We start from the raw sequence: 57,671 nt of genomic DNA on the forward strand, positions 1-57,671 counted from the left end.
GTGTAGACGTGCTCACGCACCGAGGTCACCGCGCCGCGCACGATGCGGGAGCCGGCGATGCCGTAGAGCAGACCCAGGATGATCACGATCTGGGTGATCCCCGGTCCCACCACCGACACGATGACGATCAGGAGCACCAGGTCGGGGAAGGTCATCCAGGCGTCGACCAGGCGCTGCGTGAGCATGTCGAACCAGCCGCCGAGGTAGCCCGAGAGGACGCCGATCAGGATCGACACGACCGTCGCCAGGGCAGCCGCGCAGAAACCCACGATCATCGACAGGCGGGCGCCCATCAGGACCCTCGAGAACAGGTCGCGGCCCAGGTGGTCCGTGCCGAGCAGGAACTGGCGCGACGGCGGCTCGAGGCGATGCGCCAGGTCGGTTTCGTTGATGCCATACGGAGCGAGCACGCCGGCGAAGATGCCGGAGAACAGGAAGATCGCGAAGACCACCGCGCCCGCGGCACCCAGCGGCTTGGTCCGGAATAGGCGGACCGTGAAGCGCCACCAGCGCGGTTGGTCGCGGACCGGCAGGGCGTCCGGAGCGGCTGCGGCGACGGTGGTCACGACATGCTCATCCGTAGCGCACCTTGGGGTCGAGCCAGCCGTAGCTCAGGTCGACGAGCAGGTTGATCAGCAGAACCGCGACGCCGACGACCAGGAAGACGCCGGAGATCACCGGGTAGTCCCGCTCGTAGACGCCCTCGAGCAGCAACAGTCCCATGCCCGGAATGACGAAGATCTGCTCCATCACGACGGCGCCGCCGATCAGCAGCGGCGCCTGCAGTCCGATCAGGGTGACGACCGGGATCAGACCGTTCTTCAACGCGTGCCGGACGACGACCACCCGCTCGCGAAGCCCCTTGGCGCGGGCCGTGCGCACGTAGTCCTGGCGCATCACCTCCAGCATCATCGTCCGGGTCATCCGCATCGTCACCGCGGACAGGGAAAGGCCGAGCAGGATCGCCGGGACGATGAGGTGCGTGAGGTTCGCGATCGGATCGACGAGGAACGGCGTGTACTCGAGTTCCGGCGCCCAGCGCCACCAGACCGACGGGAACACCATGACCAGGGTGCCGAGCCAGAAGCCGGGAATCGCCAGCATCAGGAGGGAAAACGATCGCGCCGCGTAGTCGACGGCCGAGTCCTGACGCGTCGCCGAGAGGATGCCGACCGGCACCGCGACGGACAGCGCGATGACCAGCGCCAGCAATCCCAGCTCGAACGTGACAGGCAGCCGTTCCAGAATCTGCTCAAGCACCGGGGTGCTCCGCCAGAGAGACTGACCCAGGTCGCCGCTCAGCGCGTTGCCCGCCCAGCGCACGTACTGGGAGACCATCGGCTGGTCGAGGCCCATCGCCGCCTCCAGCGTTTCCCGGTCCAGGCTGGTCGAGACGTCGTTCTGCGCCAGCATCAGGTCGATCACGTCGCCGGGGATCACCCGCATCGACACGAAGACGATCAGACTGGCGAAGAAGAGGGTTGGCACCATCGCCAGCAGCCGCCGCAGGATGTATGTCTTCATGGAAGGTGTATGAGAATACAGCCCGCCGGAACCACATGGGGACGCTGGCGTCCCCGGAAAGCGACGGCCTTCCCTCAGAGCCATGATCATCCAGGCCCGGACTCCGCTTGACCTCCGCAGGTCGGCCGCGCTGGCAGCTCTCTTCTCCAGCCTCGCTCTGGGAGCCGCGGCCGCACCACCCTCCCACGCCCAGACGGAGCCGGCGCGCGCCACTCATCGGACCGAGGCCGCTCGCCTCTCTGCTGCTCTGGAGGGCTCCTGGGTGCGGAACGAGGATCTGAGCGAAGACCCCGCCGCGAGGGTCGCCGGTCAATTCGCCTCACCCGCCCTGCGGCGGTTGGCCGATGACCTGACCGGCAGCCGCCACCGTCTCCTGATCGAGTTCCCGGGGCCGGACGTGCTGGTCAGGAACGCCAGGGGTGAGAATCTCCGTCTCCCGACCGACGGACTCGCCCGCTACGACCGCGCCGGCAACGCCAGCAACGCCTTCCTGGCCGAGGATTCGCTGGAGATCGTCACCAGGGGTGATGACCCCTGGGCCTGGCTCTGGACCGAGACGTTCTACCGTCAGGGCGACCGGTTGGTCCAGCTGACAGAGACCCAGAACTTCTCGAGCCCCGACCTGCTGTTCCGTACGGTGTACGACCACGCCGACGGCAGACCGCCTCCCTGGCCCTCGGCCACCGCCCGGCGGAGTCCCTCTTTCCTGGAGCCGGCGGCGATCCGCATCGTGCCGCCGCGCCGCGGCTACCGGGAGTTGCTCGCCGGTCCGGTCCAGGTCCGGACCCTGATCATCGATCCACTCGTCCGGTCGGTCGAGTTCCGTCTTGACGGAGCGCGCGTGAAGAAGTCCGGGAAGCCTCCCTTTTCCGCCCGCATTCGCCTGGACGATCCACCGCGCCCGCAAACGCTGGAAGTACGGGCCTACGACAGCGCGGGAGTGCTCGCCGGCACCGATCAGTTCGTTCTGAACCGACCCGACTCGCCCTTCGAAGTCCGCATCGCCGGAATTCGGTCGACTGCCTCAGCCGAGCCTCCGGCGCTCCGCGTCACAGCCAACATCTCGGTGCCCCGCACGGCAACGCTCACACGCGTGACCTTCTATCGCAGCGATCATCCGGTCGCCACGCTCGACGATCTGGATCCCGGCGCGAATCGAGGCGAGGCGCGCGTCATCCCTGTGGACACGCAGATCGAAGGCATCTCGCCTGGTGACTTCGTTCGGGTCACCGCGCAACTCGCCGACGGCCGGCAAATGGAAGACGCCGAACTCCTGGAGGGCGCCGAACACCGCAGCGAGATCGACGTGCAGCTCGTGCAGCTCCAGATCCTAGTCGTCGACCGAAGAGGAAACCCGGTAGGCAACTTGACCGCTGACGACTTCGAGATTCGCGAGAACCGGGCGTGGCGCTCGCCGGAGAACCTCCACGCGTCCGACGACGTCCCCCTCGTGCTCGGCGTCGCCATCGACTCGTCGGAGAGCATGTACCTGGTCTGGCAGCAGTTGCACACGGTCGTCCGCGCCTTCCTCGAGGGCGCCCTTGCCGAGGAAGATCGTGCCTTCCTGGTCGACTTCGACGACACGGTCCGCCCACTCCAGGCGCTCACAGGGAGCCAGCCGCTGCTGCGCGCCAGACTCCACCGGCTGCTCGCCCAGGGCGGCACCGCGCTCAACGACGGCATCCTGTTCTCCCTGCTCCAGTTCCGAGCCGAACCGGGCCGCCGGGCCCTGGTCGTCGTGACCGACGGCGACGATCTCCACAGCCGCACGAAGCGCGCGCAGGTCGCGGACTTCGCGGAGCGCATGGGTGTTCCGATCTACTTCATCGCACTCGGCTGGAGCGATCCCAGGAGCACTCTGGTCAAGAGACTCAGCCGGCAAACCGGCGGCCGTCTGTTCCGAATCCACCCGGGCCAGTCCCGAAAGGTACTGGCGAGAGAGATGCAAGCCGTCTTCGACCGGATCAGGGCGGACCTCTGGCACCAGGTTGTGCTCACCTACTACAGCGACCGACCGTCCGGAGCGGACCTGGAGCCGGAGGTTCGGACGACACGCAGAGGTCTCACCGTGAAGAGTGTGCTGCCGCTGGAGGCGCTGCAGTAGCGGTCGTGATCGCCGCGGCCATCCTGTTCACGGTCCTCCTGACCGCCGTCATCTCCGGCGTGCTAGGCATGGCCGGCGGACTGATCCTGATGGCCGTGCTGGCGAGCGTCCTGCCGGTCAGCGGAGCGATGATCCTCCACGGCGCCGTGCAGGCGACATCGAACGGCGCCAGGTTCCTGTTCCTCCGTGACCGCATGCTGTGGTCTGTGCTGCCGTGGTATGCGGCCGGCGCCTCCCTCGCGGTGCTGCTGTTCGTAGCGATCGCCTTCGTGCCCGACCCGGCCCTGGTACTGATCCTGGTCGGCAGCTTCCCATGGCTGGCCCGGCTCCTGCCGGTGCTGCGAGGGCTCGACGTGCGCAACCGGCGTACGGCCGCACTCTGCGGCCTGACCGTGACCGGCGCTCAGCTCCTGGCAGGGGCTTCCGGACCGCTACTCGATGTCTTCTACCTCGAGACCAGGGTCGACCGCCGGACGATCGTCGCCACGAAGGCGTTTACCCAGACGGTCGGGCATCTCCTAAAGATCGGCTACTACGTGTGGGTGTCACGAGCGGTGCTGCCGGAGTCACCTGACAGCCGGCTTTCCCCTTGGCTGATCGCTGGAGGCATGATCCTCGCCGTGGCTGGCGCGCGGATCGGCACGCGCCTCCTCGACCGATTCGATGACGGGCAGTTCCGGCGCGTCACCGGACCGGTGATCCTCGCGCTCGGCGCGATCTGTGCTGCGAAGGGCGTGCGGGACCTGCTGGCGACGTAGCGAACCCACGAAGTTGGCCTGTATCCTGCATTCAGGAAGGTTGTCACCATGACCAGGACGGAACACACCCGGGGCCGCCGGTCAGGCCCGGGACGGTTCGACGGCGCCTCGCTCGCCGCGGGCCTCTTCGGCCTTCTTCTCTGCGCATCGGCCGCGGCGCCAGCGCGCGCTCAGGAGCCGGCCAACCCGGACGAGCCGACCGCGACGGCTCCGGCCGACCCGATCGCCGCCATCCCGGGCATCTGGATTCGCGACGAGCGCCTGAGCGAAGACCCGATCGAGAAGCTGGAGGAGACCTACGGGCAGACCTTCGGCGGCGGGCCGGGCCGATCGCCTGGCGCAAACCCCGGCAGCGGACGCACGGGGGGCTTCGGCCGCGGCGGCCAGGGCCCTTCCGGGCGCGGGGGATACGGCGGCCGTGGCGGATTCGGGAGCGGGCGCGCCGGCACACAGCCCGGGGGTACGCAGGACGGCCCGGCGGGGATGCGGGAGATGGCGCGCCACCTTGCGGAGCGGCTCGACGTGCTGCTGATCCGGATCGACGACCCTCAGGTCCTGGTCCGGAACGCGAAGCGCGAAGACCGGATCCTCTTCCTCGACGGGCGCGACGTTGCGGACGGCTTCGGCGGTCGCAGCCGCGCGCGCCTCGTCGGCGACTCGCTCGAAATCGAAACCTCCTCCCAGGGACGGCAACGGATCGAGACCTTCTATCTGGAGGGAGAGCACCTCGTGCTCGTCACCGACCTCCAGGGCGGGCGGTACGCCGACCTGTCGTTCCGGACGGTCTTCGAACGCTCCGGCGACGCTCCGGCGGTCGCGGTTTCAACGCCCGCGACGGGCGCCCGCGACCTAGGGGCGGGGCCAGACGAGGACGGCTTCAACAAGGCAGACTTCCTGCCACCGGTCCGAGGCGGGAATGCGCGCCGCCGCCCCGATCGCGCAGACGGCGACCGGAGCGCCCGTCCCGCGACGATCCGCATCCTGCCGCCCGAGCGCGGCTACCGCGAACTGATCACCGGTCAGGTGCTGATCCAGACCCTCACGATCGACCCGCAGATCGCGGTCGTCGAGTTCCTGCTGGACGGCGAGCCGGCCACCCGCGTGACGACGCCACCCTTCGAGGCACGCATCGAGCTCGCCGATCCGCCCCGTGAGCAGGCGATCGAGGTCAGGGCAACCACCGCACGGGGCGCCTACGCCGGCGCGGACAAGATCGTTCTGAACCGACTCGATCCCCCGTTCGCGGTCCGTATCGCCGGGATCACGCCCGGCGAGACAGGCGGCGAACCGACCGTCCGGGTCGAGGCGGGCGTCGCCGTCCCCCGCTCCGAGACCCTCGAGCGCGTCGAGTTCTACCGCACGGAACGGCTCGTCGCCGCCTACAACGACTTCGAGGGTGAAGCGGGCCCGAGCGGCGTGTGGAGCGTTGCCGCCGACGTGCCGACCTCCGGCGCCTCGCCACAGGACTTCGTCCGGGTCGTCGCTCGCCTGGGGGACGGCCGGGAACTCGAGGACGTCGAGTTACTCCAGGGCGCCGAGTTCAGCGACGAGATCGACGTCCAGCTCGTCCAGCTACAGGTCCTTGTCGTCGACCGGAGCGGCCGCCCGATCCGCGATCTCAAGCCGGAGGACTTCGAGGTTCGCGAGAACCGTGAGCGACGCCAGGTCGAGACCCTCTACGTCTCGAACGACGTGCCCCTGTCACTGGGCCTCGCGATCGACTCGTCCGGGAGCATGGAGCCGATATGGCGCCGCACGAACGCAATCGCCCAGGCGTTCCTGGAGGGTGCCCTGACCTGGCGCGACCAGGCCTTCCTGGTCGACTTCGACTCAACGCTGCGCCTGGTGCAACCGCTCACCGGCAGCAAGCCGCTACTGGCGCGCGGCCTGGAGCGTCTCTTCCCCCAGGGCAACACCGCCCTCTACGACGCGATCCTGTTCTCTCTGCTTCAGTACGGCGAGGCACCCGGCCGCCGCGCCCTGGTCGTCGTCACCGACGGCTTCGACTCGAACAGCCGGTCGGATCCGACCCGGGCGATCGACTTCGGCAAGCGCCTGGGTGTGCCCGTCTACGTCGTCGCCATGCGCTCGCTCGGATTCGGTCCGACCACGATGGAGGACGCCAACCTGCGCAACAGCATGCGGCTGATCACGGGGCCTACCGGCGGGCGCCTGTTCCAGATCGAGTCGATCGACCAGATGGCCAACGTCTTCGACCACATCGAGGAGGAGCTCCGGAGCCAGTACGTGCTGACGTACTACAGCGAACGCCCGTTCGGCACCGCCGTCGAGCCGGAAGTCCGAATGACCCGGAGAGGCCTCAAGGTGCGCAGCGCTCTGCCGCTCGAAGCGATCGAGTAGAGCGAACGCGGAGCGACGCTAGTGACCGGCGCGGCTCGCTTTAGGACTGGCTGCGGGAGGGCGATCGCGGCGGCTGTCCTTCTGGTAGCGCCACAACTTCCGAGCCCCGAGCCGGCGCACAGTCAGGAGATCGCCGCCACCAGCGACCTTCCGGCTGAGAGCGCCACTCTTCCCGCCGCCGTGCTCGGCCCCTGGATCCTGAACGCAGAACTCAGCGAGGATCCGATTCTCAGGGCTCAGCAGGCGGCACGGGAGGGACGGTGGATCTCGTCGACCCTGCAGGAGCAGGCAAGAGACTACGCTGCTCGACGCGCGTCCATCCTGGTGGGAATCGAGGACGACTCGCTTCTCATCCTCGACGACCAGGGCGAGACCCTCGCCTTCCCACTCGACGGCTCGTGGCAGTCCCTCGACCGCCAGAACCAGGGTCGGGCCCTCGGGTCCGGCGACACGCTCTCCATCGAAATCGTCGCCAACGAGTGGCTCGGAGTCGACACGTTCGTCCGCGAGCAGGACCAACTCGTGCGCTCGACTCACTTGCGAAGCCGCGGACTGGCCAATGTCGGTGTGAGGTTCCGCATGGTCTACGATCGCCCGGCAGTCGGCTCGGCATCGGAGCATCCGTTCGTCGACACGGTGGGTGGCTTTGCCCGGCCGTCGACGATCCTGATCGTGCCGCCGGAACGCGGCTACCGCGAACTGCTCAGCGGCAGGGTCGGGTTCCAGACGCTGGTCATCGATCCGGTCGTCACCGCCGTCGAGTACCGTCTCGACGATCATCCCCCGAAGCGGATCAGGCAGCCACGCCATCGGACGCACATCGAACTCGACGACCCGCCACGCGAGCAGATGCTGGAGGTCTTCGCGTATGACGCCGACGGCGACCTCCAGGGAACCGACAGGCTCATCCTGAACCGCGTCGATGGGCCTGCCGCGATCCACATCGCGAACATCCGTAGTGAACCGGAAGGCGGCGCCCCGGCCGTCGTAGTCGGCGCAACTGTCTCACCGCCCTGGTCAGCACACCTCGAACGGGTCGAGTTCTACCGTAGCGAGAGCCTCGTCGCCGCCCTGGAGGACTTCGGCGAAGCCACACAAACGCGGCCCCCGCAGACGATCCACGTCGAGGCTTTGATCGAAGACCCCGAACCGGATGACTTCGTTCGCGTCAAGGCGAAGCTCACCGACGGCCGGGAGCTGGAGGACGCCGAACTCCTCCAGGAGGGCGCCTACCGGGCCGAGATCGATGTTCACCTGGTTCAGATCCAGGTGCTCGTCACGGACCGCGAAGGCAACCCCGTGAGTGCACTGAAGCCGGAAAACTTCGACATCCGGGAAGGCAGCAGGCGAATCAAACCGGAACGGCTTCACACCGCAGACGACGTCCGCCTGCTTCTGGGTCTCGCGATCGACTCGTCGGAGAGCATGCGGCCCGCATGGGGTCATCTGCGGCACGTGGCCAGGAGTTTCCTCGCAGGCGCCCTGGCGCCCGAGGACTCCGCCTTCCTGGTCGACTTCGACGATACGGTCCGTCTCCTCCAACAGCCAACCGCAGACAAGCGACGGTTGGAAGCGCGCCTCGGACTGCTGGTCCCGGGCGGCGGCACGGCCCTGAACGACGGGCTTCTGTTCTCGCTGCTCCAGTTCCGCCGTGAGCCGGGGCGCCGGGCTCTGGTCGTGGTCACCGACGGCGTCGACCTGGACAGCCGCTCGCCCTGGCAGCAGGCCCCCGACTTCGCCGAGCGCCTGGGGATCCCGATCTACTTCATCGAGCTCGACCGGTCGGTCAAGCCCGTGATCGGAAACGGCGACCTCGCCAGCAGAACGCCCGACACGACGCTGCTGCGCGAGCAGGCGCGCAGACGGCTCAGACGAGTCAGCCGGCACACCGGCGGGCGCCACTTCCACATCGACCTCGTCGCGCACGACGTGTCATGGACGGCGCGAGTGGACCGGGCGTTCGACCAGATTGAAGAGGACCTGCGGCACCAGCACGTCCTCACCTACTACACCGACCAGCCATCCGGCGCTCACGCCGAGCCCGAGATCCGGGTAACCGAACGCGGACTCACGCTCCGGAGCGCGGTGCCTCTCCGGGCGATCGAGTAGTTCACGAGCGCGAGATCACAAGTGGCAGTCGTCGTACCAGTCCGGGCCGAAGCCATCCACGCGATGGCTCGTGTCGCGTTTGTCCTGATGCTGTCGCTGCCGGCCCTCGTTCCCGGCCATGCCCAGGAGGTCCCGGCGAACACCAACACTTCAACCTCCGCCCACTCTGCCGGGGAGGACGTGCCGCTGGCCCCTCTCCTGGGGCCCTGGATGCGGAACGAGGCGCTCAGCGAAGATCCCCTTCTCCAGACCGAGAGGACGTGGCCGGGACCGGATGCCACCGCCGTGCTCATGCTGAAGCTCGCCGAGCAGGCCGCCGCTCAGCTCGACACCGTTTCGGTCCGGATCATGGAGAACAGCCTCGTTCTACTCGACGATCGGGGCGACGTCGCGCGCTACCCCCTGGATGGACGGTTCCAGGGCAGGGGCGTCAGCGGACGGGTCGTTCGAAGCGTCGACTCGGTCACCATCGAGACGATCGGCGCCGACTGGCAGAGGATCGAGACGTTCTACCGTGACGGAGACCGGCTGGTGCTGATCAACGAGCTCCGGGATCGCCGGCGTCGCAGCGCGGACTTCCGCACGGTCTACGAGCGGCCGGGCAGACTGCTCAGTACGGACCCTCTGCCAGGGGAGGGCGCCGTCACGGAGGGCGCGGCCATCCGCCTCGTGCCACCTCAACGAGGACGCAGTGAACTGCTTGGCGGCAAGGTCGAAGTCCAGACGTTGATCATCGATCCACTGATCGTGGCGGTCGAGTTCTTCGTGGACGGACGACTCGCCGGGCGAACCAGGAAGCCTCCGTTTTCTACCCGCCTCCAACTGGCCGTTCCGCCTCGCGAGCAGACGCTCGAGGTCCGGGCCTGGAACACCATGGGTGTTTTCGCCGGCAGCGACCGGATGACATTGAACCAGATGAACACGCCTTTCGGTGTGCGCATCACACGGATTCGTGGCAACCCAACCGACAGCTTCGACTCTGCCCGGGTCGAAGCCGCGATCTCGGTGCCGCGCACCGCTACCCTCCAGCGGGTCGACTTCCACCGCGGTCAGGAGCGGGTGAGGACCGTACGCGACTTCGGCGACCAGGCTGCCGCCGGCCTCGCGCGCACGGTCATCGTGGAGGCCGAAATGGAGTACGGGCCCGCCGACGGCTTCGTCCGCGTCAAGGCGACTCTCGCCGACGGCCGCTCGATGGAAGACGCGGAGATCCTTCAGGGCGCCGACTACCGGAGCGAGATCGACGTCCAACTGGTGCAGCTCCAGTTGCTGGTGACGGACCGCAAGGGCAACCCCGTAAGCGGCCTGGCGCCCGGTGATTTCGAGATCCGGGAGGGTGGCAGGCGGTACCGGCCGGAGGCGCTTCTGAGCGCCCGCGACGTCCCCCTGGTCCTGGGACTGGCGATCGATTCCTCCGACAGCATGCTCCGAGCCTGGAGCGAGGTGAGGGAGGTCGCGGCGAACTTCCTCGACGTGACGCTGGCGGCGGAAGACCGGGCTTTTCTGGTCGACTTCGACGACACCGTGAGCCTGCGCCAGCCACTCACGAACGACAAGGCACGGCTCATCCTGAGCATCGATCGACTCATCCCCTTCGGCGGCACCGCGATCAACGACGGGATCCTGTTCTCGCTCCTGCAATACGGGCGTGAACCCGGCCGCCGCGCCCTGGTCGTCGTAACGGACGGCGCGGACGAGCACAGCCGCTCACGCCCCGAACAGTCCGCGGACTACGCGGCGCGACTCGGCCTGCCGATCTACTTCATCGAACTCGATCCGACCCTTGCCGGGACCGAAACGAAGGACGGCTGGGGTGTGACCGATGTGTCGGGGGCGTTGCGGCGGAAGAAGGCACGGAAGCGACTCGAGCGGATCAGCCGGGAGACGGGGGGGCGTCTCTTCCACGTCCCGCTTACGTCCGACGATCCGCCGTGGGCCGAGCGAATCGAAGCGGTCTTCGACCGAATCGAAGAGGACCTGCGCAACCAGTATGTGCTGACGTACTACAGTGACCGGCCCCTGGGTGTGAGAGCCGAACCCGAAGTCCGATTGGTCCGGCGCAGGCTCAGGCTGAGGAGCGCGGTGCCGCTCGAAGGCATCGACTAGGCCTCCCAGCAGAGATGCAAGCAACACCTTCGCCTCCAGCCTGGACGAACGCAATCCGGACGACGAAACTCGTCGTGCTCGCGTTGGCGATCTGGCTGCAAGCCATCCACCCCGCGTGGCCGCAACCCGCACCGGCCAGCAACGAGGCCTCCCCCTACGGCGAAGAGACGCACGACGGCGTTTCATTGACCCCTCTGCTGGGCCCCTGGATACGGAACGAAGGACTCAGCGAGGATCCGGTTCAAAAGACCGCGAGTCTGTACCCCGGGAACAACTACGCCGCGCGGCTCCTGCGGAGGTTGGCCGAGGACGCTGCCGATCGGTTCGACACCTTCCTGATCCGGGTCAAGGATGGGTCGCTCGCGATCCTCGACGGCCGGGGCTCCCTCCGTTGGTATCCGCTCGACGTCGGGAAGTACCACAGTCATCCCAAGAAGATCGAGGGCCGCATCCTCGACCTCGACGAGTCGCCCGAGATCGAAACCTCAGACTCGGAGTGGCGGCGGGTCGAGACGCTCCGCCGCGACGGCGACCGACTGGTGCGAATGGCCGAGTTTCGGGGCCGCACGACGGCAGGCGTGAAGTTCCGCACCGTGTACGAGCGTCCGGAGCGCGTCTTCGGATCGAATCCTGCCGACATCCGCAGGCCGCAGCCCCTCGCCAGGCCGGTGGCCTTGCGGATCGTCCCGCCCCTGGGCCGATACGGCGAACTGCTGAGCGGCAGGCTCGAAGTCCAGACTCTCGTCATCGATCCGCAGATCGCAACGGTTGACTTCTTCGTCGACGGACAGCCTGTCGGGCAGGTGAAGAAGCGGCCCTTCGCGACGCATCTCAAACTGGCCAATCCGCCCCGCGAGCAGAGACTTGAAGTCCGAGCCTGGGGGCCCGTCGGCGAGTTCATCGCAAGCGACACGGTCGTCCTGAACCGGCTCCACAGGCCGTTTAGCGCCCGAATCACGAAGATTCGCCCCGCCCATTCCGGCGAGAACGCCCCGATCCGGGTCGAGGCAGCTGTCTCGCTGCCGCGCGACGCGGTGTTGGAGCGGATCGACTTCTACCGCAGTGACGAACTCGTCTCCACATTGGATGACTTCGCTGAACAGGCAGCGCTCCGCGCCACGGGTACGGCCCACATCGGGGCGCTGATCGCCGACATTGACGCCAACGACTTCGTCCGCGTCAACGCACGGCTGGCCGACGGTCGCGAACGGGAGGACGCGGAACTCCTCCAGGGCGCCGACTACCAGAGTGAGATCGACGTTCAACTGACCCAGATCCAGGTCCTGGTGACAGATCGCCGGGGCAATCCGGTCAGCGGCCTGGCACCCAGCGACTTCGAGGTCCGCGAGAACGGCCAACCGCGCCCTGTGGAGACAGTGCACACTGCCCGCGACGTCCCGCTGGTGCTAGGTCTGGCAATCGATTCGTCGGACAGCGTGCTGCCGATCTGGCGAGAGCTACACGCCATTGCCGCGAACTTCCTCGAGGCCATCCTGGCGCCGGAAGACCGGGCATTCATCGTGGACTTCGACGACGTGGTGAGGCTCCTCCAGCCACTCAGCCAAGAAAAGGAACTTCTGTCCCGCGCTCTGGGTCGACTGACCCCGTGGGGCGGCACCGCCGTGAACGACGGGCTCCTGTTCTCGCTCCTGCAGTACGGTCGCGAACCCGGCCGCCGCGCGCTCGTCGTGATCACGGACGGCCTCGACATCCACAGCCGCACGCGACCCGGACAGTCCGCCGACTACGCGCAGCGCCTGGGGCTCCCGATCTACTTCATCGAGCTGGCCCAATCCGAAGAGACGTACACCGTTCATGACCCGTTCGCGTGGGGGGCAAGGAGGGTGGAACGGGAGGCGAGCGGCCGGCTCAGGCGGATCAGCCGGCAGACCGGCGGGCGTGTCTTTCCCGTCCGACTCCTCGACGACGATCCGCCCTGGGTCGAGCGGATCGAACAGGCGTTTGACCAGATCGAAGAGGACCTGCGGCATCAGCAAGTTCTGACGTATTACAGCGATCGGCCACTGGGCACCGCCGTCGAACCCGAGATCAGGGTGACCCGGCGCGGCCTCAGGCTGCGGAGCGCGGTGCCACTGGAAGGCATCGAGTAGACCTGCCCGAGAGATGCGTACGGAAACCGCAGCGCCGGTCCTGGCGAGTCTCGGGCGGACGATGGTCCGTGCGGTCATTGCCTGGACGCTATTGCCGACCGCCGTCGTCCCGGTCGCCGCCCAGGACGCACCTGCCGTCAGCCAGGTCGTCCAGGACGGCTCCGAACCGGAAGTCGACCCCGGGCTGGCCCACCTCCTGGGGCCGTGGATACGCAATGACTCGCTCAGCGAGGATGCGGTCCTCAAGAACGAGAGCATGTGGCGCAGCCGGAAGGTCATCCCGCCCATCATGGTGGAACTGGCGACCAGTGCGGCGGACCGCCTGAGCGCGGTGGAGATTCGCGCCGACGGCGAGCAGTTGCTGCTCAGGAACTCCAGCAACGAGGAAACCGCCTTCAACCTGGACGGGCGACTGCACACCGATCCGGCGGGCAACCAGAGTCAGGTGCTGCTGGCCGACGGTACATTCCGGACCGAGCTGTTCGTCGCCGGCTGGCTCGTGGTCGAGACCTTCTACCGGAGCGGCGACCAACTGCTGCGGATGACGGACATTCAGAATGCCCGATATCCCAGTCTCAGGGTCCGCACGGTGTACGAACACGATGGTGGCGAACCGCCACCCGGGTTTCCGGCCGGCGGCGGCGTTCACCGTCACGACCGACAGGCCGTCATCCGCATCGTGCCGCCGGAACGCCGCTACCGCGAGTTGCTCAGCGGCAGTGTCGAGATACAGACCCTGGCCGTCGACCCGGTGGTCAGCGCCGTCGACTTCTTCCTGGACGGCCGCCACATCCGACAGGTCCGCAAGCACCCGTTCAACACCCATCTCGAACTCGCCAGCCCGCCGCGGGAGCAGACGCTAGAGGTCCGGGCCTACGGTTTCCAGGGCGCGTACGCGGGCGCCGACCTGATCGTGCTCAACCGGCTCGACGCGCCCTTCGCCGTCCGCATCACGGACCTCTCCGGCGCGGCGGCGAACGGAGCCGAAGCCGTGCGGGTCGAAGCCAGGGTCTCGGTGCCCCGGTCCTCCACGCTCGAGCGGGTCGACTTTTACCGCAGCGAGGATCTGGTCGCGACCGTGAACGACTTCGGCGGCACCGCCGAACCCGGGACCGCACGCACGATCCCGGCGGCCGCGATGATCCCGGGGGTCGAAGCCAGCGACTTCGTCCGCGTCTCGGCGACGCTCGCGGACGGCCGCTCGCTGGAGGACGCCGCGCTCGTCGAGGGTTCCGAGTACCAGAGCGAGATCGATATCCGGCTGGTCCAACTCCAGGTGCTGGTCGCCGACCGCGACGGCAATCCGGTCAGCGACCTGGCGGCGGAAGACTTCGAGATCCGGGAGAACGGCAAGCGCCGCCGCGCCGAGGAGCTGCACACGTCCCGGGACGTGCCGCTCGTTCTGGGTCTCGCGATCGACTCCTCGACCAGCATGGAACCGATCTGGCTGGAACTCAGGTACGTCGCCGGCCGATTCCTCGACCGTACGCTGGCCTCCGACGACCGCACCTTTCTCGTCGACTTCGACTCCATGGTGCGCCTGCTGCAACCATTGACCGGAGACAAGTCGCTACTGTCCGCCCGGCTGGATCGTCTGATTCCGTTCGGAGGCACGGCACTCAACGACGGCCTCCTGTTCTCCCTCCTGCAGTACCGGAACGAGCCGGGGCGGCGCGCCCTGGTCGTGATCACCGACGGCATCGACAAGCACAGCCGCTCCCGCCGGGAACAGGCCACCGAGTTCGCCGAGCGCCTCGGCCTGCCGATCTACTTCATCCAGCTCGACCCGAGCGGTCTACGGTTCGAGAGCGGAAGCCTTGCCGCCATCGGCATCGCCCGGCCGCGGCTCCGGCGGATCAGCCGGAGAACCGGCGGACGGCTGTTCACGATCGAACTCTCGCCCGACACGGCTGCCTGGACCGCTGAACTCCGGGCGGCCTTTGACCGGATCGAGGAGGACTTGCGACACCAGCATGTCCTGACCTGGTACAGCGACGCATCGTCGGACTCGGCGTCGGTTCCCAGGGTCCGAATCACCCGGCGCGGCCTCACGTTGCGGAGCGCGGTGCCGCTCGCAGGGATCGAATAGCCCGAAGAGGACAAGCAGGTGAGAGCCTTACCATCACTCCGGGTCGGCGTCGCGGCAGCGGCCATCCTTGCGCAGGCTCCGGCGCTCTCTGCCCAGGATGCCATCCGCATCATTCCACCCGACCGCGAGCACCGCGAACGGCTCAGCGGTCGGGTGGAAGTCCAGACTCTGATCATCCATCCGTTGATCACCGCAGTCGAGTTCTCCCTGGACGGCGACCGCGTACAGCGAGTCACGGAGAAGCCCTTCACGACGCACATCGAACTCGCCGATCCGCCCCGCGAGCAGGCACTCGAAGTTCGAGGCTTCGACGAACAGGGGAAACACCTGGGCAGCGACCGGATCGTCCTCAACCGGCTCGACGTACCCTTTGCCGTGCGCATCCTGGAGATCCGCCGCGAGCAGGCGAGCGAGTACGCGACGGCCCGGGTCGAAGCCGCCGTATCGGTGCCGCGATCCGCGACTCTGGAACGGGTCGAGTTCTACCGCGGGGAACGCCTGGTCGAAGCCCTGCGTGACTTCGGCGAGGAAACGGCTACCGGCGCGCCGCGCACGATCGCCGTCGAGAGCCTGATGGAGTGGGTGCCTGCGAACGGCTTCGTCCGCGTCGTGGCGAGGCTCGCCGACGGCCGCGAGTGGGAGGACGCGGAGCTCCTGCAGGGCGCCGAACATCGGGGGGAAATCGATGTTCAACTGGTTCAGCTTCAGGTGCTCGTGACCGACCGCAACGGAAACCCGGCGAGCAATCTGCGGCCCGAGGACTTCCAGGTCCGCGAGAAGGGCGAGCGGCGCCCGGTGGAAGGTCTTCACCAGTCCACCGATGTCCCGCTCGTCCTCGGGCTCGCAATCGACTCCTCAAGCAGCACACGGCTCATCCGGGGGAGTCTGATCGAGGTCTCCGCCAGCTTCCTTGAAGCCGCTCTGGCGACAAGCGATCGCGCCTTTCTCGTTCACTTCAACGACGCTGTAGCCGTGCTACAGCCTCCGAGCGGGCACAAGGAGCTCCTCACCAGCCGATTGCACTACCTCGATCCGAAGGGCGGTACGGCGCTCAACGATGCGATCCTCTTCTCCCTGTTGCAGTACCGCGACGAGCCTGGGCGCCGCGCGCTCGTCGTGATTTCGGACGGTCTCGACGAACACAGCCGGTCCGAACCGAATCAGGCCGCCGACTTCGCGAAGCGTCTCGGTGTGCCGGTCTACTTCATCCAACTGGAGCCGCTGCAAGCCTGGGTCCTCGTCAGCAGATCAGACAGATCACGAAACAGGTCCTACTCCACTACCGCCAGGCTACGAGAACATCGGAGGGCCCGGCAGCGTCTCCTGCGGATCAGCGAGCAGACCGGTGGGCGCCTTTTGCCGGTCGGACGTTCAACCGGAAGCGTGCCCTGGCCGGAGCAGCTTGCGACCGTCTTCCGTCGGATCCAGGACGATCTGCGGCACCAGTATGTCCTCACCTACTACAGCAACCAACCACCGGGCGCCGCTATCGTGCCGGAGGTCCGAGTGACCCGGAGGGGACTCAAGCTGCGGAGTGCGGTACCCCTCGGGGCGATCGAGTAGCAGTTGCCGGCACCCGGCGGCAGGCTCGGGCCTTGGCCCCTACTGGCCGCCGCCAGTCACCGCGGCTTCCCGCTCCTGGGCCCGGGCGCCGGAGAGGATGTTCGTCAGGCCGTAGTTGCCCTCGTGGCAGGCGTACTCGAAGATCGGCTCCTCCGTGCGGGCGAGATCGATCATCATCGTCCAGGGGCGGACCCAGGTCGCCTGATCTTCGTATGTGATCTCCCACTCCATCGTGTCCGGGCCCGTGCGCGTGAAGCGCTCGACCACCTTCAGACCGTCCGTCGCCCTGCCGCTGGCTCCGCCGGCGGCGGAGTAGTTCGTCGTCTCGACCACCAGCGAGTCGCCCTCGAACCAGCCGCGCGAGTTGCCGTGCCAGAGGCGCAGGTCGTCGGGGAGCGCTGCCGGATCCTCGAGCGGGATGATCCGCACGTCGTGGATCAGCTCCTGCAGGATCGCGACGTGGTCGGCGGTCTGAAAGAACTGGAAGTAGCTGTTGTACCCGGCCAGGGTGTTCGGCACGCCGAAGGTGATGCAGCGCACGCCTAGGGTCATGTCCTCGGGGCCATCCGGAACCTCGTCACCGTAGGCCACCGCCGCCCGCATGCGCTCCATCGCCGGCTCCGTCAGGGCCGGAATGCGACCGTTCGGCGGGTCGATCACGAGCGAAGTGCGGTTGTTCAGTTCCCGGTCGACGAGCCAGAACGAGTTGTAGTTTCCGGTGACCTGGTCGAAACCACGGAACTCGGGATCCTCGAGGACCCGCTGGATCAGGTAGTCGCCGAGAAGATCGCCGGCCTGGGAACCCTCCCGGATCTCGTCCAGCCTGCGCTTGAGATCGGCGAGTTCCTCGTCCGTCAAGGTCGCCTTGTCGCCGAAGGCCTTCGGCCGCTCGAGCGGCGTGGCGCTGTTGTTGGCCCAGATTCCCTGGAAGTCGGGGTGGCCGTCGGCGGTCCGTGGGGCGGACCACTCCTCCGCTCCAGCGGTCGTTGCGACCAGAAGCAGGATCAGGAACGTCGGCATCGGAGCACGGGCGAAGTCATTTCTCGGCATCATCTCAACCTCCCGGTCGACGGAATCACCAGTATACGAACGGCCCGGTATCCTCCCGGCGCCAATTCCAGGGGAGACCACCGCCATGCAGCTCAGCCAGTCCGTAGCCATCGAACGCCACGAGGAGCCGGGAGTTGGAGTCATCGGCGCGATCTGGATCGACAACCCGCCGGTCAACGCGCTGAGCCAGCACGTACGCGAGGGGCTCGCGGCGGCCGTGCCAGCAGTAGCCGACGACGCCGAGATGCAGGCGGCCGTCCTGGTCTGCCGCGGCCGCACCTTCATCGCCGGCGCAGACATCCGCGAGTTCGGCAAGCCGCGCCTGCCCCCGGACACGAACGAGGTCCGGCGGATGATCGAGAAGTCGCCCAAGCCGTTCGTCGCGGCGATTCACGGCACCGCGCTGGGCGGCGGGCTCGAGATGGCGATGGCGTGCCACTTCCGGGTCGCCGACCGCAACGCGCGGCTGGGCCTGCCCGAGGTGAGGCTCGGCATCCTGCCGGGCGGCGGCGGCACCCAGCGTCTGCCCCGCCTCGTCGGCGTGCCACGGGCACTCGAGATGATCACCAGCGGCGAGCACATCACCGCCGCCGAGGCCCTTGACCTGGGACTGATCGACGCAGTAGCGGGCAGAGAGGGGGAAGACGGCCTCGCCGCCGCCGCGTTCCGCTTCGCCCTGCGCGCCGTCGCGGAGGGACGGGGCCTGCCCCGGGTGAGAGACATCGAGAGTCACCGCGACGCCGTCCGGGAGAACCCGGGGATCTTCGACGAGTTCCGTCGCCGGATCGCACGCCGAACCCGGGGCTTCAACGCCCCCGAAGTCTGCATTCAGTGCGTCGAGGCAGCGGCCGCACTGCCATTCGACGAGGGACTCAAGCGCGAGGCGGCGCTGTCGCGGACGCTCCATGCCGACCCGCAGTCGCGGGCCCAGCGCTACTACTTCTTCGCCGAGCGCGCCGCGCGCAAGATCCCCGACGTCCCGGCCGAAACCCCAGTGCGCGAGATCGCCAAGGTCGGCGTGCTCGGCGCCGGTACGATGGGCGGCGGCATCTCGATGGCGTTCGCCAACGCCGGGTTCCCGGTCTCGATCGTCGAGCAGGACCGCGACGCTCTCGACCGCGGCCTGACCACCGTGCGGAGCAACTACGAGCGCAGCGCCGCGCGAGGACGCTTCACGATCGACCAGGTCGAGGAGCGGATGGGCTTGCTCGACGGCGGCACGGACCAGGACGCGCTCGCCGAGTGCGACCTCGTGATCGAAGCGGTGTTCGAGGACATGGAACTGAAGAAGCATGTCTTCGGCCAGCTCGATCGGATCGCGAGGCCCGGCGCGCTGCTCGCGACAAACACCTCCTACCTGGACGTCAACGAGATCGGCGCTGTCACCGACCGGCCGGAGGACGTCGTCGGCATGCACTTCTTCAGCCCGGCGAACATCATGAAGCTGGTCGAGGTCGTGCGGGGCGAGAAGTCCGCGGCCGACGCGGTCGCCACGGCGATGTCGATCTCCCGCGCCATCGGCAAGGTGCCGGCCCTGGTCGGCGTCTGCCACGGCTTCGTCGGCAACCGGATGCTCTTCCAGCGTCGCCTGCAGGCCGACCGGCTGGTGCTCGAGGGCGCGCTGCCCTGGGACATCGACCGGGTGCTCTACGACTTCGGCATGCCGATGGGCCCCTTCCGGATGAGCGACCTGGCCGGCCTGGACGTCGGCTGGAACGCGGAGACCTCCTCGTCCAGCACCCTGCGCGAGATGCTCTGCGAACGCGACCGCCGCGGCCAGAAGACGGGGCGCGGCTACTACGTCTACGACCAGGCGACACGGGCCGCCGCGCCGGACCCGGAGGTGATGGACCTCGCCCGCGACCTGGCGGGCCGGCTCGGGATCGAGCAGCGCGACATCGGCGACGAGGAGATCCTGAACCGCTGCCTGCTTTCCTCCGTCAACGAGGGAGCGAAGATCCTCGAAGAAGGCATCGCGCTGCGCGCCAGCGACATCGACGTCATCTGGATCAACGGCTACGGCTGGCCCGTCTACCGCGGCGGTCCGATGTTCTGGGCCGATGAGTTCGGCCTCGACCGCATCGTCGACATCCTCGACGACTACGCCGCCCGTTTCGACGCCGATCAGTGGCAGGCCGCACCGCTGCTGCGGGAGACGGCGGCCGCCGGCGACCGTCTGAGCGGCTAGCGACTCGGCTTCGGACTCACCCGCCCGCTCCGGGCCACAGGGGGTAAGGGTCCCAGCGGCCCTGCGCTGGCTGGACGCCGTGGGCGAACCGAGCCCGGATCTCGCTGCTACTGTTCTTCGATGCCCAGCCACCGGACTCTGAGGTTGCTGCCCCTCGGGCTGACCATGGTGCTCCCGGTTGCCGGGTGGGGCCAGGAACCCGGGGACACGGACTGGCCCGTCGTCACGGGCAACAACGCGAGCCAGCGATACGCGCCGCTGGGGCAGATCGATCGGCACAACTTCGGCGAGCTGGAGATCGCGTGGCGGTGGCTGTCGCCGGACAACGAGCTGATGGAGGAGAACGAGGAGCTTCAATCGCCGCGGATGAGGCCGCGCCGGCACGAGGCGATTCCGATCAAGGTCGGCGAGAAGCTCTACGTCACGACCGGCTTCGGGCAGATCGCGGCCATCGACATCGAGCGCGGCCAGAGCCTGTGGACCTACGATCCCGAGGTCTACTCCCAGGGCCCGGCCGCCAACATCGGCTTCATCCATCGGGGCGCCGCCTACTGGAAGGACCCCGATCTGCCGGACACGGGTGGCCGCCTCCTCTACGCGGCAGCGGACGCCGTGCTCCGCGCGGTCGACATCCTGAGCGGCGAGCCCATCGAGTCCTTCGGCGACGGCGGCCAGGTCGACCTGACCCTGGGGCTGCGGCGCCCGGTACCCCGACGGGTCTACGGCTCCAGTTCTCCGGTCTCGATCTGTCGTGACGTCGTGATCGGCGGCTCGTCGATTTCCGACGGACCCAGGAACCCGGAGTTTCCGCCGGGCGACGTCCGCGGATTCGACGTGCGCACCGGCGAACTGCTTTGGACCTTCCACTCGATTCCGCAGGAGGGCGAGTTCGGGCAGGAAACGTGGGAGGACGGTTCGTGGCAGTACAGCGGCAACACGAACGTGTGGCCGATGATGAGCGTTGACGAGGAGTCCGGCCTGGCCTATCTGCCCTTCAGCACGCCGACCAACGACTGGTACGGCGGGCACCGCCTGGGCGACAACCTGTACGCCGAGTCCCTGGTCGCCGTCGACTGCAGGACGGGCGAGCGGCGGTGGCACTTCCAGACTGTCCACCACGGCCTGTGGGACTACGACCTGCCCACCTCCCCGATCCTCGGCGACATCGAAGTCGAGGGCCGGACGATCCACGCCGCGATGCAGCTCTCCAAGCAGGGTTTCGTCTACGTCTTCGACGCGCGCACCGGCAAAGAGGTGTGGCCGATCGTGGAGCGCGAGGTGCCGCAAACCGGCATCGTCGGCGAACGGACGTCGCCGACCCAACCCTTCCCGACCAGACCGCCGCCGTTCGAGCGCCAGGGCATCACGTTCGACGACCTGGCGGACTTCACGCCCGAGCTGCGCGTCGAAGCGCCGAAGATCGTGTCCCGGTACCAGTACGGTCCCCTGTTCACGCCCCCGACGGAACGCGGAACCTGGCTCATGCCCGGCTGGGGCGGCGGAGCTAGCTGGCCCGGCGGCGCCTTCGACCCGGAAACGGGCATGCTCTACGTGCCTTCGTTCACCTGGCCCGTGGTCAACGTGCTGAGCAGGCCGGACGCGAGCCGCTCGTCGTTCGACTACGTCGGGCGGATCCTCCGCGACGTTCGCGGTCCGGACGATCTTCCCCTGTTCAAGCCGCCCTACTCGCGAGTCACCGCCTACGACATGAACCGCGGCGAGATTGCCTGGACCGCACCGCTGGGGTACGGACCGGTTCGGCATCCGCTGCTCGCGGAACTCGACCTGCCGCCCCTCGGGGGCGGTGTCCGCGCCCACATCCTGGCGACGAAGTCCCTGGTGATCGTGACGTCCGGCAGGTCGCTGGCCTTCGCCGGCCTCGAGGACGAGGCCGCCGCCGAGGGCTCCGGGCGTGATGACTGGCGTGTCGAGACGCCGATGCTGCGGGCCTTCGACAAGGCGACAGGTGATCTGATCGGAGAAATCGAGTTGCCCGCCCACTCCGACGGCAGCCCGATCACCTTCCTCCACGGCGGCCGCCAGTACATCGTGTTCGCACTGGGCGGCCGGGGGACCCTGCCGCTCGAGTTGATCGCCTACCGCTCGCCCACGTGACGGGAGACGGACCCACCAGATCCGGAAGGGCCGCAGGGCCTCGGGAGCAACCAGATGAGAACCCCAACGAGCATCGTCCATGTCGTCGTGGCGCTTGCCGGAGTCGCCGCGATCGCCGCCACGCTGGGATGCACGCCAGGCAGCGCCGATCCACCGGCATCGGGTGCCGGCCAGCCGAGCAAGTTCGGGACCTACAAGCGGGAGCCAGCCTACGACGGCGCGAACCGCTACTCCGTCTACGTGCCGATGCCTGACGGCGTGCGCGTCTCGGTCGACTACTTCATCCCGACAAGCGAAGGCGTCGAGGCGTCGGAGCCTCTGCCGACGATCCTCCACTACACGCGCTACACGCGCGCCTTCCAGGTCGAGGACGACGAGGGGGCCACGAGGATCCTCGCGCAGGCTGAACGGGATCCGCTGCTCCAGCACGTCCTGCACCGCGGCTACAGCGTCGCGGTCGCCGACGCCCGCGGCACGGGCGCCTCGTTCGGCGTCCACAACGGCGCCTTCTCGATCGAGGAAACCGCCGACTCGTACCACATCGTCGAGTGGATCGCCGCTCAGCCGTGGTCGGACGGCAACGTGGGCATGCAGGGGCGCTCCTATCCCGGCATGACCCAGTACCAGGCCGCGACCCAGGCGCCGCCCGCGCTCAAGGCGATCTTCCCGGAGATGGCGGGCCCCAGGGCCTACGACTTCGTCTTCCGCGGCGGCACTTACAAGAACGAGTTCATCGACACCTGGGGCGCCGGCACCAGGGCCGCCGATCTTTCGACGGCGGCCGCCCCGGTCGACGAGGACCCGGGCGGCGCGCTCCGCGACGCCGCGGTCGAGGAACACGCAGCCAACCTGTGGGCGCAGGACCTGGTCGGCACCGAGACCGCCGCGTTCCGCGACTGGGTCTACGAGACGGAAACCGCCCGCGCCGACTGGAACAGCATCGCGACGATCGACGACCTGGAAGCGATCGACGCGTCGGGCATCGCGATCTACCACCTGGTCGGCTGGTACGACATCTACACCTCCCAGCAACCGATGCTCTACGCCAGCCTGGAGGCCGCGCCCCAGAAGATGGTCATCGGCCCCTGGATTCACAGCGGCGGCTACGGCGGCGACGTCCACAAGGCCGAGTTCCTGCGCTGGTACGACCACTGGCTCAAGGGGATCGATACCGGGGTGATGGACGAGCCGCCGGTCCACTACTACGTGATGGAGGGCAACCACACCCTGCCAGAGGATCCGGCGGTCGATCTCAGCCTGGACGAGGAGCGGTCCGAAGATCCCTCTACCTGGATCGGGACCGACGTCTGGCCGCCGGAGGGACTCGCCACGCGACGCTTCCAGCTCGCCAGCGACGGCGCGCTCAGCGACAGCGCCGGCGACCCCGGCCACGACGAGTACACGGTCGACTACACCTCGGCCATGGGCTCCTTCTCGCGGTGGATGAACGGCCACGGCTCCCGCCGCCAGGACCGCGCGGGCACCACTTTCTTCGACGAGCGCTCAGCCGAGAACGGCAAGGCCCTCACCTACACGACGGAACCGATGGCCGAGGCGATGACGATCACGGGCTACCCGGTCCTTCGCCTTTCCGTCACCTCGACCCACGACGACGGTGACTTCTTCGTCTACCTCGAGGAGATCGACGCGGACGGCCGGTCGCACTACGTCACCGAAGGAGCGCTCCGCGCCTCCTATCGGGCTGTCGCCGAGGCGCCGTGGAACGACTTCGGCCTGCCCTTCCATCGCGGCAACCAGGAGGATGTCGAGCCGCTACCCGACGGCCCGGCGGAACTCCTGATCGACCTGATGGGAACGGCGATCACGATCGACGAAGGCCACCGCCTGCGGCTGACGATCGCCGGCGCCGACGCCGCCAACCACGCGCTCTACCCGGACCCGGAAGGCGGCGACGCGCCGACCGTGACGATCCACCGCGGCGGCGACGACGGTTCCTGGCTGGACATGCCGGTCGACAGCGACGGTTGAACACCGCGGGGCGCACTTCGTCGCGCTTCTACGGCACATGCTTCTGGCCGTCACGCTCCGCCACGACCAGTGTCCACACGCGAGGCGGGTTCGCAAAGCTCGTGTCGGCGTCTCTGTCCGAAAAGGCGTACCAGCCCATCAGCGGCACGGCCACGTCCGTCACGTCCGGCTCGAGCCGGGCTCGAAGCCTGAGCCGACCGTACCGGCCGGCCTCCTCGCCGTCGCGGCGTTCCAGCTCGACATCCGAGAAGCCGAGAACCAGCCGGTAGCGGGGAAACAGGGCCTTGTACACACCTTCCTTGGCCGAGAAGACGAGGGTGAACATCTCCGCTTCGGTCAGGCCGCCGGCGCCTCCCTGACGGAGACTCATCTCGCGTTCGGTAAGCACCCGTGCACCGAGCCGCCCTGCCTGCCGTGCGGAAACGACGCGTTCCACATCGACGCCGAGCCCCCGGTACCGGTCAGCCGCCGCAACCGCGGCGAAGCCGAAGCCGGCACCGTGGGAGATCGAGCCGACCACGCCCTGCGGCCACCGGGGAACATCGTCATCGTCGCCGCCGATCTCGCCCTCCGACGCATCGGCCCCCAGTAGCTGCCTCAGCGCATACGCGGCACTAATCCGGCCGGCAAGGTACTCCCGCCGCCGCTTGTCGATGGCGCTTTCGAGGGCACCGGGCAGGCTGAAGCCGAGCTGTCGAGCTTCCTCGATCAGCTCTTCCAGCGGGCCGATCTCGTGCGCCGCGACGCTGATGTCGCGGGGAAGGCTGCCCGTCAGGCTCGGAGGCACTCCCCGGGCCGTGCTCACGCGAGGAAGTAGCGCCGCTGCTCCGGCGTCGGTACGGGACACTCCGCCAGCCGGCGGCCCACCTGTTCGCGGTTTCGCGCCAGGATCCGGTAGCCCCAGTCGAGCACGGCTCTCGGCACGACCCGCGCGAGCAGGGCGAGCCAGCGTTCCGGGCCGTCCAACCGCTCCGCCAACCACAGCACCGCTGCGCTGCGGACCCTGATCTCACCCGGCAAGGGCGAAGCTGGAGTAGCGCCCGCGTGCGTTGCCGGCAGAATCTCAAGCACCATGCTGTCCAGATCGGCAAGATCGGGCCGGACGGCGGTCAGCCGCTCGAACGACTCGCCGTCCTGGGGCGCGAACCGGACGCCGGACGGTACGCCGCGCAACAGACATCGCGCCACCGACCAGTTGCAGAGCGCGCAGTCGCCGTCGTAGTAGACGATGGCCCTGGGCGGCCGGCGTTCGCGGCGCTCGTCCATGGCGACCATTCTAGGAGTCCGCCCGCAGCGACCGCTATCGGACCTACCTGTTGGCCGCCTCGTCCAGCACGCGCAGGAAGGCCCTGCCGGTCATCAGGCGAGGTTCGCCCTCGACCATCTCCATCCGTTCGACGTACGAGGCCGTCTTGCCGTCGGCGCTGTACATGACGAGGGTCGGATAACCGCGCACGCCGAACCTCCGGGCCAACTGGCTCTCCTGCCCCCCGGACTCGGGGTTCATCCGCACCGCGAGCATCGCGTCCAGGTAGCCGTCGACCTCATGGTCGGTCAGCAGCTCACGCTCGAACTGACGGCAGTAGGGGCACCAGTCGGTGTAGATGTACAGGAACAGCGGCAGGCGGTCACGCTGCTGGACCTCGAGCGCCTCAGCCAGCCCGGCGGCCCCTTCGTACCAACCCTCGAAGTCGGGGCGGCCCGACGGCGAGTCGGAGGCCGTCGCCGGCGCCGCAAGGGAATGCGCAAGCAAAGCCGCGGTGCCGGCCAGGAGGAGCATCGCGAGCGCTCCCCAACCGATCCTCCGAAGCCCCGGACAACACTTCATGGCGTGTTCGATCGTATCAGCGCGCGGCGGCCGATCCGCGGCCCAGCCGGGCCCCCGGCAGGAGCGGCGCGGCCCGCCCCATCGCCTCCTCGGCACGGTCGATGAGTCGGCCGAAGCCGGCCCGCGTGCGCGCGCTGACCGCGACCGCCTCGAGCTGGCCGGCCATCTGTCGCGCGTGCTCGTCCGTCACCAGGTCGCACTTGTTCAGCACGACGAGGAGCGGCTTCGAGTTGAGCGAGAGCTCCTCGATCAGCCGTTCCACCGTCTCGACCTTCGTCCGCCATCCCCGATCGGCGGCGTCGACGACATGGAGCAGCAGATCCGCGTCCCCGAGTTCCTCCAGCGTGGCGCGGAACGCCCGCACGAGATCGGGCGGCAGCTCCGCGATGAAGCCGACCGTATCGGTGATGACGACTTCGCCCTCACGCGGAAAGCGGATCCGCCGACTCGTCGGGTCGAGAGTGACGAAGAGCTTGCCGGCGGTCTCGACCTCACTTCGCGTCAACGCATTGAGCAGCGTGCTCTTGCCCGCGTTCGTGTAGCCGATCAGGGAGAGAACGGGCACCCGGCGGTCGCGGCGTCGACTGCGGGCCACGTCCCGTTGCCTGGACAGCTTCTCGACCTGCCGCTCCAGGTTGCGGATCCGGTCGCGGATCCGCCGCCGGCCCACCTCGAGGACCGTCTCGCCGGGGCCCCGGCCGCCGATGCCTCCGGTCAGTCGCGACAGGCCCGCGTCCTTCTCGGTCAACCGCGGCAGCGAGTAGCGCAACTGCGCCAGCTCGACCTGGAGCTTGCCGTCGCGCGAACGCGCCCGCTGCGCGAACACGTCGAGGATGAGTTGGGTGCGGTCGATCGCCTTGAGGCCGGTCGCGTCCTCGAAGGCCCGAGCCTGGGCCGGCTTCAGGTCGATGTCGAAGATCGCCACCTCCGCCCCGGCGCGCATGCTCTGCAGGACGATGTCGGTCAGCTTTCCCCGCCCCACGACCGTCCTCGGATGAACCCGCGACCGGCGCTGCCTGAGCGTCCCAGCGACCTCGACGCCCGCCGAACGGACCAGTTCGACCGTCTCGGCGAAGTGATCGTCCTCCGGCCGCACGCCAATCACCAGCGCCCGCTCCCGCGTCGCTTCGCGACCGCCACGGTAGCGGCCCATTTCCCGCTCGACGGCCCGGATGGTAGCCCCGAAGTCGAGTTCCAGTTCGTAGACCTGCGGCGCTTCCACGCGCAGGAATGGGCTGGTCCCCGCTGCGCCGTCTGCCGCCGTGTCCGGAGCCAGGTACGCGACTTCGATCCCGCCGGCCGAGCCGTCCTCAAGGGCCTGCACGACGGCCACCATGTCGAGCCGCAGCAGCGCCAGATCGTTCAGGTCGTCGGTGGTCAGCCCCTCGCCACGCAGGTGAGTGTGGACCAGACGCAGCCGCCGGAAGCGTCCGGGACCGCCTCTCAGACGCCCGATATCCGGAATCTCGAGCTGCCTGGCGTCGCCGACGATCACCTTGCTAACCGCGCCCCCGCGGGTGAGCAGGACCCCGACCTGGCGCCCGATCTCACGCGAGAGCGCACACAGATGACGCGCCAGTTCGGTCGACACGACCTGGTCCGGACCGACTTTGCGGCGGTAGGTGCGCTCGAGCGCGCCGCGTTGCGCCGCCCTCAGTCCGCGGATGTCCCCGTGTAGCGCTCTCATCACCGCCGACCTGCCGCTTTCGGTCGCAAAACCAAGAAACTGCTATGCTTGGCGCCTCGGCGGCGACGTTCGGTGCACCGAAGGCTATACCCACGCCGCCCGGAATGACGATCCGGTTCTTCAAGCTTCTCGCGCAGGTGGAACTGCAGCGAACGCGGGGCAGCCGCCCAGCGGATTCCGTTCACGGAATCCCGCCGTGGCTTGGCGCCCGTGCAACCGGAAACGTCCCACCCGATTCAACCGACGGCGGATTCGCCGTCACCCGGAGACTTTGTGACCCGACGAATGCTCATCAACGCGCAGAGTTCGAGCGAGCTCCGCATCGCCATCGCCAACGACTCGGTCCTCGAAGACCTCAAGGTCGACATCGCCGAGCGTGGGCTCACCCGCGGCAACATCTACTACGGCAAGATCGCGAACATTGAGCCGAGCCTGAACGCCGCCTTCATCGACTACGGCGCCCCCAAGCACGGCTTCCTGGCCATCCAGGACGTAGTTCCCGACGCCTACTACCAGGCGGCCCCCAAGTCGAAACGACCGAAGATCGAGGAGGTCCTCGTCCGCGGCCGCCCGATCGTGGTTCAGGTCACCCGCGAGCCCGAGGGAAACAAGGGCGCCGCCCTGACCACCAACCTGAGTCTGGCGGGGCGCTACCTCGTGCTCACGCCCTTCGACAAGACCTGCGGCGTTTCCCGCAAGGTCGACACCGAGGAGGTCCGCCTCAAGCTGAAGGCGATGGCCGAGGCACTGCCCGTCCCCGACGGCGGCGGCGTGATCGTGCGTACCAACGCGCTCGGCCAGACGAAAACGGCGCTCAGCCGCGACATGAACGCCCTGCTCCGCTTGTGGAAGCGCATCTCCCGCGATGCCCGCGACTCGAAGGGCACGAAACTGCTGTACAGCGACCAGGACATCGTGCTCCAGGGCCTTCGCGACTACCTGGACAGCTCGATCCAGGAGGTCTGGGTCGACGAGGACACCGCGCACGGTCGCGCCGAGCAGTACATGCGCGCCTTCATGCCGCGCAGCAAGACCTCCCTCAACCGCTACACCGGTCGCCGGCCGTTGTTCTCGGTCTACGAACTCGAACCCCAGATCGAGAACATCTTCGAGCGGCGCGCCGACCTGCCGTCGGGCGGCTCGATCGTGATCGACCCGACGGAAGCCCTGACCGCGATCGACGTGAACTCGGGGCGCTCGAAGAAGGCCTCGAGCCAGGAAGAGACCGCGACGAGCACGAACGTCGAGGCCGCCGCGGAGGTTGGCCGGCAACTCCGGCTGCGCGACATCGGTGGTCTGATCGTGGTCGATTTCATCGACATGCGCAGCCCCCGCAACCGCCGCAAGGTCGAGAAGGCGATGAAGGACGCGATGAAAGCGGACAAGGCGCGCTTCACGGTCAGCCGGATCAGCGCCAATGGACTGCTCGAGATCAATCGCCAACGGATTCACCAGGCACTCCAGTTGCGCACCCATGGCGACTGCCCCAACTGCGCCGGGACCGGGCGTGTCGCCAGTCCGGACCTCCTCGCCCTGCGCCTCCTCCGCAACATCGAGTCCCATGGCGCCGGCGGCTACATGCGGGGCGTGCAGATCGCCCTGCAACCCGAACTCGCCGACTTCCTCCAGAACCAGCATCGGGAGGCGCTCGTCCACCTGGCCAGGGAGTTCGATATCGAGATCGAGATCTCCGGGCAACCGCACATGGACGGCCGCGAGCCTGAGATCAGTTGGATCGCGCGTGACCTCGCCGAAGTGAAGAGGAGGGAGAAGGAAGAGGCGAAGGAGAAGAGACTGGAGCAGGAGATGCTCGCCACTCCGTCGATCGGCGACACCGACGCCGAACCCGCCCAAGCCGACGCGGCAGCCGGCGAGAGTGAGGTCGACAGCACACCGAAGCGGCGCCGGCGCCGGGGCGGACGCAGGCGCCGGTCCGCCGCCGCACGCAAGGCCAGAGCGAAGGCCAAGGAGGAGACTCCGAAGGAAGACGGCGCCGCCAAACCGACCGAGCAGGCCAAGAAGGGCAAGAAGGCCAAGCCGTCCGAGCACGCCAGAGAGAGCAAGAAGACCAAGGCGCCCAAGCAGACCAGGAAACCGAGGCAGGCCAAGAAGAAGAAACCGAGTCCCGAGAAGGCGAGCGGGACGGCGGCGACGGCGGCCATCAAGGTGCCCGGCATCGATACCCCCTCGGCGGAGGATGCGGCCGGCGGCCACGGCAAGGTGAATGAAGCAGCTACGGCGAGCGGCAATGGAGCGCCACGCCCCACGAGGCGGCGGCGACGGCGGCGACGGCCGCGGCGACCACAGGCCGCGACCGCCGGAAGCGACTCGCCACCGGCGGAGACCGGTGCCTGACTGTTGCACTAACCTCCTGAGAACACGGAGTTTGACAAGGAGCCGACCGATCCATAACTATCCCTTCGTAGTCGTTCCGCCCGCGCTGCGAGGCGTTGGCGGCGGTCCCGGGGTCAGTCGGGGCGATCCTGCGACCGGGCGGGGTGGGACCCGCCGCATTGTGGATGAGCCCGGAAAGGAGGTGGTCCAGTGGAGTACTGCGGTAACGGCTTGATGGAGGTGGCGGCTCCCTAGGAACACACCTCGGTGTAGGACCACTTCCTCCGGGAAGCAATCCCACGCCATCTCATCGGCCACGAGCCCCGAGGCGCATTCGCCCTCGGGGCTCTTTTCATTCGAGTCACGGCCTCCTCTTCCCCTCGGACCCCGGTTCCGTACAATCGCTCACCGCAACTCGGAATCCCATTCGCGCGCGAGACGACTGGCGCGCGATCTGTCGGAGACTCAACATGACAGCGATCGGCACCCCCACCAAGCTCCTCGAGGGCGCGCCCAAGGTCAAGGGCTCGCTCCGTTTCTGCGGCGACCTCGACCGGCCCGGGCTCCTCCACGCCCGCCTTGTCACAAGCCCTCATGCCCACGCCGAAGTGCTGAGCATCGACACCGCCGCCGCCGAGGCGATGCCGGGGGTGGCCGCAGTCATCACCGCCGCCGACCTTCCCGCGCTGCCGCCGAGCAACCGGGCGACCCTCCTTCTGGCGCGCGAGCGGGCGATCTTCGTCGGCCACCCGGTCGCGCTCGTTCTCGCCCAGAACGAGGCGGTGGCCGCGGACGCCGCGGATGCCGTCGCGGTCGACTACCAGCCGCTCGATGCCGTCGTGACGATCGAACAAGCGGAGGCGCTCGACGCTCCAGCGGTCTGGCCCGACGGCCTTCCCGGCCAGTCGGAGGAGGCAGCCGCGCATGGAGCCGGCGACGTGTCGGAGGGAGATGAGGCGGTCGCCTCGTCACCCAACGTGACGAACAGGATGCGCTTCGAGCGCGGCGACCTCGAACGCGGATACGCCGAAGCGGACGCGGTCGTCGAACGGATCTTTCGCACCGCGTCCGTCCACCAGTCCTACATCGAGCCTCACGCCTCCCTGATCGATCCGGACCCGATGGGGAACGGGATGACCGTCTACAGCTCGACCCAGGCGCCCTTCTTCATTCGCGATGCGATCGCCGGCGTGCTCGGCATGCAGCAGGACCAGGTCAGGGTCATCGGCACTCCGGTCGGCGGCGGGTTCGGCGCCAAGTTCGTGTTGTACGAGCCCCTCCTCGCGCTCGCCGCGGTCCAGCACCAGCGACCCGTCCGCCTGGTGATGACGCGGACCGAGGAGATGCTGGCGGCGACTCCGGCGCCTTCGACCCGGATCACGATTCGGGCAGGAGCGAAGCGGAACGGAGAACTCACCGCACTCGAGGCCGATCTGGCGATCGACTGCGGCTGTTTCCCCTCGTCGATGACCGCCCTTGCCGGAACCCTGCTGGGAAGCTCCTACCAGACACCCAACCAGGCCGTGGGCGGTTTCGAGGTCACGACGAACAAGCCGTCGGTCGGCGCCTATCGCGCGCCGCTCGCTCCCCAGGCGGCGTTCGTCGTCGAGACGGTCCTCGACCAGCTCGCTCGCGAACTCGACCTGGACCCGGTCGAGTTCAGGCTGAAGAACGCCTCGGAGAAGGGCAACCCGATGGCGTCCGGAATGCCCTGGGCCGGGATGGGTCAACGACAGGTGCTGGAAGCTCTTCGCGATCATCCGGCCTGGCAGAACCGCGAGCAGGCACGCGCGGACGGACGGGGCGTCGGCATCGCGCTCGGCGCCTGGCCCGGAGGCACGGAGCCGGCTTCCGCCGCCTGCGCGCTGCAGACGGACGGCACGCTCAAGGTCCATATCAGCACTGCCGACATCAACGGCACGAACACGAGCATGGCGCTCATGGCGGCCGAGGCGTTCGGACTCGACCCGGACAAGGTCACGATCGCGACGGGCGACACATCGTCGGGGCCGTACGCCGGGGCCTCGGGCGGCAGCAAGACGATCTATACGGTCGGCCCGCCGGTCATCCAGGCGGCCCAAGAGGCGCGCCGTCAGACGCTGGAGCTCGCGGCCCAGACGTTTGAAGCGGACCCCGAGGACCTCGAGATCGTAGACGGCGCCGTCCAGGTCAAGGGCTCGCCCGACAAGGCGATTCCACTCAAGAAGATCGCCCAGCGGACCATGCGTTTCGGCGGCCGACAGGCGCCCGTCTTCGGCCACGGCCGGCACGCCCAGACCAGCCAGGCGCCGGGCTTTTGCGCCCAGCTCGCGGAGGTGAGCGTGGACCGGGAGACCGGACGGGTCGACGTCGACCGGGTCGTCGTCATCCAGGACTGCGGGCGGGCGATCAACCCGGCCGCGGTCGAGGGCCAGATGATGGGCGGGGCCCTGCAGGGCATCGGCTGGGCGCTCTACGAGGAAATGGCGTACAGCGAGGACGGCCAGCTCCTGACGGCAACACTGAACGACTACGCCCTGCCCCACTCCGCCCAGAGTCCGGCCGAGCTCGAGACAGTCCTGGTCGAGGTACCGTCGGACCACGGGCCCTTCGGCGCCCGCGGCGTCGGGGAGCCGCCGGTCGTGCCCACCGCGGCCGCCATCGCCAACGCGATCGCAGACGCCTGCGGCGCGCGACCGACGGAGCTACCGATGACGCCGCCCAGGGTGCTGGACGCGCTCAACGGGTCCGAGTAGGGGAGACCGCCGCTACACTGCGGCCGAAATGGCCGGCCGCGGAATCGATGCGTGGGCGCTGGGGGCGGCCGTCGTCCTCGCCGCGGTCACGCTCGGCGCACCCCTCCTGGGCGTCGCCGGGTGGCGGCCGCTGGCAATGGGCGGCGCCGTCGCCCTGGCTCTGCTCTACATCGCCTGCCGCGTCCTGGCGCTGGCACCTCTTCTCGAGCACTCCACCGCCTCGAAGCGGCCGCCCCTCGTCTTTCTGCTGCTGCCCTTCGCCTTCTACCTCGCTCTGATTCCCTGGTCGATCCACGAGCGGGCGCCGGACGGCGATGAGCCCTGGTTCCTCCTGGTGACCCACAGCATCGCCCACGACTTCGATCTCGATCTGGCGAACAACTACCGCGACCAGGACTCGCTCGACTTCATGCCCCGCGCGGTCGAGCCGCAGCCGGGAGACCCGGAGGAGTCCGACGGCGCCGTCTATTCGCGACACGGCGCCCTCCTGCAGACGGTCATGGCGCCGGCCTATCGCGTTGGCGGTCGGGCCGGCGCGATGGTCGTGATCGCCGCTCTGGCCGCCCTCGGCGCCTGGCTCCTGCTCGATCTGACCGCCTTCAGCCCGGACGCTCGGGCGCGGCTGATCGTCTACCTGGCGTTCGGCTTCACCGCCCCCTTCCTGATCTACAGCCAGCAGATCTGGGCTGAGGTCGCGGCCGTCCTCCCGGCGGTCGCGGCTCTGAGGTGGATCAACCGACTCACCGGCGAACGAGACGGTCCGACACCGGAAGCGCGCGGCGACGACCGAGTCGCCTGGCTTCTTCTCGTTCTGGCTCTGGCACTCTTGCCGGCGCTCAAGTCCCGCCTCGGCCTGGTCAGTGCGGCACTCGCCCTGATCTGCCTACTGCGCCTCGACCCGGCGCGGCGCCGGCGCGGCGCGGTCTGGCTGGCATCGACACTCGTGCCGGCCGGCGTCCTGGTGTTGCTGCTGAACCGAGCGCGATTCGGCACCGTACTCGGCATGCACTCGTGGAGCGAACTGGAGTTCTACCGGGAATCCGCTGTCGCGATGGCGCTCGCCCTGAATGGCATGTTCTTCGATCTAGCCTACGGCCTGGTCGCCTGCTCACCGATCTGGCTACTCCTGTTTCCCGCCACCGTGGCTGCCTGGCAGCGCAACCGCCGACTCCTCTTCGAAGTCGCGCTGATCGCCGCCCCGACTCTTCTGCTGGTCGCCACGCGCTTGGAGTGGTACGGCGGCTGGTCGCCGCCGTTCCGCTACGGCCTTGTGGTCCTGCCCTTTCTCGCCCTGTTGCTTACACCTCTGTTCGAGCGTCGATTCGACGGTGTTTCGGCAGCGTCGCTGTCGGGGACCGCCGCGGGCGGCCCGCCGCCAGGGCTTTCGGCTCTGGCACTGGTCCTGGCTCTGCTCAGCGGAGCGCTGGCGGTGATCTTCGTGGTCGAGCCAGGCTGGACCTACAATCTGGCCGACGGCCGCCACCACCTGATCTACCACCTGGAAGCTCGTACCGGGATCGACTTCGCGCGCTTTCTCCCCTCCGCCACGCGGCCCCGAAGCGCGACCTGGATCTTCCCCATCGCGGCCGTCTGCCTAGCTCTCGTCGTGCCGCGCCTGCGCTACAGGCCGCTCGCGGCGGCACTTGCCGCCCTCCCCGTACTTGCACTTGCCGCCCTCCCGATCCTCGCCGAATCGCTACCAACGCGGCGCCTGGAAGTCGAGAGCGCCGCGGTCGACAGGACAGGCGGCAACCTGGACCCGGAACGCTGGACGATGGAGCGTACGCGGTACCCGGAAGCCTGGGTGTTCCCCGAGGGCACGCGCGCCGAAGCGCCGATCATCCCCGGCGGCAGCCAGGCGACCCTCACGCTGACGGTCCGGCCGGTGCTGAACCGTCCGGCGCCGTTGACTCTGATCGCCCGGTCCGGCAGCCGCGAGATCGGTCGCCTGGCCTTCGCCGCCGGCGCCGGCAGCGACCAGGCCGGCTGGCAGACGCATACCTTGCCGGCCGCCGCGTGGTCTCCGGGGGCGCCCCTCGTCCTGGAGGTTCCCTTCGCCCCCGGGACAGCACTGCCGCCGAACGGCGTGAAGATCGACCGGATCGACTTTCGCTGGCGCTGAGGGCGCCAGCGACGTTCAGGGCCGGACTTCGTAGTACAGGTTCGCCGGGTCGTCGAAGTCGTGCATCCGGAAGCGCGTGAATCCGGCTTCCCGCACCATCCGCTCCGCCACGACCGGGTTGAACCCCAGCGTTCCCAGGCCCATGCCGTCCGGCTCGGACAGGGCCGACGACATGCAGGCGGAGACCGAGAAGCCGTAGAGCAGCGCGAGCACGGGATTGCGCCGGTTGTCCTCGAACCGCGGGCTGCTGCGGATGTCCTTGATCAGCCAGGTGCCTTCATCCCGGATGGCGCCCCGAATGGCGGCGATCACCAGGTCCGGCCTGGTCATGTCATGGACGCAGTCGAAGGTGACAACCAGGTCGAAGCTGGGCTCCTGAGGCAGATCCTCGCCCCTTGCAATCCGCCAGTCGACGTTCGTGGCACCGGCTTCCAGAGTACGTTCGCGGGCGATGTCGATCGCGTGCTCGGACGGGTCGTAGCCGGTAAAGCGGGATTCCGGGAAGGCGCGCGCGAGGGAGAGCAACGCCACACCGCCACCGCAGCCGACATCGATCACATCGATCCCGCTCCGCAGGCGTTCTTCGACACCGTCGAGCGCCGGGATGATCCGCGGCACCAGCGCCTGCCGGGTCCAGGGACCCAGCATCCGCTCCGTGCGGTGGGCTGCGCAGGGACCGAGCTGCTGATAGGAAAGGCCGATCCCGGTCTTGAACGCCTCCGCCAGGCCGTCGATCACGTCGTGGTCCGGCGGATAGCCGAACGCGCCGCCGGCGAAGGCCACGGAGTTCTCCTCGTCCGCGAGCACCGCGGCGGCGATGCCATCGAGTTCGAAGCGCGGCTCGCCGCCGTTCTCGGCGCCGTGGTACTCGAGCAGCCCCGCGGCCGCCTGGCCGTGCAACCACTCGCGCAACCAGCGCTCCTTCAGTCCGCTGACTTCGGCCAGCTCCGCCGGGCTCACGGGGCCGAGGCCCTGCAGGGTGCGGTAGATACCCAGCCGGTCGCCGAGATGGATCATCAGGGAAACGAGCTCGCCCTGCTTGAACTGCCACACCTTCAGAGCGAAGGCGCCGACCTGTTCCGGGTCGAGCCGGCCGTAGAGTGACTGCGTGCCGCCGTCGTCGTCCGTCATCTCGGGCTTCTCCTCACTGTCTCCGTGGTGGGCTTGCGGTGCGCCCAGGCGGGCCGCACGGTATCATCGCCGCCCGCACGAACAGCCTCGTCCAGGGAGTCCCGCGACACCTGAACGTCTCAGGAGATTGTCCATGCCAGCCACCCGCAATGCCGCCAGGAAGTCGGCCCTCCAGGCCACGACCGGCGTTCTCACCCTGCTGCTTCTGTCCATTCCGCTCGCAGCCCAGGAGGAGGGCGTCGCTGCGGCGCCCCAGCACCACTGGCCGGCGGCGACTGCGGTCGGCGACGGCGCCGGACCGGTCGACCAGTCGCTGCTCGAGGCGGCGCCGACGCGCGAATCCTGGCTCCACTACGGCGGCAACTACGCTAGCTGGCGCCACTCTCCGATCACCGAACTGACACCGGAAAGTGCCTCGAAGCTGCGCATCGCCTGGATCGCGCAGACCGGCATTGCGGGCCAGCTCGAGTCCTCGCCCGTGGTCTACGACGGCGTGCTCTACCTGACTTCTTCGATGAACCGTCTGCTCGCCTACGACGCCGCGGACGGCAGTCTGCTGTGGCGCTACGACCACCAGAACCCTTCCAACCTGATCATCTGCTGCGGACCGGTCAACCGCGGCGTCGGCATCGCCGGCGACCTGGTCCTCATGGGCACTCTCGACGCCCATCTGCTGGCGTTCAACCGCAAGACCGGCGAACTCGTGTGGGATACGGAGGTGGCACCCTACGCCAGAGGCTTCTCCATCACCTCCGCGCCATTGATCGCGGAGGGCGTGGCCGCCATCGGCATCGCGGGCGGCGAGTACGGCGTCCGCGGGTTCTTCGACGGCTACGACATCGAGACCGGCGAGCGGCTCTGGCGTCACTTCACGGTGCCGGACGAAGGTGAGGCCGGGGTCGAGACCTGGGCCGGCGAGTCCTACAAGACGGGTGGCGCGGCTACGTGGGCCACTGGCAGCTACGACCCGGCCACGAAGACGCTGTTCTGGACGACCGGCAATCCGTCGCCCGACTGGAGCGGCGATACGCGCGCGGGCGACAACCTCTACAGCGACAGCGTGCTCGCAGTGGACATCAAGACCGGTGAGCGCAAGTGGTACTTCCAGTTCACGCCTCACGACGTCTGGGACTACGACGGCAACTCGGAGGTCTGGCTGGTCGACGTCCAGGTCAACGAACAGACCATCCCCGCCCTCGTCCAGGCCAACCGGAACGGCTACTTCTACGTCCTCGACCGTCGCGACGGCGGTTTCCTGCACGCGAACCAGTACGTCCACCAGTTGAACTGGGCAACGCTCGACGAGAACGGCCGGCCGGTCGTCGACGAGGCGATGAAGCCGGCCGAGGAGCCAACCCAGCGCGTCTGCCCCGGCCTCGCCGGCGGCAACAACGCCGCCTACGCCGGCGCCTACAGCCCCGCCACGGGTCTGGCCTACGTGCCGACGATCGAGAGCTGCATGATGTTCCGCAAGGGAGAGGTCGTCTTCATCGAAGGGCTCCCCTTCTTCGGCGGCGAACCGATTCCGACCGACACCGTCGAAGGCAAGTCCTACGGCCACCTGTCGGCGATCGACGTGAGCACCGGAGAGACGAAATGGAGCTACCGCGACCCGGTGCCGATGCTCGCCGGCGTGCTCAGCACCGAGGGCGGCCTGGTCGTGACCGGCAACGCCAGCGGCCACCTGCTCGGCTTCAACGCCGAGACCGGCGAGGAGGTGTGGCGCTACCAGAGTGGCTCGGGTATCCGCAGCCACCCGATCGCCTACCAGTACGAAGGCCGGACCTTCCTGGCAGTCGGTTCGGGCGGTGGCGGCATCGTCCAGACCACGGTCGGCACCGCTCCGTCGTTGCCCGAGGGCAGCGTCCTGCTGGTGTTCGAACTCGACGCCTGATGCGAGCGACGTCGCCGGCAACGCGGCGGTCCTGGCTCGTCGGCGCGTTGAGCGTGGTTCTGGCGGTCGTTCCCGCCAAGGCCGAGCAGCTTCGTGTCTGCCTGCTCGAGAATGACCTTCCCCGTGCCAGCCGTACGGAGGCCGCCGGCTTCGACCACGACCTGTTCCGTGAAGCTGCCCAGCGCCTCGGCCGCGCCTTCGTGCCGGTCTGGCGGCCCGATGCGCCCTTCTACTCCGAGATCGAGGATTCGGAGCTGCCGCTGGACGAGCTGGCGGCCGGAGACTGCGACCTGGTGCCCTCCGTGCCCGGCCGCATCGCCCTCGGTCGCCTCGCCGAAGCGATCGATCTCAGCGCTCCCTACTACGCAGCCGCCTTCGAGGTCTACATGCCGAACACCGACCACGTCGAGTGGAACGGCCTTGCGGAAACCGTAGGCGACCGCAAGGTGGCGGTGCGGCTGCAGTCGCTGGCGCATTTCGCCGTTCAATGGGCGGGGCTCGAGTGGACCTCCCAAACCACCGCCGAAGCCGTGGCAGCCGCCGTGGACGATGGCCGGGCGGCGGCGGCGCTGATCTGGGGACCGGCGCTCGGACGACTCCAGAAGGAACCCGTGCTTGGCTTCGAACCGCCGGCCGGCCTGCGCTTCAATGAGCATGCCGCCATGCGCCACGGCGACGGCCTGGTTGCCGACATCGGGCGGGCGCTCGACGAGCTGCGACGTGACGGTACGCTGCAACGGCTGGCCGCCCGTTATGGCATTTTCCGAATCGAACCGTTCACCACCGTGTCCTCGCCTGCCGCGATCCGCGCGCTCAGCGCGGGCGGCGAGTAGCAACCCGAGGGGGTAGCCAACTTGTTCGCGAACACCATGACCCGTAGCGAGCCGAACCGCTTCGCCTCGTACTCGACGATCGTCCTGCCCCTGCTGCTGGTGGCCTGTGCTAGCAGCGGCGGACCAGCTCCCGATGAACCACCGGCTCCGGCCGCCGGCGAGCCATCCGCCGCCATCCAGCCGGCAACCGCGGACGATGGCGCCGCCACACCACCGGCGCCGGCGGACACGGCCGCCGAACCCGCCATGAGTTCCTCTCCCGTAGCTGCCTACCTCGGCGACCCCGCCGCGATCACGGCCGGCCGGCGCATGTTCCGCGCCGTCTGTACCGGCTACTGCCACTCGACGACACCCGGCGTCACGAAGGACGCTCCGAACCTCTTCGACTGCGACTGGGACCACGGCAGCACAGACGCCGACCTCTACCGCGTGATCAACCAGGGCGTGCCGGACACGGAGATGCTCCCCTTCGAGGGCAAGATCCCCGAGGACACGATCTGGAAGGTGATCGCGTACATGCGCTCGAACAGCCTGGACTGCGGCTGATCCCAACCGTCCACTGAGCGTCGGAGTCACTTGGACCGTAAAAGGGGACCAAATTGGTACTTGACAAAGAGAACCAACTTGGTTCAGTTTATGCCCCATGCTCCAAATCAAGCTCCCCAGCGGCACTCTTCGCCGCTCCGGCGCCGCGGCCGCCTTCGTTCTGGGAACAGCCGCTGCGCAAGCCGCTGTTGCCGAGGAAGTGGACCCCTCGCCTCCCGGACAAGCAGTGATCCCCGACCTTCCCCTCGCCATCTCGAGTTTCGGGGCCGCGGCCATGGACCGCTCGCTCTACGTCTACGGCGGCCACATCGGCACGCAGCATGTTCACTCGTTCGAGAACCTGAGCCAGCTCTTCCTGCGCTATCCGCTCCAGCCAGGTCCCGGTGGACCCCTGTCCGCATGGCTGGCCTTGCCGCCGGGTCCGCCGCTTCAGGGCACGGCCCTGATCGAGCACGAAGGCGCCCTCTACCGGGTCGGCGGCATGCGCGCGAACAATCCCAGGCGGGAGCCAAGCGAACTCTACTCCGTCAGAAGCGCGGCCCGCTTCCTGCCCCAAGAGAACCGCTGGCAGCGGTTCATGGCCCTTCCGGCCGGCAGGTCCTCGCACGATCTGGCCGTCGTGAACGACTTCCTCGTCGTCGCCGGCGGCTGGGAACTGCGAGGCTCCGTGGAAGACCCCCTCTGGGAACGGTCCGTGTTCGCACTCGACCTCAAGACGCTCGACGAGGATTCCATCGGCGAGTGGCAGGTGCTCACAGAGACGCCGATCGGCGTCCGCGCGAACGCCGCGGTCGGATTCGACGGCAAACTGTGGGTCCTGGGCGGGCTCGACGACAACGGCAACACGACGAGACGCGTCGACATCTACGACCCGGCCGCCGACACGTGGACGTCCGGCCCGGAGTTGCCCGAATCCGGCAGTCTGAACGGCTTCGGGGCGGATGCCGTGACGGTCCATGACACCCTGCTGATCAGCCAGGCTGACGGCCGCGTCTACAGCATCCAGAGCGGCGAGAACGAGTGGACCCACGCCGGCGACCTGGATGAGCGGCGCTTCTTTCACCGCCTGGTCAGCGACGGCGAATCGCTGTTCGCGATCGGCGGCGCCAACCGTAGCGGCCACCTGAACTCCGTCGAGCAACACCTCCTGTCGAGTTTCGGCCTCGGCTCAGGCTCACCCTCCGCCGACGGCACCGCTCCCCCGGACACAGAGACTGACTGGGCAGGCTTTCGTGACGGCGGCGCCAGCACGGTCGAAGGTTCCGACCTGCCCTCGGCCTGGACCGAGCCGGCCTGGACCGTCGAACTTCCCGCCTTCGGCCACTCCGGCCCGGTCGTCTGGCGCGGCACGGCCTACGTGACGTCGGTGACCGCCGACGCCGAGGACGCCAAGGACACGTTGTGGCTCACGGCCATCCGCATCGCCGACGGCGAGGAGCTCTGGCGCCGGAACTGGCCTGCCTCGGAGCGTCTGCCCTTCAACCAGTACACGGCCCGCGCCGCCCCCACTCCCGCCATCGACGCCGAGAGGATCACTCTCTTCTTCGGCACCGGCGATCTGTTCGCCACCGACCACGACGGCAACCGCCTCTGGCACCGGAATCTCTCGGCCGATCACGGCAGTTTCGCCGGCAACCACGGCGTCGGCGGCTCCGTGCTGCTCGCCGGCGATCATGCCGTCGTCCTGCTGGCGCGCAAGACCTACTCCTACCTGCTCGCGGTCGACCGCGTCACCGGCGAAGAGCGCTGGAAGGGCAATCGCGAGCCGGGCGTGTCGTGGACCACGCCGACCCTGTCGCCCGACGGACGCGAGATCGTCGTCAGTTCGAACGGCTCCGTCGAGAGCTACGACGCTGCGAGCGGCCGGAAGCTCTGGTGGATTCCCAACGTCAAGTCGAACACCACCCAGTCGCCTCTGATCACGGAGGATCTGGTCGTGATCTCGGGTTCCGAGCGGCCAGCCAACTTCGCGATCCGGCGGGGTGGGCGCGGGGAACTCGGCGAAGACGACATCGTCTGGCGCTCGGAATCGACCGCTCACTTCGCCTCTCCCGTGCTGGCCGGCGACTGCATCTACTGGGCGAACGCCGCCGGCGTCGCCCAGTGCATCGACCCGGCGACCGGGAAGTCGCACTGGCAGCGCAGGCTCTCGCAACCGGCCTGGGTGACCCCCATCGCAGCCGGCGAGCGCGTCTTCTTCTTCGGCGAGAAGGGCGCTACCGACGTCCTCAGCGCCGGCACTCGAGGCGGCGAGGTGCTGGCCACGAGCCGTGTCGAGGTCGACGAGTACCTCACCGGAGTCGCCCCGGCCGGCGACACGTTGCTACTCAGAAGCGGAAAGCTGCTGCACGCGGTGCGCGGCGAGCCATGACCATGGAAACAAGGGCGCTCCACCGCGACAGCCGTGGAAGCGAAGCGGTGAAGCGCCCACCCCTAACAACCGGCGGCACAAGACCGCCAGAAGCTCGGAGGTCGATCCTATGTCCGTTTCATCCCCCAGGCGTCAACGTTTCGCCGACCCGTGGCGTTTCGCCATGGTCGCTCTCGGCCTGGCCTGCATCCTGCCGAACGCCACACCGCTCCTGAGCCAGGAAACTGCTCATTCTCCGGCCGAGGAAGGGCAGGAAGCCGAAGAGCCCGGAACCGGCGACGCGACCTTCCTCGACGAAGTCACCGTGACGGCCGACCATGTTCCGGGCTCGCTGCGAGACACGCCCGGGCACGTGTCGATCGTCACGGACGACGACATCGAAGACCAGCTGTTCGAAGACATCGCGGACCTGGTCAAGTACGAGCCCGGCGTCTACGTGGAGGGCGACTCCACGCGGCTTGGCCTCAACGGGTTCAACATCCGCGGCATCGGCGGCAACCGGGTCCTGACTCAGGTCGACGGCGTTCCGAGCGCGGAACAGTTCGACTTCGGGCCGTTCAACGTCCATCAGCAGGCGATCGACATCGACACGCTGAAGTCGGCCGAGATCGTCCGCAGTGCCGGATCGGCGCTCTACGGCAGCGACGCGGTCGGCGGCGTGATCTCCCTGATCACGAAGAACCCGTCCGACTATCTCGACAGCAGTAGTCGCCACTTCGGTCTGAAGGTCGGGTTTGACGGCCGCAGCCAGAACTCGAACCTGAACGCCGCGCTTGCCGGCGGCGGCGAAGCGGGACGAGCCTCGCTGTTCGTCAGCTCGAGCAGCGGCAACGAGCTGGACAACGCAGGACAGACCGGCGGTCTCGGCATGGACAGGGACCGACCGAATCCTCAGGAGCGCGACAGGCTTCAGGCGCTCGGCAAGGCGGCCTACGACATCTCCACGGGCAACACCATCCGCGCGGTCTTCGAGCTGAACTCCACCGACGCAGAGACGGAGGTCTTCTCGGCCCTCGGCACCAGCCTACTCGGCCCGTTCACGATCACGCAGCTCGAGGTCCTGGCGAACGACACGCAGGACCGTAACCGCGCTTCGCTCGAGCAGGTGGTGAGAAGCGGCGGCGCCGTCGATCAGTGGAGCTGGCGGTTCAACACCCAGAACGTGGACACGGCGCAGAACGTCGCCGAGCACCGGCTGACCGCGAGCTTCGGTCCGCCGATCGCGAGCAACAGGAGCGGCGATCTGTGGTTCGAACAGAAGACCTTCGGCGCCGACGTCAACGGCCTCGTCGAGACGGGAACCGCCGACTCCTTCAGCAGCGCGATCTACTTCGGCGGCAGCTTCCTGATCGACGAGTTCGACATGCTGCGCGACCGGGTCGAGCACGATCTCTCGGGCAGAGCCGTACCCACTCGGCTCGTCTTTCCGAGCAAGTACTTCCCGCAGACCGAAACGGAAGAGACCGGCGTCTACACCCAGGCCGAACTCCGCTGGAACCGGGTTACCCTGATCCCCGGTGTCCGCTACGACCGGTTCGTCGTCGACGCCGACCCGAGCGACACCGTCTACATCGCCGCCGGCGGCCTGCCCGCGGCCAGCCTGGACGAGGACGCCGTCTCACCGAAACTGGGAGCCGCGATCGAACTCCACCGCACGACCACGCTGACGGCCCAGTACGCGGCCGGCTTCCGGGCGCCGCCCTACAGTTCGATCAACACCGGGTTCACGAACCTGGCCGGCGGCTACCAGACGATCGCCAACCCCGCGCTCGAGCCCGAGATCAGCGACAACTTCGAGCTCGGCTTGCGCTGGAGCGCCGGCGGCACGAGCTGGAGCGTCAACGGGTTCCAGAACCGCTACGACGACTTCATCGAGTTCCAGAACGTCGGGTTCAATCGGCAACTCAGAGTGGTCGAGTTCCAGAACGTGAACCTGACCGAGGTGGAGATCGACGGCGTCGAGTTCCGACTCGAATCGCGCCTGGGCGACAACGTCCTGCTCCGTGCCGCCTATGCACGCATCGACGGCCACGACGTAACCGGCGGGACTTCCGTGCCGCTGGCATCCGTCGCACCCAACGAGGGCGTCCTGGGATTGCGATACCTGTCCAGTTCGGCAAAGTGGGGCCTCGACGGCTCGGTACGGCTGGTCGACGACCGCGACCCGGAGAAGGTCGCAGACGGCGAGCACGTCCCGGGGGGCTATGAAGTCGTCGATCTGGTCGCCTTCTTCGCTCTGCCTGCCGACACGAAGCTGCGGGTCGGAGTGCTCAACGCCACGGATGAGGCGTACTTCGAGTCATGGCACGTGCGCGGCAGGCAGGCGAACGACCCGCGACTGCTGCTCTACTCGAGTCCCGGCCGGAACGTGGTCGCGTCGCTGAGCTACAACTGGTAGGGCGGCCGCTCGTCCGGTTCGGAAGCGCCAGACCGGCACCAGCCCGGCGCCCGCGGAACGAAGGGCTACTGCTACCGTTGCCTGCGCCGATGAAGAGGGCGCGGGCAACGACGGCGCCGGTCACGCGCCGGCAGGCGATGGCGGCCGCGGGTGGCGCTGCCTTCTTGCCCGTCACCGACTCACCGGCCTTCGGCATCCAGCCCAGCGGTGTGGCCGAAGGGAAACTGCGGATCGAGGAGCTGGAGCTGACTTCCGTCCGGGTGTCGGAGCGGACGACCTGGTTGTTCGTTCACGTGCGCACGAACCTCGGCCTGTCGGGACTCGGCGAGTGCTCTCTCGGCAGGCGGCGCGAACTGCCGGCGCTGGGCGAGGCGTTCGAGGCAGCTCGCGGCCGCTCGCCATTCGACATCGAGGCCTACCGCGCGGCCGGGCGCGAGCACGCGGCGACCGGCGACATCTTCAAGGCGACCGCCTTCTCCGCCATCGAACAGGCGCTCTGGGACCTCGTCGGCAAGGCGGTCGACGCGCCCGTTCACCTGTTGACCGGCGGCAGACTCCACGACCGCCTGCCGGCCTACGCGAACATCAACCGCGCCACGCGGGAACGCACGCCCGAGGGCTTCGCGGTCAACGCCCGCGCGGCCGTCGAAGACGGTTTCACCGCGATCAAGGCCGCTCCGTTCGACGGCTTCCCCGCGCTCGACGCGCCCGCGCCTGAAATCGCCGCGGCCACCGACCTGGGCGTCGCCTGCGTGGAGGCGATCCGCGAAGCGGTCGGCCCCGACGTGGACATCCTGATCGATTGCCACAGCTTCTTCGACGTCGACCTGGCCGTCGATGTCGCCCGCCGTCTCGAACCCCAGCACCTCGCCTGGTACGAGGAGCCGGTCGCACCCACCGATGTCGCGGCCACCGTGGCCATCGAGCGGGCGATCGCACAGCGCATGGCGGGCGGCGAGTTCCTGTTCGGCATCGAGGGCTTCGCCCCCCTGTGCCGGGAACGGGCCGTCGACGTGATCATGCCCGACGTCAAGCACTGCGGCGGGCTCCTCGAAGCCCGGAAGATCGCCGCTGTCGCCGAACTCGACGGCATCGCCGTCTCGCCTCACAACCCGAGCGGTCCCGTCGCCACCGCCGCCTCGGCACAGCTCTGCGCCGGCCTGCCGAACTTCGAGATCCTCGAGATGCAATGGGGCGAAGCGGCCTGGCGCGGCGACCTTGTCGATCCGCCGGAACGCTTCGAGAACGGCTCGATCGCCGTGCCGGGTGGCCCAGGTCTGGGCGTCGAGTTGAACCAGGCGGTGCTGCGGGAGCGGCGGATATAGTCCCGTCCGCCTTCTCGCAGTCCTCCGACGCACCCTGATGCGTCCAACCCTCCGCCGGAGAATCCCGTGCTCGAGATCCAGACGATCCCCGTCCTGAGCGACAACTACTCCTACGTGCTCCACGACATGGGTAGCGGCAAGATCGCGGTCGTCGACCCGCCGGAAACCGGGCCGATCGAAGCGGCGCTCTCCGCCAGCGGTTTCGGCATCGACTGGATCGTGATCACACACCACCACATGGACCACATCGCCGCGGTGCCCGCACTGAAGGAGAAGTACGGATGCCAGGTCGTCGGTCCGGCCGCCGACCAGCACCGCATCCCGGGGCTCGACCTCCTGGTGCGCGAGGGCGACCGCTTCCAGTTCGGCGAAGCCGAGGCGCAGGTGTTCGACACTCCCGGGCACACGACGGGGCACATCACCTACTGGTTCGAGGACGACCGGGCGCTCTTCTGCGCCGACACCCTCTTCGCCCTTGGCTGCGGCCGGGTGTTCGAGGGCACGATGGAACAGATGTGGGAGTCGCTGGCCAAGCTGCGGGCGCTACCCGACGATGCGATCGTCCACTGCGGCCACGAGTACACCCTCTCCAACGCCCACTTCGCCGTCACGGTCGATCCCGACAACGAGGAGTTGATGGAGCGGGTCGCGGAGATCGAGGAACTGAGACGAGAAGGCAGGCCCACGGTGCCCTCGAACCTGGGGGTCGAGAAGCGGACGAACCCCTTCCTGCGACCCGACGACCCGGGTATCCGCGCCCTGCTCGGCATGGCCGGCGCCACGGACGCCCAGGTCTTCGGCGAGATCCGGACCCGCAAGGACAACTCCTGACACCCGCAGCGGCTGGATGGGCCATGGAACACCTCCCGTCTTCGTGAATGTAGGAATCACGCGCATGAACGAACAGGAAGCCGTCTGGCTGGCCCGCACCCGGGAAGAACCGATCGACCCGGACCAGGAGATCTGCGACCCCCATCACCACCTCTGGGACTACCCGGAGTCGCGGTACATGCTGGAGGAGCTCCACGGCGACACCGGAGCCGGCCACAACGTGACCTCGACGGTCTTCGTCGAATGCGCATCGGGCTACCGCCAGGACGGTCCCGAAGAGATGCGGGTCGTCGGCGAGACGGAGTTCGTGCTGGAAGTCGCCGAACGGAGCGACGCCGCTGGCGCTTCGATCGCCGGCATCGTCAGCCACGCGAACATGCTCCTGGGAGATCGCGCCAAGGCCGTTCTCGAAGCCCACATCGAGGCCGGCGGCGGCCGCTTCCGCGGCATCCGTCACTCCGCCGCGTACGACCCCAGCCCGGACATCCGGGTGTCCCACTCCAAACCGCCGCCGAGCATGCTGCTGCGCTCGGACTTCCGGAGCGGATTCGCCTGCCTCGGGCCACTCGACCTGAGTTTCGACGCCTGGCTCTACCACCCGCAGATCGATGAACTGACCGACCTGGCCCATGCCTTCCCCGACACCCGAATCATCCTCGACCACGTCGGCGGACCGCTCGGAATCGGGCCGTACCGGGGCCGGCGGCGTGAAGTCGAGGCGGACTGGCGCAAGTCGATCACCGAACTCGCGCGCTGCGAGAACGTCGTGGTCAAGCTCGGCGGCCTGCCGATGAAGATCTGTGGCTTCGGCTGGCACAAGCAGGACGCGCCGCCCTCCTCCGCCGAGACCGCGGAAGCCCATCGCCCCTACTACCTCCATTGCATCGACTGCTTCGGAGTCGACCGTTGCATGTTCGAGTCGAACTTCCCGGTCGACCGTGCCGGCGGCGCCTACACCCTGCTTTGGAACTCCTTCCAGCGCATCGTGGCGGACTTCTCCGAGGACGAGAAAGCGGCGCTCTTCCGCGACACGGCGCGCCACATCTACCGGCTCGACCCCTGAATCGGAGCCTCGACCGCGCGTCCGCATGTCGCGACTCGACAAGACGCTCGACGAAGTTCGCGGCCTGATGGAGGCCGCCGGGTTCTCCGTCGAACTGCACGGCGACGGCGCCTTCTTGTGCCGCTCCGTCGCCTCCCTGGAGCGCGCCGGCGCCGACCAACTGTCGTTCGCCAAGGACGAACGGACGCTTCGTGCCACGGACACGCGGGCCGGCGCGCTGGTCGTGCCTTCGGCCACCAGCCGCCTGGCGGCGCATCAACTCGTCTCCCCCGACCCCTTCGCGGCCTTCGTCACGATTCTCCGGCACATCGACCGGGAACGCCGGGCCGAAGCGGCCGGGATCCACTCGACCGCGGTCGTGGCCGAGAGCGCCTCCGTCGGCGCCGGCGTGTCGATCGGCGCCGGCGTGACCGTGCGGGACGACGCCAAGATCGGTGAAAGAACCGTGCTCCACCCCAACTCCTACGTGGGCCGGCGCAGCCGGATCGGCGGCGACTGCGTCCTCTTTCCCGGCGTCGCGGTCATGGAGGACATAACACTGGGCGAGCGCGTCACGGTCCACGGCGGCACGGTGATCGGCTGCGACGGCTACGGCTACCTCCAGCGGGAGGGCCGCCACGTCAAGATTCCCCAGGTCGGCACGGTCGAGATCGGCGACGATGTCGAGATCGGCTCCCTGGTCACGATCGACCGCGCCACCCTCGATGCGACGATGATCGGCCGCGGCTGCAAGATCGGCGACCTGGTCCACATCGCCCACAACGTGACGATCGGCGAGCAGACACTGGTGGTGCCAACGGCGAGGATCGCCGGCCGGGCGAAGATCGGCAGCGGCGTCGTGCTCGCCGGCGCCGCCGGCGTCGCGGACGGCGTCGTGGTCGGCGACGGCGCGGTGATCGGCGGCAGCAGTGTGACCTACCGGGACGTCCCGGCCGGCGCAGTACTCTACGGCGATCCCGCCCGGCCCAAGACCCACCAGTTGCGCATCGAGGCGGTGCTCAACCGCCTGCCCCAGCTGGAGCGCGATCTGCGCAGACTGCTGCGCCGGTCGGCAGGCCGGGACGAGAACGACTGAGCCGCGAAGGATGAGCTGGAAGCCCGAGATCGACGAACTGAAGCGCCGCAGCGCGCTGGCGCAGGAAATGGGCGGCCGCGAACAGGTGGAGCGCCAGCACTACTTCGGCAAGCTCACCGTGCGCGAACGCATCGACGCGATCACCGACGCCGGCAGCTTCCACGAGATCGGCGAGATCGCCGGGCGCGCCGAGTACGCGGAGGACGGCGAACTCAAGTCGTTCAAGCCCTCGAACTTCGTCTTCGGGACAGCCGAGATCGACGGCCGGCCGGCGATCGTCTCGGGCGACGACTTCACGGTGCGCGGCGGTTCGGCCGACGCTTCGATCCCCGCCAAGCGAACGCGGTCGGAAGGACTGGCGCTCGAGATGAAGCTCCCCCACGTGCGTCTGGTCGACGGCATGGGCGGCGGCGGCTCGGTCAAGACGATCGAGATGGCGGGCCGCACCTACATTCCAGAGCTTCGAAGCTGGGAAGTCGTCGTGCGGCACCTTGCGGTCGCCCCATCAGTGTCCCTCGCGCTCGGTTCCGTGGCCGGGATCGGCGCCGCCCGGGTATGCACCGCCCACTACTCGGTCATCGTGCGCGACACCGCCCAGATGATGATCGCCGGGCCCGCCCTGGTCGAGTGGGCGGGCGGCGGCGTGGTGCCGAAGGAAGAACTCGGACACGCCCGCATCCACACCGCGAACGGCGCGATCGACGACGCGGTGGACTCGGAGGCCGAGGCCTTCGAACGTGCCCGGCGGTTCCTCTCCTATCTGCCCACGAATGTCGACCAGTTGCCGCCGCGGCTGCCGGAGTCCGAACGGGGTGACGACCCGCAGCGGCGGGACGAGGAGCTGGTGGACATCGTGCCGCGCGACCCCAGACGAACGTACAAGATGCGCGAGGTGATCGAGCGCATCGTGGACCGGGGCTCCTTCTTCGAGATCGGCCGGGACTGGGGCAAGTCGATCATCACCGGCCTGGCGCGCCTGGACGGATGGCCGATCGCCATCTTCGCCGAGGACGTGAACGTCTACGGCGGCGGCTGGGACGCCGACTCCTGCCGCAAGCTGTCCCGTCTGATCGACCTGGCCTCCACGTTCCACCTGCCCCTGCTCCACCTGGAGGACTGCCCCGGTTTTCTGATTGGCCGGGAGGCCGAACACACCGCCACGATCCGCTTCGGTTCCCAGGTTCTCGCGGCCCTGGGCCAGTGCACGACGCCCTTCTGCTGCGTCGTGATCCGCAAGGCATTCGGCGTCGCCGGTGGCGCCAACCACAAGCCGGGAAGCCACCACTTCCGCTACGCATGGCCGTCCGGCGACTGGGGCTCACTGCCGATCGAGGGAGGCATCGAGGTCGCCTACAAGGCCGAACTGGCCGAAGCCGAGGACTACGAAGCCCACCTGGATCGGATCAAGGAGCGCCTGAACCGCGTCCGCTCGCCGTTCCGCTCCGCCGAGTACTTCGAGATCGAGGAGATCATCGACCCGCGCGACACGAGGCCGATCCTCTGCCGTTGGGCCAACCTGGCGGTCAGGTCCCTGACCACGGGTCCCCAGGCGTTCACTTACCGGCCGTGATGGAGGCGTAGCGCCCCGAAACCCCTCGCAAGCTCGGTCTTTCGGCCCATCCCATCCTCGTCCAGGAGCATGCGCCGCGATCCCGGTTGGCGCGTTCCGCGGCAACCGCGACCCACTCGCTGCACCCGTCATCGGGTGCAGGGATGGCACTCACGCGTAGCGTTCCACGGCGCATGCTCCTAGACTAGGACACCCCTGCCTCAGGGGCGATCCACGATGCGCTGCAACCTCCTCGTCCGGGCCTTCCTCATCGCCGTCTCCGCGGTCCTGCTCGGCTCGGGCGTCGCGGCAGCCGCCAAGAAGAAGCGGCCCCCCTGCCAGGACGGCCGTCAGCCCGATGCCGGCGCCCTGCCGGCCCGCCACCTCCAGTGGACCGAGGAAGTCGCCCTGCTGCTGACCGACGAGGAGATTCAGTCCTTCCTCTGCCTTTCCCAGGACTACCAGCGGGACGCCTTCATCACCGAGTTCTGGAAGGCGCGCGACCCCTACCCCGAAACCGCCCGCAACGAGTTCCGGGAACACTGGAGCGAACGGCTGTCGATGGTGCGCCAGTTGTTCGACAGCACGGACGACGAGCGGGCCCGGTACTACCTCCTGAACGGACCTCCCGACATTCACGTCGACATCTGTCCGCGGCGTTCCGCCACCAAGGTCGAGGCCTGGTTCTACGGCTTCCGGGACCTGAGCGAGGTGATCGGCGCGATCTACAGCCGCCGGCTCCGGCAGGACCAGTACGCGGTCATCTTCTATCGGCCGTTGGGAGTCGGCGCCTGGCGGGTCTGGTTGCCGAACGAGGATCTCGGCCGACGGCTGATGCAGCCGGGCGGACGAACCGACCTGCCCGGCGGGAGTCTCGGTGGACTGAGCCGCGAGGACCTCGGAGCCGGCTGCAAGGACGAGGAACTCGGCTACGCGATCGGCATCGTTCAGCTCCTGAACGACTGGGGCGGCATGCTGGGCTTCTACTACGACCGGCTGATCGGCGAGAAGCTGGAGCCGATCGAGGCACCCTCCAACGAGTGGCTGCGCACGTTCGAGTCCTACTCCACCGATCTTCCCTCCGGCGCGCCGCAGCTTGCAGCCTCGCTCAACGTGACCTTCCCGGGCCGCAAGGAGAGCCGCACCGTGGTGCAGACCCTGGTCCAGGTCGAAGCTGCCAGCGCGACCCTCGCCGACCTCGCCGGCGCCCGTTCCTACGGCTTCGAGCTGATCGGAGAGATTCTGCGCGCGGATGCCGACACCGGCGACGACCGCCTGTTCGAGAGCTTCCGCTACCGCTTCGAGTTCCCGGTGGAGGACGACGGGGCAGGCAACGACGAACTCGCCGCCATGCCGCTCGTCGCCCAGCGCTATCTCAGACCCGGGAACTTCAAGCTGATCCTGCGCGTCGACGACCTGAACGGGGACGCGGTGTGGCGTCACGCCCAGCCGCTCGAAGTACCCCGGGTCGAAGAGGCCGCCGGCTGGACCGAGGCCGACCTCGAACCGATCTTCGCCGAGGCCAATCGCGCTCTGGCCGCCGGCGAGCCGACGATCCGGATCATCGAGCCCGGCGGCGACCTGATCTCCGGCTACCTCCGCTTCGACACCGCGGTCACGGGCCCGGTCGACAAGGTGCGCTTCACCCTCGACGACAAGGACCTCTTCACCACCAAGCGGGCACCCTTCAGCGCCGACGTGCGACTGGGCGATCTGCCCCGGAGCCAGATGCTGCGCGCCATCGCCTATGACGCCGCCGGCGACCAGATCGCCAGCGACTCCTATCTGATCAACGGCTCTCCCCACCGCTTCGACGTGCGGATCATCGAGCCGATCCCCGGCAACCGTCACAGCGACAGCGTCCGCATGCGAGCCCAGGTCACGGTGCCAGAGGGACGGAGCCTCGAGGAACTCCAGGTGTTCCGCAACGACGACCAGGTGGCAACGCTCTACGAAGAGCCCTTCACCGTACCCATCGAGCTGCAGGACGGACCGGCGCTGACGATCGTGCGGATCGTCGGCAAGCTGCTCGACGCCGAGGGTCCGGCCGCCTTCGTCGAGGACACCGCGATCATCAATGGTCCGGCCACCCTCGAAGAAGTCCAGGTCGACTTCGTGGAGCTGTACACGACGGTCGACGACCGGGACCGCCGGCCCCTGCTCGATCTCCCGGAGAACGCCTTCCGGGTGCTCGAGGACGGAGTCCAGCAGGAGATCGTCCGCTTCGAGCGGGTCGACGACACGCCGCTGATCGGCACGATCCTCCTCGACGTCTCGGCGTCCATGGAGGAGCGCCTCGAACGGTCGGTTCGGGCCGCCGCCGATTTCTTCCAGCAGGTGATCACGGAACGCGACGAGCTTTCGATTGTCACCTTCAACGACCGTCCCCACCTGGCGGCCCCCTTCACCCGCGACCGGATCGAGTTCGCCAAGGGACTGATGGGGCTGCGCGCCGAGCGGGGCACCGCGCTCTACGACAGCCTGATCTTCACCCTCTACCACCTGAACGGGCTGCCCGGCCAGCGCACGGTCCTGCTGCTCTCCGACGGCGTCGATGAACACAGCCGCTACGACCTGGACGACGCGCTGGAGTACGCCCGTCGCTCCGAGGCGGCCATCTACGCGATCGGCCTGGCACTGCCGAAGAAGGCGAAGGAGAGCCCGAAGAAGGTGCTCGAGCAACTGGCGACCGAGACCGGCGGCCGCGCCTTCTTCGTCGACGACGTGAGCCAACTCGGCGGCGTCTACGACCAGATCGCCGTCGAGCTGCGCTCGAAGTACTTCCTCGCCTACCAGTCGTCGAGCACCCAGCCGAGCGACGCCTTCCGCAGGGTGGAAGTGCAGGTCGACGCCAGGGGCGCGAAAGCGCGAACGATCCGCGGCTACTACCCGTAGTGCCCGAGCGGACACGGTGCGGCTGGGTCAACGAGGACCCTCTCTACCTCGCATACCACGACGACGAGTGGGGCGTTCCCGTCTACGACGACCGCCACCTCTACGAGATGCTGGTGCTCGAGGGCGCCCAGGCCGGGCTGAGCTGGTACACGATCCTCAAGAAGCGCGAGGGGTACCGGCGCGCATTCGACGGGTTCGACCCGGAGCGCGTCGCCCGTTTCGACGAGCAGAAGGTCGCCGCGCTCCTGCAGGATCCCGGTATCGTGCGCAACGGCCTCAAGGTGAACGCAGCGATCGGAAACGCACGCGTGTGGCTGGACCTGCGCGAGTCGGGCGTGCGCTTCTCGGACTTCCTGTGGGAGTTCACCGGCGGTGAGCCCGTCGTCAACGAATGGAGTCGGCTCAAGGACATTCCCGTAGCGACGCCGGCCTCCGAGGCGATGAGCAAGGCGCTGAAGAAGCTCGGATTCCGCTTCGTCGGCCCCACGATCTGCTATGCGTTCATGCAGGCCGTGGGCATGGTCAACGACCACACGACGACGTGCTTTCGGTGGAAGGAATGCAAGGCGCTCGCGGAAGAACCTCGCTGAACGTGCGAACGGCCCTCGGCGCGACACTTGCCCTGTGCACGGTTGCTGCCGCCCCCGCGAGCGACTGGCCGCAGTTCAGGGGTCCGACCGGGCAGGGGCACGCACCGGACGAAGCAGTGCCGCTCACCTGGAGCGAGACGGAGAACGTCGCCTGGAAGGCGCCAGTTCCCGGCCGGGGCTGGTCGTCGCCCGTCATCGCCGATGGCCTGGTTTGGTTGACGACGGCGGTTACGGACCGCGAGACGGGCACCTCGCTCCGCTTGCTGGCCTACGACGCCACGTCCGGCGACGCCGTGATGGATGTCGAAGTGTTCGACATCTCCGACACGATCCTCCTGAACCAGAAGAACAGCTTCGCCTCGCCGACGCCCGTGATCGATCCGGCCGGCGAGCGGGTGTACGTCCACTTCGGCTCGCAGGGCACGGCGGCGGTCGCCGCGGGTGGCGAGTCGGCAGGCGCCGTTCTCTGGCGAACCCGCTTCTCCTACACCTCGCAGCATGGGAACGGGGGATCGCCGATCCTTCACGACGGACTGCTCATCGTCAGCATCGACGGCTACGACACCGCCTTCCTGGTCGCCGTGGACGCCCAGACCGGCGAAGAACGCTGGCGGGCGGTGCGGGCGGCGCCGATCTCGCAGGCCTACTCCACGCCGCTGGTGATTCGTGTCGGGGATGCCAAGCAGATCGTCAACGTCAGCGCCTTCCGCGCCTCGGCGCACGAGCCGACAACCGGTAGCGAGATCTGGCGGGTCGAGTACCCGGGCGGTTTTTCCAACGTCTCCCGACCGGTCTACGGCCACGGGCTCGTCTACCTCTCGACCGGTTTCAACGAGCCGGTCCTGCTCGCGGTCCGTCCCACCGGAGAGGGCGACGTTACGGACTCGGAAGTCGCCTGGAGACTCCGTCGCGGCGCTCCGCTCACCGTGTCGCCGATTCTCGTCGGCGACGAGCTCTACACCGTGACCGACAGCGGCATCGCCACCTGCATCGACGCTCTGGCGGGGGAGATTCGCTGGCAGCACCGGCTTGGCGGCAACCACTCGGCCTCGCCGATCCATGCCGGCGGCCGGATCTACCTTCAGAACGAAGAGGGAGTCACGACCGTCATAGCACCCGGCCCCAGCTTCGAGCAGTTGGCCCGCAACGAACTCGACGGCTCCACCCTCGCCTCGATCGCCGTCACTGACGGCACATTCTTCATCCGGACGGGAACTCACCTGTACCGCATCGAAGAGTCGCCGTAGCACCTCCGGGACTTGCAACCTGAAGCGCTTCAAGAGCGTCTACGATTCCGACAACCGAAAGGAGCGCCCCATGACCGCAGTCCGAATCTGCCGGAGCCTGAAGACAGCCGTGCCTGTCGCCGTCGCGTCATTGCTGGTGACCCCAACGCTGCTCGCGGCCCAGACGGACGTTGCCTCCGGGCACTGGGAAGGTTCGATCGAGGCCCCTACGGGGCCGCTCGTCGTCATGGTGGACCTGGCCGAGACCGACGGCACCTGGTCGGGAACGATCGACATCCCGGCCCAGGGCGCCGCCGATCTGCCGCTAGCGGACGTCAGCGTGGATGTGGACAGCGGCGCGGTCCGCTTCACGATCACCGGCGTCCCCGGCGAACCGACCTTTCAGGGCACGCTGGCCGGCGGCGAGATCACGGGCGAGTTCAGTCAGGGGCCGGCCCGGCTCCCCTTCAAACTCGGCCGCGAGGCGGTCGAGGTCGAGGCGCCGGCACGGCCGCAGGAACCAAGACCGCCCTTCCCCTACGATGCCGAAGACGTCGAGTACAGGAACGGCAACGTGAAGATCGCCGGCACGCTGACCCTGCCGCCGGGCGATGGCAAGGTCCCGGCGGCGCTCTTGATCAGCGGCAGCGGCGCCCTGAACCGCGATCTCGAACTCGCGGGCCACAAGCCCTTCCTCGTGCTGGCAGACCACCTGACCCGGCGCGGCATCGCGGTGTTGCGGGTCGACGACCGCGGCGTCGGTGGTTCAACTGGCAGCACGTGGCAGTCGACATCCCGGGACAAGGCGAACGACGTTCTCACCGGCGTGCGTTTCCTGCGCGGTCACGACCGGATCGACCCGGAACGGGTCGGCTTGATCGGGATCTCCGAAGGCGGTCTCGTCGCTCCGCTGGCGCTCAACCGGGTCGAGCCCGGCACGATCGCGTACGCGGTGCTGCTGGCCGGACCGGGGGTGCCCGGCGGCGACCTGCTGCGCCAGCAACTCCGGCGGATCGCGGCCGCGGATGGCGCGCCAGCGGAGATGATCGAGGAGCTCGCCGCCCTTCAGGACAAGGGACTCGAGATCATCGCCTCCGACATGCCTCACGCCGAGGCGGAAGCCGCGCTGCGACAGGTCGCACAGGAACAGTTGGCGGCCTCGCCCGAGACGGCCCAACTCAGCGGGGAAGACCTGGAAGCCGCCGTGTCCGCCGCGGTCGAATCGAACCTCAGTCCCTGGTTCCGGTTCTTCATCCGCTACGACCCGCGGCCCGCCCTGGGCGGACTCGCCGTGCCGACGCTGGCCCTGTTCGGCGGCAAGGACACGCAGGTCGACGCCGATCAGAATCAGTCCGCCATGGAGGCTGCGCTCGCCGCGTCCGGCAACCCGGACGTGACCATTCGCCGGTTTGCCGACATGAACCACCTGTTCCAGACCGCGGGCACCGGCTCCCCGGCCGAGTACGCGCAGATCGAGCAGACGATGGCGCCGGAAGTTCTCGATCTGATCGGAATCTGGATTGCCGAACGGTTCGTGGACTGACCGGCCGACCGGTCGAATAGACTCCCCGTCCGTCGGCCCGACCGAGCGGCCGGCGGTGCCCCATGGCAACAAGGGGGCGGGCAAGATGCCGAAGATCACCTACATCGATCATGACGGCGGCTCGCGCGAGGTCGAGGCGCCGGTCGGAGACTCCGTCATGGAGTGCGCGGTCGACAACGACGTCGACGGAATCGTCGCGGCCTGCGGCGGAAACTGCTCCTGCAGCACCTGCCATGTCTACATCGACGAGGCCTGGGTCGAGGCGGTCGGTCCCCGCCATGAGGAAGAGGAGTTCACGCTCGAGTACGGCATCGACGTGCGCCCCACAAGCCGCCTGAGTTGCCAGATCAAAGTGACCGACGAGCTGGACGGCCTGGTCGTCCATCTTCCCGCCGACCAGGCGGAGTAGAGCCGCGGCCCGTCCAACGAACGCCGCTCCCTGGGAGGAGAATCACGCCATGACCCTCGAACTCACCTTCCTCGGCCATTCCGGCTTCCTGATGAGCGACGGCGGCCACACGCTCGCGGTCGATCCCTTTCTCACGGGCAATCCGGTAGCGACGATGGCGGCCGGTGACGTGAAGTGCGACGCCATCGCCCTGACGCACGGCCACTCGGACCACTTCGGCGACACCCTGGCCATCGCCCAGGCCAACAACGCAAACGTGATCGCCGCGTTCGAGATGTGCAACTACCTGCAGGAACAGGGGCACGACAACGTGAACCCCGGCAACCCGGGCGGCCGGATCGACACGGAGTTCGGCTGGGTCGCGTTCACTCATGCCTTTCACTCTTCGTCCTACGAAGGCCGCTACATGGGAATGCCGTGCGGACTCGTCGTCCAGATGGGCGGTAAGACCGTCTACCACTGCGGCGACACGGGGCTCTTCGGCGACATGAAGCTGATCGGCGAGATCTACAGGCCCGACGCCGCCTGTGTACCGATCGGCGATCGTTTCACCATGGGGCCGGAGTTGGCGACGAAGGCGGCCGAGCTGATCGGAGCGCCAGTCGCGATTCCGATCCACTACAACACCTGGCCGCCGATCGCGCAGGATCCGGCCGACTTCGCGCCCGCCGGCGTCGAAGTCAAGGTCATGACGCCGGGCGATACGCTCACCATCTGACGGCGCCGTCACGCCCCGGCCGGACCGCCGGCGCGGTTCCGCGCAACAAGCGCCGCGGCGTTGCGTAACAGCAACCTGACAGCCCATGCTCGTGTTCGACCATGTCAGCAAGTGCTTCGGCGACCTGCGCGCGGTCGACGACCTGTCCTTCGAACTGGAGGCAGGCGAGGTGTTCGGGCTGCTGGGGCCGAACGGCGCCGGCAAGACGACGGCGATCAACATGGCGGTCGGTCTGCTCGAACCGGACGAAGGGGTGGTCCGCTTCGCGGACGAGGCCTTCGACCGGGACCCCCGCGACGCGGAGAATCGCAGGTCGCTGGGCCTGGCGCCGCAGTCCATCGCTCTCTATGAGCAGATCAGCGGCGCCGACAACCTGCGTTTCTTTGGCCGCCTGCACGGTCTCCGGGGATCCGACCTGGAAGAACGGGTCGCCGCCTGCCTCGACTTCGCCGATCTTGTGGACGTCGGGAAGAAGGTGGTCTCCAAGTACTCCGGCGGCAT

Annotated in this window: 39 protein-coding genes (2 of these 39 only partly in view); 31 read left to right on the forward strand and 8 right to left on the reverse strand. The window is 68.2% G+C overall.

Features of this window, described 5'->3' with window-relative positions:
• Window positions 1–533, reverse strand: the 5' portion of a protein-coding gene (locus tag OXG83_07085; GenBank protein MCY3964782.1) for an ABC transporter permease. 331 nt of this gene lie to the left of the window's left edge; the window shows 533 of its 864 coding nt (coding positions 1–533); its start codon is at window positions 531–533; the stop codon falls past the left edge of the window.
• 40 nt (window positions 534–573) lie between these two features.
• Complete coding sequence (locus OXG83_07090; protein ID MCY3964783.1) at window positions 574–1,524, reverse strand: ABC transporter permease; 951 nt, start codon at window positions 1,522–1,524, stop codon at window positions 574–576.
• 82 nt (window positions 1,525–1,606) lie between these two features.
• Here OXG83_07090 and OXG83_07095 point away from each other — a divergent pair, with 82 nt between their 5' ends.
• The 8 genes from OXG83_07095 to OXG83_07130 all read left to right on the forward strand — a co-directional run bounded on the left by OXG83_07095 (window position 1,607) and on the right by OXG83_07130 (window position 16,725).
• Window positions 1,607–3,628, forward strand: a complete 2,022-nt coding sequence (locus OXG83_07095; protein MCY3964784.1) for a VWA domain-containing protein — start codon at window positions 1,607–1,609, stop codon at window positions 3,626–3,628.
• A gap of 5 nt (window positions 3,629–3,633) precedes the next feature.
• On the forward strand, window positions 3,634–4,386 hold the full coding sequence (locus tag OXG83_07100; protein MCY3964785.1) for a sulfite exporter TauE/SafE family protein: 753 nt from the start codon (window positions 3,634–3,636) through the stop codon (window positions 4,384–4,386).
• Between the two features lie 48 nt (window positions 4,387–4,434).
• Complete coding sequence (locus OXG83_07105) at window positions 4,435–6,747, forward strand: VWA domain-containing protein (protein MCY3964786.1); 2,313 nt, start codon at window positions 4,435–4,437, stop codon at window positions 6,745–6,747.
• Between the two features lie 180 nt (window positions 6,748–6,927).
• Window positions 6,928–8,856 (forward strand): VWA domain-containing protein, encoded by a 1,929-nt coding sequence (locus OXG83_07110; protein ID MCY3964787.1) that lies wholly within the window; start codon window positions 6,928–6,930, stop codon window positions 8,854–8,856.
• A 63-nt stretch (window positions 8,857–8,919) separates the two neighbouring features.
• Window positions 8,920–10,962 carry a VWA domain-containing protein gene (locus tag OXG83_07115; GenBank protein MCY3964788.1) on the forward strand — a complete coding sequence of 681 codons (2,043 nt, stop codon included), beginning with the start codon at window positions 8,920–8,922 and terminating at the stop codon, window positions 10,960–10,962.
• 14 nt (window positions 10,963–10,976) lie between these two features.
• Window positions 10,977–13,073 carry a VWA domain-containing protein gene (locus tag OXG83_07120; GenBank protein MCY3964789.1) on the forward strand — a complete coding sequence of 699 codons (2,097 nt, stop codon included), beginning with the start codon at window positions 10,977–10,979 and terminating at the stop codon, window positions 13,071–13,073.
• A gap of 13 nt (window positions 13,074–13,086) precedes the next feature.
• Window positions 13,087–15,162 (forward strand): VWA domain-containing protein, encoded by a 2,076-nt coding sequence (locus OXG83_07125; GenBank protein ID MCY3964790.1) that lies wholly within the window; start codon window positions 13,087–13,089, stop codon window positions 15,160–15,162.
• Between the two features lie 18 nt (window positions 15,163–15,180).
• Entirely contained in the window at window positions 15,181–16,725 is a 1,545-nt protein-coding gene (locus OXG83_07130; GenBank protein MCY3964791.1) for a VWA domain-containing protein, read from the forward strand.
• A 39-nt stretch (window positions 16,726–16,764) separates the two neighbouring features.
• Here OXG83_07130 and OXG83_07135 read toward each other — a convergent pair whose 3' ends face one another.
• Window positions 16,765–17,775, reverse strand: coding sequence for a hypothetical protein (locus OXG83_07135; protein ID MCY3964792.1), 1,011 nt, complete (start codon window positions 17,773–17,775; stop codon window positions 16,765–16,767).
• An 85-nt stretch (window positions 17,776–17,860) separates the two neighbouring features.
• Between OXG83_07135 and OXG83_07140 the strand changes: the two genes are divergently transcribed.
• The 3 genes from OXG83_07140 (at window position 17,861) to OXG83_07150 (ending at window position 24,067) form a co-directional block, all read left to right on the forward strand.
• Complete coding sequence (locus OXG83_07140) at window positions 17,861–19,963, forward strand: 3-hydroxyacyl-CoA dehydrogenase NAD-binding domain-containing protein (GenBank protein MCY3964793.1); 2,103 nt, start codon at window positions 17,861–17,863, stop codon at window positions 19,961–19,963.
• Window positions 19,964–20,083: 120 nt separating this feature from the next.
• Window positions 20,084–22,078 carry a PQQ-binding-like beta-propeller repeat protein gene (locus OXG83_07145; protein ID MCY3964794.1) on the forward strand — a complete coding sequence of 665 codons (1,995 nt, stop codon included), beginning with the start codon at window positions 20,084–20,086 and terminating at the stop codon, window positions 22,076–22,078.
• A 54-nt stretch (window positions 22,079–22,132) separates the two neighbouring features.
• On the forward strand, window positions 22,133–24,067 hold the full coding sequence (locus OXG83_07150) for a CocE/NonD family hydrolase (GenBank protein MCY3964795.1): 1,935 nt from the start codon (window positions 22,133–22,135) through the stop codon (window positions 24,065–24,067).
• 28 nt (window positions 24,068–24,095) lie between these two features.
• Here OXG83_07150 and OXG83_07155 read toward each other — a convergent pair whose 3' ends face one another.
• The 4 genes from OXG83_07155 to hflX form a co-directional block, all read right to left on the reverse strand.
• Complete coding sequence (locus OXG83_07155) at window positions 24,096–24,872, reverse strand: 4'-phosphopantetheinyl transferase superfamily protein (protein ID MCY3964796.1); 777 nt, start codon at window positions 24,870–24,872, stop codon at window positions 24,096–24,098.
• Window positions 24,869–25,333, reverse strand: coding sequence for a DUF393 domain-containing protein (locus tag OXG83_07160; protein MCY3964797.1), 465 nt, complete (start codon window positions 25,331–25,333; stop codon window positions 24,869–24,871). Before OXG83_07160 ends, OXG83_07155 begins: the two co-directional genes overlap by 4 nt.
• A gap of 43 nt (window positions 25,334–25,376) precedes the next feature.
• Complete coding sequence (locus OXG83_07165) at window positions 25,377–25,847, reverse strand: thioredoxin family protein (GenBank protein MCY3964798.1); 471 nt, start codon at window positions 25,845–25,847, stop codon at window positions 25,377–25,379.
• 64 nt (window positions 25,848–25,911) lie between these two features.
• Window positions 25,912–27,582, reverse strand: coding sequence for a GTPase HflX (hflX, locus tag OXG83_07170; protein MCY3964799.1), 1,671 nt, complete (start codon window positions 27,580–27,582; stop codon window positions 25,912–25,914).
• Between the two features lie 273 nt (window positions 27,583–27,855).
• Here hflX and OXG83_07175 point away from each other — a divergent pair, with 273 nt between their 5' ends.
• The 3 genes from OXG83_07175 to OXG83_07185 all read left to right on the forward strand — a co-directional run bounded on the left by OXG83_07175 (window position 27,856) and on the right by OXG83_07185 (window position 34,773).
• On the forward strand, window positions 27,856–29,937 hold the full coding sequence (locus OXG83_07175; GenBank protein ID MCY3964800.1) for an Rne/Rng family ribonuclease: 2,082 nt from the start codon (window positions 27,856–27,858) through the stop codon (window positions 29,935–29,937).
• 449 nt (window positions 29,938–30,386) lie between these two features.
• Entirely contained in the window at window positions 30,387–32,651 is a 2,265-nt protein-coding gene (locus tag OXG83_07180; GenBank protein ID MCY3964801.1) for a xanthine dehydrogenase family protein molybdopterin-binding subunit, read from the forward strand.
• Between the two features lie 28 nt (window positions 32,652–32,679).
• Window positions 32,680–34,773: a hypothetical protein gene (locus OXG83_07185; protein ID MCY3964802.1), complete on the forward strand. Its 2,094-nt coding sequence runs from the start codon at window positions 32,680–32,682 to the stop codon at window positions 34,771–34,773.
• A 15-nt stretch (window positions 34,774–34,788) separates the two neighbouring features.
• Here the strand turns inward: OXG83_07185 and OXG83_07190 are convergent, their stop codons facing one another.
• Window positions 34,789–35,904 (reverse strand): class I SAM-dependent methyltransferase, encoded by a 1,116-nt coding sequence (locus tag OXG83_07190; protein ID MCY3964803.1) that lies wholly within the window; start codon window positions 35,902–35,904, stop codon window positions 34,789–34,791.
• 133 nt (window positions 35,905–36,037) lie between these two features.
• On the opposite strand from OXG83_07190, the gene OXG83_07195 reads away from it, so the two are divergent.
• The 17 genes from OXG83_07195 to OXG83_07275 form a co-directional block, all read left to right on the forward strand.
• Entirely contained in the window at window positions 36,038–37,798 is a 1,761-nt protein-coding gene (locus OXG83_07195; protein ID MCY3964804.1) for a PQQ-dependent dehydrogenase, methanol/ethanol family, read from the forward strand.
• Window positions 37,798–38,631, forward strand: a complete 834-nt coding sequence (locus tag OXG83_07200) for a transporter substrate-binding domain-containing protein (GenBank protein MCY3964805.1) — start codon at window positions 37,798–37,800, stop codon at window positions 38,629–38,631. Before OXG83_07195 ends, OXG83_07200 begins: the two co-directional genes overlap by 1 nt.
• Window positions 38,632–38,652: 21 nt before the next feature.
• Window positions 38,653–39,177 carry a c-type cytochrome gene (locus OXG83_07205; GenBank protein ID MCY3964806.1) on the forward strand — a complete coding sequence of 175 codons (525 nt, stop codon included), beginning with the start codon at window positions 38,653–38,655 and terminating at the stop codon, window positions 39,175–39,177.
• A 97-nt stretch (window positions 39,178–39,274) separates the two neighbouring features.
• Window positions 39,275–41,548 (forward strand): PQQ-binding-like beta-propeller repeat protein, encoded by a 2,274-nt coding sequence (locus OXG83_07210; GenBank protein MCY3964807.1) that lies wholly within the window; start codon window positions 39,275–39,277, stop codon window positions 41,546–41,548.
• A gap of 109 nt (window positions 41,549–41,657) precedes the next feature.
• Window positions 41,658–43,946, forward strand: coding sequence for a TonB-dependent hemoglobin/transferrin/lactoferrin family receptor (locus OXG83_07215; protein ID MCY3964808.1), 2,289 nt, complete (start codon window positions 41,658–41,660; stop codon window positions 43,944–43,946).
• A gap of 89 nt (window positions 43,947–44,035) precedes the next feature.
• Window positions 44,036–45,271: a mandelate racemase/muconate lactonizing enzyme family protein gene (locus OXG83_07220; protein MCY3964809.1), complete on the forward strand. Its 1,236-nt coding sequence runs from the start codon at window positions 44,036–44,038 to the stop codon at window positions 45,269–45,271.
• 66 nt (window positions 45,272–45,337) lie between these two features.
• Entirely contained in the window at window positions 45,338–46,102 is a 765-nt protein-coding gene (gloB, locus tag OXG83_07225; GenBank protein ID MCY3964810.1) for a hydroxyacylglutathione hydrolase, read from the forward strand.
• Window positions 46,103–46,166: 64 nt separating this feature from the next.
• Window positions 46,167–47,165: an amidohydrolase family protein gene (locus tag OXG83_07230; GenBank protein MCY3964811.1), complete on the forward strand. Its 999-nt coding sequence runs from the start codon at window positions 46,167–46,169 to the stop codon at window positions 47,163–47,165.
• A 25-nt stretch (window positions 47,166–47,190) separates the two neighbouring features.
• Window positions 47,191–48,240, forward strand: a complete 1,050-nt coding sequence (lpxD, locus tag OXG83_07235) for a UDP-3-O-(3-hydroxymyristoyl)glucosamine N-acyltransferase (protein ID MCY3964812.1) — start codon at window positions 47,191–47,193, stop codon at window positions 48,238–48,240.
• A gap of 10 nt (window positions 48,241–48,250) precedes the next feature.
• Window positions 48,251–49,810: a methylmalonyl-CoA carboxyltransferase gene (locus tag OXG83_07240; protein ID MCY3964813.1), complete on the forward strand. Its 1,560-nt coding sequence runs from the start codon at window positions 48,251–48,253 to the stop codon at window positions 49,808–49,810.
• Between the two features lie 216 nt (window positions 49,811–50,026).
• Window positions 50,027–52,684, forward strand: coding sequence for a VWA domain-containing protein (locus tag OXG83_07245; GenBank protein MCY3964814.1), 2,658 nt, complete (start codon window positions 50,027–50,029; stop codon window positions 52,682–52,684).
• A complete protein-coding gene (locus OXG83_07250) occupies window positions 52,684–53,274 on the forward strand; it encodes a DNA-3-methyladenine glycosylase I (GenBank protein MCY3964815.1) in 591 nt (196 codons plus the stop codon). Before OXG83_07245 ends, OXG83_07250 begins: the two co-directional genes overlap by 1 nt.
• A 2-nt stretch (window positions 53,275–53,276) precedes the next feature.
• Window positions 53,277–54,521: a PQQ-binding-like beta-propeller repeat protein gene (locus tag OXG83_07255; protein ID MCY3964816.1), complete on the forward strand. Its 1,245-nt coding sequence runs from the start codon at window positions 53,277–53,279 to the stop codon at window positions 54,519–54,521.
• Between the two features lie 70 nt (window positions 54,522–54,591).
• Window positions 54,592–56,043 (forward strand): alpha/beta fold hydrolase, encoded by a 1,452-nt coding sequence (locus tag OXG83_07260; protein ID MCY3964817.1) that lies wholly within the window; start codon window positions 54,592–54,594, stop codon window positions 56,041–56,043.
• Window positions 56,044–56,128: 85 nt separating this feature from the next.
• Entirely contained in the window at window positions 56,129–56,452 is a 324-nt protein-coding gene (locus OXG83_07265; protein MCY3964818.1) for a 2Fe-2S iron-sulfur cluster-binding protein, read from the forward strand.
• A 49-nt stretch (window positions 56,453–56,501) separates the two neighbouring features.
• Complete coding sequence (locus OXG83_07270) at window positions 56,502–57,170, forward strand: metal-dependent hydrolase (protein MCY3964819.1); 669 nt, start codon at window positions 56,502–56,504, stop codon at window positions 57,168–57,170.
• Between the two features lie 85 nt (window positions 57,171–57,255).
• Window positions 57,256–57,671: the start of an ABC transporter ATP-binding protein gene (locus tag OXG83_07275; protein MCY3964820.1), read on the forward strand. The gene runs 439 nt beyond the window's last position; only the first 416 of its 855 coding nucleotides appear in the window; it begins with the start codon at window positions 57,256–57,258; the stop codon falls past the right edge of the window.

The organism is Acidobacteriota bacterium (assembly GCA_026707545.1).
Classification (GTDB): Bacteria; Acidobacteriota; Thermoanaerobaculia; order Multivoradales; family Multivoraceae; genus Multivorans.

What these genes read in the sequence shown, in the direction of transcription:
- OXG83_07145 (MCY3964794.1), top strand. Translation starts at nt 20,084, where the DNA reads ATGCCCAGCCACCGGACTCTGAGGTTGCTGCCCCTCGGGCTGACCATG.
- OXG83_07200 (MCY3964805.1), top strand. Translation starts at nt 37,798, where the DNA reads ATGCGAGCGACGTCGCCGGCAACGCGGCGGTCCTGGCTCGTCGGCGCG.
- OXG83_07105 (MCY3964786.1), top strand. Translation starts at nt 4,435, where the DNA reads ATGACCAGGACGGAACACACCCGGGGCCGCCGGTCAGGCCCGGGACGG.
- OXG83_07180 (MCY3964801.1), top strand. Translation starts at nt 30,387, where the DNA reads ATGACAGCGATCGGCACCCCCACCAAGCTCCTCGAGGGCGCGCCCAAG.
- OXG83_07195 (MCY3964804.1), top strand. Translation starts at nt 36,038, where the DNA reads ATGCCAGCCACCCGCAATGCCGCCAGGAAGTCGGCCCTCCAGGCCACG.
- OXG83_07090 (MCY3964783.1), bottom strand. Translation starts at nt 1,524, where the DNA reads ATGAAGACATACATCCTGCGGCGGCTGCTGGCGATGGTGCCAACCCTC.
- OXG83_07160 (MCY3964797.1), bottom strand. Translation starts at nt 25,333, where the DNA reads ATGGACGAGCGCCGCGAACGCCGGCCGCCCAGGGCCATCGTCTACTAC.
- OXG83_07140 (MCY3964793.1), top strand. Translation starts at nt 17,861, where the DNA reads ATGCAGCTCAGCCAGTCCGTAGCCATCGAACGCCACGAGGAGCCGGGA.
- OXG83_07220 (MCY3964809.1), top strand. Translation starts at nt 44,036, where the DNA reads ATGAAGAGGGCGCGGGCAACGACGGCGCCGGTCACGCGCCGGCAGGCG.
- OXG83_07185 (MCY3964802.1), top strand. Translation starts at nt 32,680, where the DNA reads ATGGCCGGCCGCGGAATCGATGCGTGGGCGCTGGGGGCGGCCGTCGTC.
- OXG83_07270 (MCY3964819.1), top strand. Translation starts at nt 56,502, where the DNA reads ATGACCCTCGAACTCACCTTCCTCGGCCATTCCGGCTTCCTGATGAGC.
- OXG83_07120 (MCY3964789.1), top strand. Translation starts at nt 10,977, where the DNA reads ATGCAAGCAACACCTTCGCCTCCAGCCTGGACGAACGCAATCCGGACG.
- OXG83_07210 (MCY3964807.1), top strand. Translation starts at nt 39,275, where the DNA reads ATGCTCCAAATCAAGCTCCCCAGCGGCACTCTTCGCCGCTCCGGCGCC.
- OXG83_07240 (MCY3964813.1), top strand. Translation starts at nt 48,251, where the DNA reads ATGAGCTGGAAGCCCGAGATCGACGAACTGAAGCGCCGCAGCGCGCTG.
- OXG83_07095 (MCY3964784.1), top strand. Translation starts at nt 1,607, where the DNA reads ATGATCATCCAGGCCCGGACTCCGCTTGACCTCCGCAGGTCGGCCGCG.
- OXG83_07165 (MCY3964798.1), bottom strand. Translation starts at nt 25,847, where the DNA reads ATGCTCCTCCTGGCCGGCACCGCGGCTTTGCTTGCGCATTCCCTTGCG.
- OXG83_07265 (MCY3964818.1), top strand. Translation starts at nt 56,129, where the DNA reads ATGCCGAAGATCACCTACATCGATCATGACGGCGGCTCGCGCGAGGTC.
- OXG83_07215 (MCY3964808.1), top strand. Translation starts at nt 41,658, where the DNA reads ATGTCCGTTTCATCCCCCAGGCGTCAACGTTTCGCCGACCCGTGGCGT.
- OXG83_07115 (MCY3964788.1), top strand. Translation starts at nt 8,920, where the DNA reads ATGGCTCGTGTCGCGTTTGTCCTGATGCTGTCGCTGCCGGCCCTCGTT.
- OXG83_07260 (MCY3964817.1), top strand. Translation starts at nt 54,592, where the DNA reads ATGACCGCAGTCCGAATCTGCCGGAGCCTGAAGACAGCCGTGCCTGTC.
- OXG83_07125 (MCY3964790.1), top strand. Translation starts at nt 13,087, where the DNA reads ATGCGTACGGAAACCGCAGCGCCGGTCCTGGCGAGTCTCGGGCGGACG.
- lpxD (MCY3964812.1), top strand. Translation starts at nt 47,191, where the DNA reads ATGTCGCGACTCGACAAGACGCTCGACGAAGTTCGCGGCCTGATGGAG.
- OXG83_07190 (MCY3964803.1), bottom strand. Translation starts at nt 35,904, where the DNA reads ATGACGGACGACGACGGCGGCACGCAGTCACTCTACGGCCGGCTCGAC.
- hflX (MCY3964799.1), bottom strand. Translation starts at nt 27,582, where the DNA reads ATGAGAGCGCTACACGGGGACATCCGCGGACTGAGGGCGGCGCAACGC.
- OXG83_07245 (MCY3964814.1), top strand. Translation starts at nt 50,027, where the DNA reads ATGCGCTGCAACCTCCTCGTCCGGGCCTTCCTCATCGCCGTCTCCGCG.
- OXG83_07135 (MCY3964792.1), bottom strand. Translation starts at nt 17,775, where the DNA reads ATGCCGAGAAATGACTTCGCCCGTGCTCCGATGCCGACGTTCCTGATC.
- OXG83_07150 (MCY3964795.1), top strand. Translation starts at nt 22,133, where the DNA reads ATGAGAACCCCAACGAGCATCGTCCATGTCGTCGTGGCGCTTGCCGGA.
- OXG83_07230 (MCY3964811.1), top strand. Translation starts at nt 46,167, where the DNA reads ATGAACGAACAGGAAGCCGTCTGGCTGGCCCGCACCCGGGAAGAACCG.